Genomic DNA, 53642 nt, shown 5'->3' on the forward strand with positions numbered 1-53642 from the left:
GGGCGCATCGCGACGACAGGATGCGTGATGACGCTTTTCGCGAACTGGGGGCGATCGACGTCGACCCGCCGATCCTGGCCGATGCCGACGACGACTATCGATATGGCGGCCGTTTTCCCGACCCGGAGCCACCCGCAGCGGCGATGGACGAAGGCCGACTCGCCGCCGCGCCAACCGGCGATCCCTCACCGCCCGACACGACAGCGGAACCGGTGCCCGCCGAATATTGACGCCTTAGCGCGGCGGCGTTGTCGTCGGCGCGGCGCAGCGGGTCGTGTCGCCGGCCTTGCACGCAGCAGCGTCGGCTTCCCATTTCATCCGCTCTTCGGCCGACATCGCGGCGACGCGCGCCTTCTCAGCCTCATAAGCGGCGGTTTCCTCGGTGAACACTTGCTGGTCGTGTGCGACCTGCTGCTGCGCCGCCGACACTTCCTGTGCATAGACCGTGTTGTCGGACCTGGCGCGCGCGGCCTGTTCGGCGTTGAGCCGGGCGGTGTTCGACCGTTCTTCGGCCGTGGTGCCGTCCTTCATCGGTTTCGCCGTCGTCGCCGTATCGGCCGGCGTCTGGAAGGCCGCCGCCTGACCCGAGGCGAGCAGCGCGAGCGCGGCGGTGGCCGCCATCAAATTTCTGGTCATCGAAGCTTCTCCTTCACATCACATCTCTGCCGATCCAACGCTTTGCCCGATGGGCCGTTCCCGCCCCGAATTGACCTCCCCGATTTGACCTCGAGCGGGGCAAACGTCATGCTGATCCTCCTGACCATGTCCGATCGGCCGATCATTTGCCAGCATCTCCGAAGCATCCCCTCAATCGCCCGGTGTTTTTCACGCCGCTCGCGGTGCTTCTCGCCGCCGTTGTCCTCAGCCTTTGGCAAGGGGCCGCTGTCGTCGCGGCCGAGACGGCGATCAACGACTGGATATTGCGCTATTTCTCCCCGCTCTTCGCCTGGGCGGGGATCGGCTTTCTTGCGCTCCTTGCGGGCATTGCCGTTTCGCCGCTCGGCGGGCGGATCATTGGCGGCCCAGCCGCAAAGCCGATATTGACCCGATGGCGCTGGTTCGCGGTGACGCTCTGCACGACGATCGCCACCGGCATCCTCTTCTGGGGCGCCGCCGAACCCCTCTTCCACCTCAACGACCCGCCCGCGATGCTGGGGCTCGAGGCGGGCAGCGATGCGGCGGCGACCTTCGCCATGTCGACGATGTTCCTGCATTGGACGCTGACGCCCTATGCCATCTACACCGTCGCGGGCCTCGCCTTCGCGCTCGTCTATTATAACCGCCGCGAACCCTTCAGCCTGTCGTCGCTGTTCGTTCCGCTGATCGGCCGGCGCGCGCATGGCCCGGTCGGCACCGGCATCGACATCATCTGCCTTTATGCGCTGGTCGCGGGCATGGCGGCGTCGCTCGGCGCCGGCCTGCTCGCGCTCGCGGGCGGGGTCGAGGGGATCGGCGGCTTTGACGGCGGCACGCCACTACGCTGGGCGATTGCAGGAGCGATCGTCGCGAGCTTCCTGATTTCCGCCGCGACGGGCCTGCAAAAGGGCATCGCAGGCCTCTCGGTGCTCAACACCTGGCTGTTCTTCGCGATCATCGCCTTTGTTCTGATTGCGGGGCCAACCGCCGAGATGATCGGCCTGTCGCTGCGCGGCACCGCCGACTATTTCCAGACCTTCATCCCCCGCAACCTCGGCCTCGACGTCGATACCGGCTGGCACCGGCAATGGACGATCTTCAACTGGGCCAACTGGTTCGCGTGGGCGCCGGTGACCGCGCTTTTCCTTGGCCGCCTCGCGGTGGGATACAGCGTCCGCGCCTTCATTATGTACAACCTCATCCTGCCGTCGCTGTTCGGTGCGGTATGGATGACTGCCATTGCCGGCGCGACCATCGCGTTCGACCAGCAGAGCGGCGCCGGCCTTTACGCCGTCCTGACCGCGCAAGGCCCCGATCCGGTGTTGTTCCGGCTGTTCAGCGCGCTCGGCGGCGGCCCCGTCGTTGCCGGGATCGTGCTGTTCGCCATCTTCCTGTCCTATGTCGCGGGCGCCGACGCCAATGTTTCGGCGATGAGCGCGCTGTCGACGCATGGCATTACGCCCGACGCGCCCGAGGCCCCGCTGTGGGTTCAGGCGGTGTGGGGCATCACCGTCGGCTTGGTCGCAATCGTTCTGGTCGCGGGCGGCGGGATCGACGGCATCCGCATGATGTCGGTGCTCGGCGGCTTTCCCGCGCTGTTCGTCATTGTCGGCGCGGCGCTGTCGCTGGCCGTAATGGCGGTACGGGGACGGCACGAAGCCGCCCCCGCCCAATCCTGAGAAAGGGGTCTCAGGACTACCAGATCCGCGTGCGGTCCTCGGGCTTCAGATAATATTTGGCGCCCGCGGCGACGCTGAACGCCTTGTACCACGCATCGACGTTGCGCACAGGTCCAATGATGCGCCAGCGCGCGGGGCTGTGCGGATCGCTCGCGACCTGCTGTTTGATCGCGTCCTCGCGCTGCTTCGTCCGCCAAGCCTGCGCAAAAGCGAGGAAGAAGCGCTGGTCGCCGGTCAGCCCGTCGATCACCGGCGCAGGCTTTCCCCCGAGCGACCGGCGATAGGCGTCATAGGCGACCTCGAGCCCCGCCAGATCGGCGATATTCTCACCCATCGTCAGCTCGGGGTTGATGAACGACCCCGGCGCCGCCTCATAAGTCGCATATTGCGCGCCGAACGCCTTGGCCTGGGCGTCGAAACGCGCCGCATCCTCGGGCGTCCACCAGTCGCGCACCGCGCCCTCGGCGTCGATCTTGCGCCCCTGATCGTCGAAGCCATGCGTGATCTCATGGCCGATGACGGCGCCGATCGCGCCATAGTTGACCGCATCGTCGACGTTCTCGCTAAAGTACGGCGCCTGCAAGATACCCGCCGGGAAGACGATCTTGTTCTCCAGCCCGCCATTATAGGCGTTCACTTCCTGCGGGTTCATCGACCATTTCTTGCGATCGACCGGCTTGTTGAGGTCCGACAGCGCATAGGCATATTCGAACGCCGCGCTGCGCTTCACATTGCCGTACAGGTCGGCGGGATCGATCTTCAGCCCCGAATAGTCGCGCCATTTGTCGGGATAACCGACCATGACGTCCATCTTCGCGAGCTTCGCCAGCGCGGCGTCCTTCGTCGCGGGCGCCATCCAGCTGTTGTTCCGGATGCGGTCGCCCATTGCGAGTTTCAGGTTGGTGACGAGCACCTCCATCTTCGCCTTCGCGCTCGCGGGGAAATATTGCTTCGAATAGGTTTCGCCGACCAGTTCGCCGAGGCTGCCGTCGACCAGCGTCAGCCCGCGTTTCCAGCGCGGACGCAGCTCGCCGACGCCGCTCAGCGCCTTGGTATATTCGAAGCGGCTGTCGACGAACACCTTCGACAGATAGGGCGCGGCATTGTCGGCGACATGGAATTGCTGCCACAGCTTGATCGTGTCGAGCGGGGTCTTGGCATAGAGCGCCGCGATGTCGCGGACCGCGGTCTTTTCGTTGACGATGATGCGTTTCTGCGGCGCGATGCCCGATCCCGCGAACCACGCCTTCCAGTCGAGCCCCGGGGCATAGGCCGCGAGTTCTTCCGCCGACATCGGGTTGTTGATCTTGCCGATGTCGCGGCGGTCGGCGATCGCCCAGCTGACCTTCGCAATCTCGGTTTCGAACGCCATGATCGCATGGGCCGCCTTTTCGGGGTCGGCATTGCCCGCCATCTTCATCGTTCGCGCGATATAGGCGCGGTAGGCGTCGCGCTGAGGCTTGAAGCTGTCGTTCAGATAATAGTCGCGCTCGGGAAGGCCGATCCCCGCCTGCCCCAGCCACAGCACGTTGACGGTTGGGTCGGCGGTGTCCGCGTAAGGCCCGCCGCTGACGATCGTCGAACCGAACGTCCCCTGCGTGCCGCCCATGAAGCGCGCCATCTCGCTCTTGTCCTTGATCGCCGCGACTGCGGCGATGTCGGCGAGCAGCGGCCTGGCGGCGAGCGCCTCGACGCGCGCCTCGTCCATGAAGCTCTGATACAGGCCGCCGACCTGGCTCGCCGCGGGCGCGCCCGCAACGACCGCGCGGAGCTGACGCTGGGTCAGGTTATAGACATCATAGTCCACCCCCGCCGACGCCTGATCCGACGGGATTTCGGTGCGCGCGAACCAGCCGCCATTGGCGTAGCGATCGAAATCGTCGCCGGGCTTCACCGACGGATCGCGCGCGTCGAGGTCGACACCCCATTTGCCGAAGGTCAGCGCCTTCAGCGATCCCGCCGACGAAGCGTCACCCTCGTCGGCCGCCGCAACCAATAGCGTTGCATTGACGCCCACTTCGCTCGCCACCGCCGGTACAGCGGCCTGCGCAGCTACCATCGCCATTCCCGCGGCGCCCCAAAAAAAGCTCTTCATTTCCCCAGTCTCCCGATTGCCTGCGCCGTCGGGTCGAGACGGCGCACATGGTCATTCTTGTCCGCCTGTGACGCCAAGCGGTCAAGCAAGCGACACGACGCTTGGTCGAAGCCTTTGGGATGTTGGTGGAAAGGCTGGTCAGCGCACGCGCATTGCGGTGCGGCTCTTGCCGCCCTATCTATCGTGCAACCGCGCAAAACCGCACTTGCGCCTTTAGAACAAATCTGGAACAAACCCTCCCCATGAGTCTCACCCATATTTCCGTACGCGGCGCGCGCGAGCATAATCTCAAGGGCGTCGACGTCGACCTGCCGCGCGACGCGCTGATCGTCATCACCGGTCTGTCGGGCAGCGGCAAATCGTCGCTCGCTTTCGACACCATCTATGCCGAGGGCCAGCGGCGCTATGTCGAGAGCCTGTCGGCGTACGCGCGCCAGTTCCTCGAGATGATGCAAAAGCCCGACGTCGAGCATATCGACGGGCTGTCGCCGGCGATCAGCATCGAGCAGAAGACGACGAGCCGGAACCCGCGATCGACCGTCGCAACGGTGACCGAAATCTACGATTATATGCGCCTGCTGTGGGCGCGCGTCGGCATCCCCTATTCGCCGGCGACCGGCGAGCCGATTTCGGCACAGACCGTCACCGACATGGTCGACCGCGTGATGGCGCTGCCCGAAGGAACGCGCGCCTATCTGCTCGCCCCCGTCGTGCGCGGGCGCAAGGGCGAGTATAAGAAGGAACTCGCTCAGTGGCAGAAGGACGGCTTCACGCGCGTCCGCATCGACGGCGAATTCTACGAAATCGGCGAGGCGCCGGCGCTAGACAAGAAATACAAGCATGACATCGAAGTCGTCGTCGACCGTATCGCGGTGCGCGAGGGCCTCGGCACGCGGCTCGCCGACAGTTTCGAGACCGCGCTGAAGCTCGCCGAGGGGCTCGCCTATGTCGATCTCGCCGACGGCCCGGTTCCGGGGCGCGAGGAAGAAGACACCGGCGGCGCGATGAAGGGCGCGGGCATTCCCGCGAACCGCCTGATCTTCTCGGAGAAATTCGCCTGCCCCGTGTCGGGCTTCACGATCGCCGAGATCGAACCGCGGCTGTTCAGCTTCAACGCTCCGCAGGGCGCGTGCCCCGCGTGCGACGGGCTCGGCGAGCGGCAGGAGTTCGATCCCGATCTCGTCGTCCCGAACCATGCGCTGAGCCTGAAAAAGGGCGCGGTGGTGCCGTGGGCCAAATCGAACCCGCCCTCGCCTTATTATATGCAAGTGCTCGAAAGCCTCGGCAAAGCCTATGGCTTCGACCTGACGACGCCGTGGCAGGACCTGCCCGGCGAGGTGCAACTGATCATCCTCTATGGCAGCGGCGGCAAACCCGTCGAGCTGACTTTCAAGGACGGCAAGCGCACCTACACGACGCATAAGGCGTTCGAGGGCGTCATCGGCAACCTCAACCGCCGCCTGCTCCAGACCGAAAGCGCGTGGATGCGCGAGGAGCTGAGCAAATATCAAGCGCCGCATCCGTGCGAGACGTGCCACGGCGCGCGCCTGCGCCCCGAACCGCTCGCGGTGAAGATCGCGGGCGAAGACATCAGCATGTCGGCGCAGCGCTCGGTCGCCGACGCGCTCGGCTGGTTCAGCACGCTCGACGAAAAGCTGAACGACACGCAGAAACAGATTGCCAAGGCGATCCTGAAAGAGATCAACGAGCGGCTCGGCTTCCTCAACAATGTCGGGCTCGATTACCTCAACCTCAACCGCACCTCAGGCACGCTCAGCGGCGGCGAGAGCCAGCGCATCCGCCTCGCCTCGCAGATCGGTTCGGGGCTGTCGGGCGTGCTCTACGTCCTCGACGAGCCGAGCATCGGCCTCCACCAGCGCGACAACGACCGCCTGCTCGCGACGCTCAAGCGCCTCCGCGACCTCGGCAATACGGTGATCGTCGTCGAGCATGACGAGGATGCGATCCGCCACGCCGACTATGTCGTCGACATGGGCCCCGGCGCGGGGCTGCACGGCGGCGAGATCGTCGCCGAGGGCACGCTGGAACAGGTGCTCGCGAACACCAAGAGCCTCACCGCCGCCTATCTCACCGGCGCGAAGCGGATCGAAGTGCCCAAGCATCGCCGCAAGGGCAATGGCTTCGACCTCGTGCTCAAGGGCGCGCGCGCGAACAACCTCCAGAATGTCACCGCAAAAATCCCGCTCGGCACCTTCACCTGCGTCACCGGCCTGTCGGGCAGCGGCAAGTCGAGCCTGATCATCGACACGCTCTATGCCAGCGCCGCGCGCGTGCTCAACGGCGCGCGGATGATCGCGGGGCCGCACGACAGCCTGAAGGGGCTGGAGCATTGCGACAAGGTGATCGACATCGACCAGTCGCCGATCGGCCGCACCCCGCGCTCGAACCCCGCGACATATACCGGCGCCTTCACGATCATCCGCGACTGGTTCGCAGGGTTGCCTGAAAGCCAGGCGCGCGGCTACAAGCCCGGGCGCTTCAGCTTCAACGTCAAGGGCGGGCGCTGCGAGACCTGCACCGGCGACGGGCTGATCAAGATCGAGATGCACTTCCTGCCCGACGTCTATGTGACGTGCGAGACGTGCCACGGCAAACGCTACAACCGCGAAACGCTCGAGGTGAAGTTCAAGGGCCACAGCATCGCCGACGTGCTCGACATGACGGTCGAGGATGCAGCCGAATTCTTCAAGGCGGTGCCGTCGATCCGCGAAAAGATGGCGATGCTCGTCCGCGTGGGCCTGGGCTATATCAAGGTCGGGCAACAGGCGACGACGCTGTCGGGGGGCGAGGCGCAGCGCGTCAAGCTCGCCAAGGAATTGTCGCGCCGCTCGACCGGACAGACGCTCTACATCCTCGACGAACCGACCACCGGCCTCCATTTCGAGGATGTCCGCAAATTGCTCGAAGTGCTCCAGGCGCTCGTCGATCAGGGCAACAGCGTGATCGTGATCGAGCATAATCTCGACGTCATCAAAACCGCCGACTATATCCTCGACCTCGGCCCCGAAGGCGGGGTCAAGGGCGGCGAAATCGTCGCCGCGGGCACGCCCGAACAAGTGGTGAAGGAGAAGCGCAGCTTCACCGGCCAGTATCTGGCGCCGTTACTGAAGTAATTGCCGTACTCCTACTGGATTGACAGGGCACTGACAGCCCTGCAAGTAATCCTTGGCCGCACTCTGCGGCTTGGGGGAAAATGGATGAATTACCTGAGGGGCGCGGCCGCTTTTGCGGCCTCTTTTACCATGCTTTCGATTTCGGTTCAGGCGCAGGAAGCCGCGGCACCGGCCGTGACGGCCGAGCCCGCCGCCGTCGCCGAACCTGCCGCCACGCCGGCTGCGGTTCCGGCGGTTGTCGCCGCACCCGCGCTCGCCGTCGCGGCGCCGGCGCCCGGCCTGATGCTGCCGTCCTATACCGAAGTGATCCTGACGCCCGACGCCGAGGCGAACAGCAAGAAGTTGCGCGAGGGGCACACGATCTCGATGCACACCGTCTTCGACGTGATGCACAATGGCGTCGTCGTGATCCCGAAGGGCACGCGCGGCATGGGCACCGTGACCTGGCGCACCGGCAAGGGCGCGTTCGGCAAGTCGGCGAAGATGGAAGTCACCTTCAACGAACTGACGCTGCCGAACGGCCATCGCCTGCCGCTGGCGGGCATGCACCGGCAGGAGGGTGAGGGCAACACCGGCGCCGCGATCGGCGCGGCGATCGCGGTCGGCGTGTTCGGCGCCTTCGTCACCGGCAAATCGGCGATCATCCCGAACGGCCAGCATCTGATGGCACGGACGAACGAGGCGCTGGCCTATTCGATCCCGGCGGGTGCGGTGATCATCCCGACCGCGCAGCTGGCCCCCGCGGCGAGCGTTGCGGTGGTGACGCCCGCCGCGGCGGTGACGCCCGCAGCCGAAGCGCCGGCCCCGGCCGCGCCCGCGGCCGGCAGCACCCCGACCACCGACTGAACGGGTCGAAGAATGGGGGTCCCGAACGAGATTTTGGGGCCCCTTCCCTTCGCGACTCCCGCTGGAGAAACCGCGCGGAGACGGCTAGGCTGCGCGCATGATTTGCGGCGGGAGTTTCATGCGATGCCTATCGATCCTGTACGCCTTGCCCTTTCCTTCATCGCGGCGCTGCTAGCGGCGGGGCCCGCGGCAGCGGCACCAGCGCCCTCCTCACCCGAAGCCGCGCTCGAAGCCTATGTCGACGGACTGCGCACGGGGCGGGTCGAGCGGCTGCAGGCGCTGTTCCTTCCCGACGGGCAATTCTGCACGCTGGCGAAAGACGGCGCGGCGGCGCCCGTCGATTGCAAGCGCTTCGCCGAGGTCCTCGGCGGCTGGACGGCGCGACCCGATCCCGCCGCGACCGGGCGCGTCCTCGACCGCCGCGACGCGACGCCGTCGATGAGCGCGGTCACCTATGAACTGCATTTCGGCGGCGACCGCTACGTCGACCAGCTCCTGCTCTATCGCACCGATGCCGGATGGCGCGTCGTCGCCAAGACCACCGCGGTCGCCGCCGCCCGGTAAATCAGTGCCACACCGCCGAGAGCGGGTAGAGCGCGATCAGCCAGATCAGGCAGGCGCACGCGATGCGCCGGTCCTTTGCCGCGATCGCGAGCAGCGCGACGGGGAAGAAGGACCAGGTGATCACGATGTTGCGCGGGTCGAAGGGAGGCGATTTCGCAAGCACCACAACAGTGGCGAGCAGCGCGACGTTGCAGAACAGGATGCCGCCGAGGACCTTGCGATAATGTTTGTCGAAATGCGCGCTGAGGTCGCCCCACGCCTCTGCATCGTCGGGAAAGACAAGGCTCGCCGCGAGGAAATAGATGGCGGTGACAATAAAGCCGCCGAACAGCACCGGCCAGCTCAGCGGCAACAGGTCGCGCATCGCCCAGCCGTACATCCAGAAGGTGACGACGTCGCCCGACACGAACAGCCCGAGCAGCGCGGTCGGCCAGCCGATCCGCACGCGGTGGCTGGCCTTCAACGCGCGCGCCAGCCCGCCGAGCCCCTCGGCAAGCGCAAGGCCGAGGATCAGCCCGAATAGCGAAAAGATGAATTCGAACCCGCTCATATGACCCCCGGCTGTTCCCCGAAACGTCGCCCTGCCCCGGTTAAAGCCACAAAAGCCCCGCATGCGCGATGCGATTTTGTGTCCTTTGTGGCTTTAAGCCGCCGCGCCGACGGCGCCCGCCGACACATATTGCCGTGGCGCGCGCATCGCCCAAAGGAAAGGTCCAAGCGATGGTGCCACGGCAAAATATTGTAGGACAGCGGTTTTTTAAGCCCCTCCCGCTTGCGGGAGGGGCTTGGCGAGGGCCTGTAAACCAACCCGTCCCGCCTTCCTGGAATATACCCTCTCCCAACCCCTCCCTGAAGGGAGGGGAGTATCAGGTCACCCCATCAGCTTCGCGGTGATATCCTCGGCGGCATAAATCCGGATCACCGGCGGCTGCGGCGACAGCGCGCGCATTTCGGCGACGAAGGCGGCGGACGCGGGCACCGCGAAATGGGCGCGGACCGCGTCGATGCTCTCCCACTCCTCGACAAAGACGAGGCATTCATATTCCGAGCCATCCCGAGCCTGTCGAGGGACGACATCGACATGGCAATGATGCGCCAGACACCCCGCCTCGCCCCGCGACCGCGCGCTATGCTCGGCGCCGAGCGCGATCATGCGCTCGCGATGCTGGGGGGTGAGGATGACGTGGCCGGTGATGAGGATCATGCGTTCCCGACTGGAGCTTCCAGCATAGCGATTTTCGACTCTTCAGGCGAAGCGTCTACAAGTTTCGCTTGCTCATTGGCATCTTCGCCGGAAACCTTCTTGTTGTCTTCTTCGAAATAAAGCTCCCCAAATGCCTCAAAGAAGCATTTTTGGAATCTCTCATCCTTCGAAACAAAGTCAAAGACCGGCCATTCTCGAAAATCGTCGCAGCTTATCGATTTATTGGCAACAACCGCGGGAAATATGCTGCAAACTTCCTCAATGTCCTCTCTAATGGCAGCAACGCAAATTCTAAAATTATCTGCCGATGAAGACCAATCTTGACTGTCGATAACTTTATGGCATTTTTCGTTCTCTTTATTATGCTTTAGTGCGCTAGCTTGATTAACAATCATCATGAGCCTAGTAGAGCTATCAACATCAGACCCCTTGAGAGAAAGACAGAACTCTAATATATTAATGGGAGCTATATATAAGCGTTGAAATATCATTTTGTAGCACACATGATTTATGTGAGGAAAAAGATCCTTGTCTCCAAATCCCTTTCTCTTTCTCCAAATCACGAGCGCCAAAAGTATTTGAAATTCAATAAGAACATTCACCATCTGGAGCAGATATCTGTATGTCAGCTTCAGCTCAGTGCCCAGAAGCTCCTCCGCCCCCTTATGCCCATGAGATTGGCAGATTCTCACGTAGCGATCGGTAAAAGCGGACTCTCCGTGTGCAACTAGATTACGCCGTTCAAAAATCTCGATAAAATCTGGCCATCGCCTCCACGTTTCTATAACTTTTACCCCAAACCATTTCTCGATTTGACGGACCTGCTCATCGTGGCTCCCACGAGAAAAATCATAGACTTCCTCGTCAACTAACCTGTCTCTCAACTCCTCGAAGTCACCGCATTTCAGAATCTCTTTAAACGACAGCTTTCTTTCACCATTTTCGATATGCTCAGGATGGTCTTTGAGCATCTGACGAACAAAGTCATTGATCGACGAATCAAAGCTGGAGACCGCCGTGAGAAGCACGGCTGTCGGCAAAAACGCAAACCCGTTTTCCATTCTATCCAATTGACGATGGGCTTCTCTTATTTTTGCAAGCCTATCGGTACTAATTCCGTAAATTTCAAAGGCGTCGGTTTTCTCAATTAGATCGCCTGAGCTTCTAACTGGATCAACAATGTCAATTCTTGTCACAATTGCTGAATACATGGAATGCAACGGCCGCGCTGCCACCGAAAGTTCGCGGAGAGCCAACCCAGTATCACATGCCCGACCTATGAAAGTCTGAAACGCTGATGTCGGGTCTCCTCCCTTCACTTCCGCATCAACCTGCTGTTTAGTTTCCCTTTTTTCCGAATTGAGGCTTTCCTTCAATCCAGCCAAATCAGGGCCGAACGAAAATGATGAAACATTGTTAGCGTCTTTGCCGAGGCGTAGTGCGATATAGGCGGGGTGTTTTTTGGTCATGCATCATTGTTTGCCGAACTGCTTGAATAGTGTCTACCCTTTCCCAGCGAAGTAGATGACACTTATATGACACTCCCTGTCACAAACACGTCACAGTACTCCCTCAAATGGCCCTCAGCGAGTCGCCGCGGGGGTGGTGGCTTGGATCGGTAACGACCCCCACCACAGGATTATCCCATGCTGCAGAAATTCGCTCCCCGGTTGCTTGGCGTCGCTGGTGCCGCGACGTGCGCGCTGGCGCTTTCCGCGTGCCAGGATCAGGCGTCTTCGGGCGGCGGTGCGCGCGATTATATCAGCGCGGTCGGGTCCTCGACCGTCTATCCCTTTGCCACCGCGGTCGGCGAAAAGTTCGCCGAAGCGACGGGCAATAAGACGCCAAAGATCGACAGCACGGGCACCGGCGGCGGCTTTGAGCGTTTCTGCTCGGGCGTCGGCGGCGACACCCCCGACATCGCGAACGCGTCGCGCCGCATCAAGAAGAAGGAATTCGACACCTGCGCCGCGAACGGCGTCAAGGAGATCGTCGAAATCCAGGTCGGCATCGACGGCATCGCGCTCGGCGAAGCGCAGCGCGGCCCCGGCTTCAAGCTGACCGAGGAAGATGTCTATAAGGCACTCGCGGCGAACCCCTATGGCAAGCCGAATAGCGCGAAGACGTGGAAGGACGTGAACCCGGCGCTTCCCGCGGTCGCGATCTCGGTCTTTGGCCCGCCGTCGACCAGCGGCACGTACGATGCGTTCAAGGAGCTGATCCTCGGCCGTGGCTGCGACGCCAATGCGGAGATGAAGGCGCTGAAGGACAGCGACAAGGACAAGCATGAGGCGACCTGCACCACGCTGCGCGGCGCGCCCTATTATGTCGAGCAGGGCGAGAATGATAACCTGATCATCTCGAAGCTCGACAAGAACCCGACCAGCCTCGGCATCTTCGGCTTCAGCTATCTCGATGCCAACAAGGACAAGATCAAGGCGGTTCCGGTGCAGGGCGTCGCGCCGACTTACGCGGCGATCGCCGACGGCAGCTACCCCGGTTCGCGTCCGCTCTTCATCTATGTGAAGAAGGCGCATGTCGGCGTCGTCCCCGGGCTCGCCGAATATGTCGCCGAGTTCCTGAAGGGTGCGGGCGAAGGCGGGTATCTGAACGCCAAGGGCCTGATCGTGTCGCCGAAGGCGATTGCGGACACAGCTGCGGCGAACGGCAAGGGCATGACCGCGCTGAACGGCGCCGAGCTCAAGTAAGTTTCCTCCCGCTGGTGGCCGGGCGGGTTCGCCCGATCCGGCCACCGTCTTTTTACGGATCGTCATTGCGAGCGAAGCGAAGCAATCTCCAGCGAGCCTCCGGGCCGTTCGATGGCTGGAGATTGCTTCGTCGCTACGCTCCTCGCAATGACGAAGGTTTTGACCGGATGAAGATCAAGTGACCTTCAACGCCGCCGCCCTTTTGCTTTTGATTGCGGGTCTCGCGCTGATCGGCTGGCTTGCCGGTCGCGCGCGGTCGAACCTGCTCGCCGGCCGTGCGGGCACCAAGCTGCATTCGCGCCCGCAATATCATGGCTGGTATGTCGCGCTGTGGCTGTTCGCCCCCGCGGCGCTGTTCCTTGCGGTGTGGGCGAGCGTTTCGCCCGCGCTGATCACCAATCAGGTGCTGACGAGCGAGGCGGCAGAGAGCCTGCCCGCATACGGCTTCGAGCGCGGCGCGGTGCTGTCCGACGCGCGCAATGTCGCGCTGGGCAAGCAGGACAAGGTGCGGATGCCCGCCGCGACGCCGCTGGTGAAGCCCTACGCCGATGCGAGCCACAAATACGCGTGGATCGGCATCGCCGCGATGCTGGCGCTGGCGCTGGCGGGCGGGCTTTATGCCTTCACGCGGATCAAACCCGATTTCCGGGCGCGCACGCGGGTCGAAAAGATCGTGATGCTGCTGCTCCTGCTCGCGTCGCTCGTCGCGATCCTCACGACCTTCGGCATCGTGCTCTCGCTGCTCTTTGAATCGATCCGTTTCTTCCGCCTTGTCTCACCCGCCGAATTGCTGTTCGGCACCGAATGGGCGCCGACGAGCGGCGCGCCGCAGCCCGACACCTTTGGCGGCATTCCTCTGTTCTGGGGCACGATCCTGATCGGCGCGATCATCGCGATGATCGTCGCGATCCCCATCGGGATGATGACCGCGGTCTACCTCACCCAATATGCCGCACCGACGGTGCGCAAATGGGTGAAGCCTTTGCTCGAGATTCTCGCGGGCGTGCCGACGGTCGTCTACGGCTATTTCGCCGCGCTGACCGTGGCGCCGGCGCTGCGCGAGTTCGCGGTGATGCTCGGCATTCCCAACGCCTCGACCGAAAGCGCGCTCGCCGCGGGTATCGTGATGGGCGTGATGATCATCCCGTTTGTGTCCTCAATGGCCGACGACAGCATCAACGCGGTGCCGCAGGCGATGCGCGACGGCAGCCTTGCATTGGGCGCAACGCCGAACGAGACGATCCGCCAGGTGCTGATCCCCGCCGCGCTTCCGGGCGTGATGGGCGGCATATTGCTCGCGGTCAGCCGCGCGATCGGCGAGACGATGATCGTGGTGATGGCGGCGGGCCTGTCGGCGAACATGACCGCCAATCCCTTTGCCAGCGTCACCACGGTGACCGCACAGATCGTCAAGCTGCTCACCGGCGATCAGGAATTCGACAGCGCGAAAACGCTCGCCGCCTTCGCGCTGGGGCTCGTCCTCTTCATCGTCACGCTGCTGCTCAACATCGTCGCGCTGCGCATCGTCAAAAGATATCGTGAAGCTTATGAATAGGCAGACCGCCCCCACCGACTGGAAAGGCTCCGTGATGCAGACGCGCATCGCGAAGCGCTACGCCGCCGAACGCCGCTTCAAGCTGATGGGGCTGGGCGCGGTGTTGCTCTCGGGCGCTTTCCTCGCCTTCCTGCTCTTCGTGATGGTCGGCAACGGCGCGCGCGGCTTCATGTACACGCATGTCGCGGTGCCGGTCGATTTCAAGGCGATGCCGCTGACGATCGACAAGACGCGGCTCGGCGATGCCGACGCCGATCAGGTGATCGCGAACGCGGGGCTGTCCGACATCGTCGCCTTTGCCGCCGACGAGGCGCTGGGGACCGACGGATCGAAGCTGATTTCCGAAAATGCTTGGAAAGAGGTTCGCAGCGCGATCAAGGACGATCCCGAATTGCTGAACGGCAAGTCGGTGTTCGAACTGCCCGCCGCGTCCGAAGTCGACATCGCCGCCAAGGAAGGCGCCAAGGGCGCGCTTGGGGCAAAAGTCGACGCGCTGGAGAAGGACGGCAAGCTGTCGACCGGCATCCACTGGCCCTTCTTCAAGAACGCCGACGCCACCGATCCCGCGGTTGCGGGTATCTGGGGCGCATTGAAGGGCTCGGTGCTGACGATCTTCATCGCCTTCCTCATCGCCTTCCCGACGGGGGTGCTCGCGGCGCTCTATCTCGAAGAATATGCGCCGAAGAACCGCTGGACCGACCTCATCGAAGTGTCGATCAACAACCTCGCCGCGGTGCCCTCGATCATCTTCGGCCTGCTCGCGCTCGCGGTGTTCATCAACTGGTTCGGCCTGTGTCAGGCGAGCCCGCTCGTCGGCGGGCTGACGCTCGCGCTGATGACGATGCCGGTGATCGTGATCGCCAGCCGCAACGCGATCAAGTCGGTGCCGCCATCGATCCGCGATGCGGCACTGGGCGTCGGCGCTAGCCCGGTGCAGGTGGTGTTCCATCATGTCCTGCCGCTCGCCCTCCCCGGCATCCTCACCGGCACGATCATCGGCATGGCGCGCGCATTGGGCGAGACCGCGCCGTTGCTCCTCGTCGGCATGCGCGCCTTTATCGGCGACGTTCCGGGCGGCATCTGCTCGCCGTCGACCGTGCTGCCGATGCAGATATTCCTCTGGTCGGACGAAGTCGACCGGGGCTTTGTCGAGAAAACCTCCGCCGCGATCATCGTGCTGCTTATCGTGCTGCTGTCGATGAACGCCTTTGCGATCTATCTTCGCAACAAATTCGAAAAACGCTGGTGACCTCCATGACCCAAGACGATCTTACCATCGCCGATCCCAAGATGAAGGCGCACGGCGTCAACGTCTTCTATGGCGGGAAACAGGCGATCAACGACGTGTCGATCGACGTCGGCACCGACCTTGTCACCGCCTTCATCGGCCCGTCGGGCTGCGGCAAGTCGACCTTCCTGCGTTCGCTGAACCGGATGAACGACACGGTCGCGAGCGCACGCGTCACGGGGCAGATCGAGCTCGACGGCGAGGATATCTATGCGCCGTCGATGGACGTGGTGCAGCTGCGCGCACGCGTCGGGATGGTGTTCCAGAAACCGAACCCCTTCCCCAAGTCGATCTATGACAATGTCGGCTATGGGCCGCGCATCCACGGGCTCGCGCCCGGCAAGGCCGACCTCGACGTGATCGTCGAGCGCGCGCTGGTGCGCGCCGGCCTGTGGGACGAGGTCAAGGACCGGCTCGCTGAAAGCGGCACCGCCTTGTCGGGCGGACAGCAGCAGCGCCTGTGCATCGCGCGCGCGATCGCGGTCGACCCCGAGGTCATTTTGATGGACGAGCCCTGCTCGGCGCTCGACCCGATCGCGACCGCGAAGATCGAGGAGCTGATCCACGAACTGCGCGGCAAATATGCGATCGTGATCGTCACGCATAACATGCAGCAGGCGGCCCGCGTGTCGCAGCGCACCGCCTTTTTCCACCTCGGGACGTTGGTCGAATATGGGAAGACGACCGACATCTTCACCAACCCGAAGCAGGAACGGACCAAGGACTATATCACCGGCCGCTACGGTTAAGCCGCAGCCAAAAGGACAAGAGTGATGGCACTAACGAACGATCATACGGTCAAAGCCTTCGACGAAGACCTGAACCGCCTCCGCGGGCTGATCAGCGAAATGGGCGGCCGCGCCGAACAGGCGCTGCTCCAGGCGATGACCTCGCTCAGCAAGGGCGATCTCGACCTCGCGGCGCAGGTCGTGCGCGACGACAAGAAGATCGACGCGCTCGAGGCCGAGGTTGAACAGCTCGCGGTCCAGACGATCGCGCTCCGCGCGCCGATGGCCGACGATCTGCGCGAGATGATCGCGGCATTGAAGATCGTCTCGGTGGTCGAGCGCATCGGCGACTATGCGAAGAATATCGCCAAGCGCGTCGCGCTGATGGACCAGACGCGCTCGATCGAGGCGATCCCGCTGCTGATTTCGATGTCGAACATCGTCGCCGAACTGATCCACGACGCGCTCGACAGCTTCGCCGCGCGCGACGCCGAACTCGCGGTGCGGGTGACGGTGCGCGACAAGAATGTCGACGATTTCTACAACAGCATCTTCCGCACGCTCGTTACCTTCATGATGGAAAATCCCAAGTACATCACCGAAAGCGCGCACCTGCTGTTCGTCGCCAAGAACCTCGAGCGCATGGGCGACCATGCGACGAACATCGCCGAGATGGTCTATTATGTCGTCACCGGCGACCATATGGAGGAACGCGAGCGCGGCGAGCAGCCCGAAGATGGCGCCGCGGAGCAGGAGCAAGGCTGATGCCGCAGCCCGACCTGCTGCTCATCGAGGATGACGAGGCGATCGCCGAACTCATCGTCTGGCATTTCGCGCGCGAGGGCTTTTCGGTCCGCCAGACCCCCGACGGCGAGCAGGCGCTCGTCCTCGTCGAGGAACGCGTCCCCGACATCGTCCTGCTCGACTGGATGATCGAGAGCCTGCCCGGCATCGAGGTTTGCCGGCGCCTCCGCCGCAATCCGAAGTCGGCGAATGTGCCGATCATCATGCTCACCGCGCGCGGCGAGGAAGAGGACCGCATCCGCGGGCTGGAGACCGGCGCCGACGATTATGTCACCAAGCCGTTCAGCCCGCGCGAACTCGTCGCGCGCGTGCAGGCGGTACTTCGCCGCCTGCGCCCCGCGCTCGCTGGCGAGATGCTGACATATGCCGACATCGAACTCGATTCGGTGGCGCACAAGGTCGTGCGGAACAGCCAGATCGTCGCGATGGGGCCGACCGAATTCCGCCTGCTACGCCACTTCATGGAGCATCCGGGCCGCGTCTTCTCGCGCGGGCAATTGCTCGACAGCGTGTGGGGCCAGGACAGCGATATCGAACTGCGCACCGTCGACGTCCATATCCGGCGTTTGCGCAAGGCGATCAACCTGCCCGGCACGAGCGACATCATCCGCACCGTGCGCTCGGCGGGTTATGCGCTCGATTCGGGCAAGAGCGTCTGACGTCGGACGGCGCCGGCCCGGTTGATTCTCACCGTCAGGCCGGATAGGTCCGGCGTGCCGAGAATAGAGTAGCAGGCTGGTATCTCCTGCGCCCGTTTAGCGGGTTCTTCTCCGCCACGGCGTCGACCAGCCTTTTACGGCGGGTGGCGCGGAATTGCAGTTGCCGCCCCGCCGCTACCGACGACGGAGCATCGCCATGCAATATATCTACCTCGCCATCGCCATCGTTGCAGAGGTCGTTGCGACCAGTTTCATGAAACAATCGGAAGGCTTCACGAAGCTCGTCCCGTCGCTGATTACCGCCGGCGGCTATATTGTGGCCTTCTATTTCCTCTCGCTGACCCTCCGGACCTTGCCCACGGGAATCGCCTATGCGATCTGGTCCGGCGTCGGGATCGTGCTGATCGCGGCGATCGCGTGGGTGTTTCAGGGCCAGAAGCTCGATACGCCCGCCATGGTCGGCATGGCGCTGATCATATGCGGCGTGGTGGTGATGAACGGCTTTTCGAACAGCACCGCACACTGATCGCCGGAATCGACGGATGCCTTCGGGTCCGATGAGATTGCTGCACTTCGCGGCAAGCTCCTTTTCCGACCGGAAGCCCCGGAAGTCCGCTAGCGACCGGAAGCGGATCCCCATCCCCATAACCCGTTCGCATCGAGCGAAGTCGAGATGCCCCTCGGGACAGCGCCATTACGATGGGTGTCTCGACTTCGCTCGACACGAACGGCATTTGAGAACGGCTTGAACCAACCCTCCCCTTCTTCGTCACCCCGGACTTGATCCGGGGTCCATAACGACGGCGCGACTATGGATCCTGGATCAAGTCCGGGATGACGAAAGAAGAGTGAGCAACAACGTCCGCTCACTACCAAAAGCCGCAATCAGATCAGAAATCGATCTGCGTGCGCAGCCCGAACGTGTCGGCCGAATAGCTGCGGTCGCCCGTCGCGGTGGCGACGCGCGCATCGTCGAGCCAGACTTTGCCGTAGTTGGCAGTGATCCGGACATAGTCGATCGGCGCCCAGGCGAGCCCGATCAGCGCCGTCTTTTGCTGCCCGCCGCGCACGCCCGCGTCGTTGAGGTCGAGATAGTCGTAGCGCGCATTGACCTCGATCGCGCCGATCCCGCCGGCGGTGATCGGCTTCGACGGCTTGAGGCGGTCGAACGCGCCATCCCTGTACCCGCGCGCGTCGCCGCCCGTCAGTACCATGCCGACTTCGGCATAGCCGCCGAAGAAGGTCGGGTCGGCGGCGGCGGTGCTGCGCTTGACGCTCTGCCAATAGGCTTCGCCCGCGGCGTGGAACGGCCCGGCGATCACCGCGCCTTCGAGGCCGAGGCCGCGCTCGCTCGATATGTCGATCAGCCCCGTGTCGACCAGCCGCACGTCGGTCGTGTGGACGAAAGGACGCGCGCGGTAGCGGTTCGTCGCCGCGGGGTCATTGGGGTCGCGGTAATGGGCCGATGCGGCAAGGTGAAGCTGCGCGTTGCCAAGCTTCGGCATGAACACGACGCGGCCGTCGACGCTGAGGCTGTGGTTGCTGTCGGTGAGGTCGGCGGCATTGTCGCTGAACACCCCGCCCTGCAGCAGCAGCGCTTTGCCCTTATATTGCGCTGACAGGCCGACACGGCGTTCGAAACCGAATGCTTGGATAAAGGCGGCGCGCTCGGTGAAGCTGGTGAACAGATCGCTCGTCATGTCGTCGAGCGACCAGAAAGGCTTGACCTGGCCCGCGGTGATCGACAGCGGCCCGGTGCCATAGGCCAGGTAAATATCGGTCAGTTCTACCTCACTGTTCGCGAGGTCCGCCTCGACGCGGTACGAAAAGCCGCCCGGAATTTTGCCGTCGACGCCGAGGTAGATACGGCGGAACTCGGTCGCAGTGCCGCCGCGGATGCCCGTCACGCCCGCCGGCGCGTCGATGCCCGCGACGTCGAGCTGGACGCGCCCGCGCGGCTTGAAGCTCCAGCCGTCAGCGGTCTTGATCTCGGGGGCGCCCTTCCAGCTGATCTCGGTCGCGGGCTTCGCTGTGACCGAAGGCGGCGCGGTCGTCGGCACCGGAGCCGGTGCGGGCGCCGGCTGCGGGGTCGCGGTATCGAGCCGCGTTTCGAGCGTCTGCACCTTCGACTTCAGCGCCGCGAGCTCGGCGCGCAGCTGCGCCGCTTCCTCGGCGGTCATCGCCTGAGCGTGGGCGGCGGTCGGCAGGCTGAACATCGACGTCGCCAGCAGAGCGGCGGTCAGGGCGTGGCGCATGAGGGATTTGCTCCGTTGCGAAAGGTTACAAGCTCGGGGCGCTGCTATGACGCTTGCGTGACATATGCACGTCATTTGCGTGACATTTTTGTTTCATCCGGCATTTTCTCTCCCTCTTGCCAGCAAGGAGCGAACGGCTAAGGACGTTCCAGTTTTTTCGGGCAACCTTTCTTCGGGGAGGCCGCCCTATCCGGGAGACCATCATGACGATCAAATTTGACGGCCGCGTTGCTATTGTCACCGGCGCCGGCGGCGGTCTTGGCCGCGCCTATGCGCTCGAACTCGCGCGGCGCGGGGCAAAGGTGGTCGTCAACGACCTCGGCGGATCGCGCGACGGCACCGGCCATTCGGACGCCGCGCTGCAGGTCGTCGAGGAAATCCGCGCCGCGGGCGGCACCGCGATGTCGAACGGCGGCAGCGTCACCGAATATGACCAGATGGTCGAAATGGTCGCACGTGCGAAGGAAGAATGGGGCGGTGTCCATGTCCTCATCAACAACGCCGGCATCCTGCGCGACAAGAGCTTTGCCAAGATGGAGCCCGCCGATTTCGACCTGGTGCTGAAGGTGCATGTCAGCGGCAGCGCCAACGTCACCAAGGCGTGCTGGGACCTGATGCGCGAACAGGCGTACGGCCGCATCCTGATGACCGCGTCGTCGACGGGCCTCTACGGCAATTTCGGCCAGGCCAATTATGGCGCGGCGAAGCTGGGTCTCGCGGGCCTCACCAAGACGCTTCACCTCGAAGGCGCGAAATATAACATCCGCTGCAACACGATCGCCCCGGTCGCCGGCACGCGCATGACCGAGGACATCTTCCCCGCCGAACTGTTCGAGAAGTTCACGCCCGAGAATGTCGTTCCGGCGGCGCTCTATCTGGTCAGCGAAGACGCCCCGACCAACATGATCGTCGGCGCGGGCGCGGGCGCGTTCCACGCCGCTTATGTCACGATGACCCCCGGCGTCGCGCTGCCCGAGGGCGAGCGTACCCCCGAGGGCGTCGCCGCGGCGTGGGAGAAGATCATCGACCGCAATGGCGAAATCGTCCCGCAGTCGGGCAGCGAGCAGTCGATGAACGTCATGAAAGCGTTGATGGCGCTGGGCTGAAGCTGATCTTTCCTCCCTGTCGCGGAGCGATGGGGAGGTGGCAGCGCGAAGCGCTGACGGAGGGGCTTATGGCGCAAGGTCGCGGCCCCTCCACCACTCGCTACGCGAGCGGTCCCCCTCCCCATACCTGCGGCACGGGGAGGATCGGCTTTCACTACCGCCACGCTGTATTGACACACTAACACGCTCATGCCATAACCATCGCGGGGCAAGGGGATCGGACAGAAGGACGACCCCGATGTATAGTGAAACCGACCTGCAAGCTGCGGTCGATGCAAAGGTACTGACGCCGGAGGCCGCGCTGGCTTTCCGGTCGCATATCGCATCGGTGCGCGCCGCCCCCGGAGCGGATGAGGAATCATTCCGCCTTATCACCGGCTTCAACGATATTTTCGTCAGCATCGCGGCGGTGATCCTGCTCGTCGCGGTCGGCTGGATCGGCGCCTCGATCCATACCGCGCTCGGCGGCGCCTTCGTCGCCGGCTCGGCATGGTTCCTCGCCGAATATTTCACCCGCAAACGCCGGATGGCGCTGCCCAGCATCGTCCTCGTCCTCGCCTTTGCCGGCGGCGTCTTTGCGACGATGGTCGGTGTCCTCGTCGAGCATGGCGAGGCGATCTTCGGGAGCGATCCCGGCGAAACCACCGGCGCGATCCTCATCGGTGCGATGGCGCTCGTGACCGCCGGTGCGACATGGGCGCACTGGAAGCGTTTCATGGTGCCGATCACCGTCGCCGCCGGGACCGCCGCGCTCGCCGCGACCGCGGTCGCGCTCGTGCTCGCGATCACCGGAATGCCCAGCCCCGACGGCACGCTGCCGATGGTGCTCGTGCTGATCGCCGGGCTCGGCGTCTTCGCGCTCGCCATGTGGTGGGACCGCAGCGACCGCGTACGTCAGACACGCCGCAGCGATGTCGCCTTCTGGCTCCACCTGCTCGCCGCGCCGATGATCGCGCATCCGATCTTCCACCTGCTCGGCGTCACGCGCGGCGACGACATCGGCAGCGCCGCGGCGGTGATGGTGATCGGCGTCTATATCCTGTTCGGCCTGATCGCGCTCGCGATCGACCGCCGCGCCCTGCTCGTCTCCGCCCTCGCCTATGTGCTGTTCGCGATGACGCAGCTGTTCAACACCTTCGGTGCGGTCGAACTCAATGTCGCGCTGACGGCGTTCGTGATCGGTTCGGCGTTGCTGCTGCTCTCGGCCTTCTGGCAGAATGCGCGGGCGGTGGTGGTCGGCTTCCTGCCCGACAATCTCGCGAACCAGCTGCCCGCGACGATCCGTCCGGTCAGTCTCCAACCAGCTTCATAAGCTTGCGTTCGACGGGGGCGAGCACGTTCGACAGCTCGTCCCCGCGCTTCAAAATCGCCCCGGCTTCGGAGACAAGGGCCCACATGCCCTGCCGGCTCCGCAAGGCGGGGCGTTTTTCTATACAATATTCGGGGCGTTCGGCGGCGCGGCGAAAGGCCGAGAAGATCGCGGCGTCGCGGTGGAAATCCATCGCATAATCGCGCCAGTGACCCGCCGCGACCATCCGGCCGTAGAGGTCGAGGATACGCATGAGTTCGGGACGCTCGAATCCGGTCTGCTGCGGCGTCGTCCTATTTCCGAACGACAGAGGCGTGACCGTTCCCATCAGGCGCCGGTCCGGCTCCCTTTGCGCCGCGGCGCTTCATCCTCGGCCGCGAGCTCGCGTTCGTCGAGCAACGCCTTCAGCTGCTTCTGCATCAGGTCGAGCTGGCATTGCAGCAATTCGACCTTCTGCGTCGCGGGGTCGAAATTCTCGCTGCACGACGTGCCATAAGGCACGAACTCGCGGGCATATTCGGTCGCGTCGAGCAGGGTCGAGCGCGCGGGAATGCCGACCATCACCGCGCCTTCGGGCACGTCCTTGGTCACGACGGCATTCGCGCCGATGCGCGCGCGCGCGTTGACGGTGACGGGGCCAAGAATCTGTGCGCCTGAGCCGACGATCACGTCATCGGCGAGCGTCGGATGGCGCTTGCCGCCGATGCCGTTCGCGGGGTCGGTGCCGCCCAGCGTCACGCCCTGATAGATGGATACATTATCGCCGATCTCGGCGGTCTCGCCGATCACGACGCCAAAGCCATGATCGATGAACAGGTGGCGGCCGATCGTCGCCCCCGGATGGATGTCGACCGCCGTCAGGAAGCGCGACAGGTGATTGACGAAGCGCGCGAGGAAGAACAGCCGCGCCTCGAACAGCCAATGCGCGATGCGGTGCATTCCGACCGCCACAAGACCCGGATAGAGTAGAATTTCCCAACGCGACCGCGGCGCCGGATCGCGCGCCTTGATCGAATCGAGATAGGCGACCAGCCCGTTGAACATATAATGTCCCCTGCGACCCTATTTTGTACCGCACAAGATAGATGTTCGGGCGCGGCATTTCCACCCCCGGCGCATTTTTATCGTCAGCGGCCGAACAGGCCGAGGCGCAGCAGCAGCATTCCCTCGCTACGCAAATGCCGCTCGCCATCGTGGCTCGCGATCATGCCGGCCCAGCGGTCGAGCATCAGAAGCGGCCGGTTTCGGCCAAAAACCCTGCGCGACGGCGCATCCAGCGCCTTCGCCTGATCGAGCAAATCGCGGGCTTCGGCCTCGCCTTCCTCGACGCCCGCGCCCCAGACCAAACCCCAGCGCCGTCCGCCAGCTTCGCCGCCGCCGGACAGCGCGAAAAGCTGTCCGCCAAAGCTTTCGGAGGCCGCGCGCCGATCGCCGTCGCTCTCGGCGAGCAACATCGCTTCGGCGGCGTCGACGAGCGCGTCGAGGCCGCCCTGCCCCGCCCATGTTTCCTGAAGTTCGGCGAGCAGCGGCTCGCCCTTCGGCAAGGCGCCCGGATCGCGCGCGATCATCGCCGCCATGTCGCGCCACCAGGCGAGCTTGATCTGCCCGATCAGCGGCTCGCGCGCATCGAGCAACAGCTTGGTCAGCCGCGCGGCCAATCCCCAAAGCGCCGACAACGCTGCGCGCCGCGCGTGCGGTACGGAGACCAGCACGCGCGGATCGCGCATATCGGGATAGAAAGCCGTCTCTTGGTCGTCAGGCGCGATTGCGGACCGCCTTCACGGCTGCCACGACGCGCGGCGTATCGATCAGCGCGGCCTTTTCGAGATTATGCGCATAGGGCAGCGGCACATCCTCGTTGCACACGCGCATCACCGGCGCATCGAGGTCGTCGAAGCCATGCTCCATCGCGACCATCGCGAGTTCGCTGGCGATCGAGCAGACCGGCCAGCCTTCCTCGACGATGACAAGATGGTTCGTCTTCTTGAGGCTCGCGAGCACGGTCGCGGTGTCGAGCGGACGGATGGTGCGGAGATCAATGACCTCGGCGTCGATGCCCTCGCCCGCCAGCTCGTCGGCGGCTTCGAGCGCGAGCCCGACGCCGATCGAATAGCTGACGATGGTGACGTCGCTGCCCTGCCGCATGATCCGCGCCTTGCCGATCGGCAGGACGAAATCGTCGACCTCAGGCACGTCGAAGCTGCGGCCATAGAGCAGTTCGTTTTCGAGGAAGACGACGGGGTCTTCGGTGCGGATCGCGGCCTTCAGCAGCCCCTTGGCATCGGCGGCGTCATAAGGCGCGATCACGATCAGGCCGGGGACGCTGGCATACCAGGGCGCGAAATTCTGGCTGTGCTGCGCGCCGACGCGCGCCGCGGCGCCGTTCGGGCCGCGGAACACGATCGGGCAACGCATCTGGCCGCCCGACATATAGTTGGTCTTCGCCGCCGAGTTGATGATGTGGTCGATCGCCTGCATCGCGAAGTTGAAGGTCATAAACTCGATGATCGGACGCAGCCCGCCCATCGCGGCGCCCGCGCCGAGACCGGCGAAGCCATATTCGGTGATCGGGGTGTCGACGACGCGCTCCGCGCCGAACTCCTCGAGCAGCCCCTGCGTGACCTTGTAAGCACCCTGATACTCGGCGACTTCCTCGCCCATCACGAAGACGCGGTCGTCCTTCCGCATTTCCTCGGCCATCGCGTCGCGCAAAGCTTCGCGGACCGTCAGGCGAACCATCGCGGTGCCTTCAGGGATCGCGGGGTCCGATGCGCGTTCGGCGGGTGCCGCCTTCTCCGTCGTCCCAGCGGAAGCTGGGACCGCGGGCGTGGGAGCGCTGGCGACAGCGGCCCCAGCTTCGGCTGGGGCGACGTCTTTGGCAGGTGCGGCGGCCGGTGCCGGCGCCGGTGCGGCCGCTTCCTCGCCCTCGCCCGTGATCGTCGCGATCACGGTGCCGACCTTCACATTGTCGGTGCCCTCGGCCACGAGGATCTGCCCGATCGTGCCTTCGTCGATCGCTTCGAATTCCATCGTCGCCTTGTCGGTTTCGATCTCGGCGAGAATGTCGCCCGACTTCACCGCGTCGCCTTCCTTGACGAGCCACTTGGCGAGCGTGCCTTCTTCCATCGTCGGCGACAGTGCCGGCATTTTCAATTCGATGGCCATCTCAATATTGCTCCACCAGCACGTCGGTATACAGTTCATGAAGTTCGGGTTCGGGCGCGCTTTCCGCAAAGTCGGCGGACTCGGCCACGATCGCGCGGATTTCCTTGTCGATTTCCTTGAACTTGTCTTCGGTGATGCCCGCATCGGGCATCAGCTTTTTCAGATGTTCGATCGAATCGCTCTTGTCGCGCACCGCCTGCACTTCCTCGCGGCTGCGATATTTGGCGGGGTCGGACATCGAGTGACCGCGATAGCGATAGGTCTTGAGCTCCATCAGCACCGGCCCCTTGCCCGCGCGCACCCATTCAAGCGCCGTCTCTGCCGCGCCGCGCACCGCGAGCACGTCCATGCCGTCAACCTGCATGCCGGGAATACGGAAGCTTTCGCCGCGACGATAAAGCTGGTCCTCGGCAGACGAGCGATTGACCGAGGTGCCCATCGCATATTGGTTATTCTCGATCACGAAGATGATCGGCAGCTTCCACAGCTCGGCCATGTTGAAGCTTTCGTAGACCTGGCCCTGGTTCGACGCGCCGTCGCCGAAATAGGCCATCGCCACCCCGCCGTCGCCGCGATATTTGTGCGCGAACGCGAGCCCGGTGCCGAGCGACACCTGCGCGCCGACGATGCCGTGGCCGCCATAGAATTTATGCTCGACGCTGAACATGTGCATCGAGCCGCCCTTGCCCTTCGAGATACCGGCCTGGCGTCCCGTCAGCTCGGCCATGATGACCTTGGGGTCGATGCCGTAGGCGAGCATATGGCCATGGTCGCGATAGCCGGTGATCACGCTGTCCTTGTCGCCGTCGAGCGCCGACTGCAGGCCGACCGCCACGGCTTCCTGCCCGATATAGAGGTGACAGAAACCGCCGATCAGGCCGAGGCCGTAAAGCTGCCCCGCCTTCTCTTCGAAGCGGCGGATGAGCAGCATCTCGCGATAGAATTTTTCCAGCTCTTCGGGCGTCGCGTCATAGGGAACGGGATCGCGCGGTTGCTCGCGGTTGCTCGCGGCGGCCGGGGTGGATGCAGTCTTTTTTGGCGCGGGGGAGGTGCGCGCGGGTGCTTTGGCCAAGGCGGGTTCCTTTGCAGTTAGCCGTTACGGCAAGCGCTCCCTATAGGAGAGCCGCGCGCCACTTGGCAACGCCCACCATGGGCGGGCGCGATGCCAACTTACGTATGCAGCAAGAGACGCGCTTACGCCCCATCCTCGTCATTCCCGCGAAGGCGGGAATCCCGCTTTTCCGAACCAAGAGGGAGGCCGATGCTGTGCCCGCAAAAAAGGAAGCGGGATCCCCGCCTTCGCCGGGATGACGGGAAAGCAGATGACAGGCTTAGCGCTTCGCGTCGGGTTCCATCGGAATGATCACCTCGTCGGGGTGATAGGCGCCGAGCTTTTCGCGGACATATTCCTCGGCCAGATCGGGATCGACGCGGCGCCGGTCAAGCAGGTTGACGCGGTTCTGCAGCTCGGTCTGCTTTTTCGTCAGCTCGCTCAGGATCACGCGCTGCTTTTCGACCGACTGGCCGTAATCGCCCCAGGCGTACAGGCCGGTCGGACCGAAAATGATGTAGCCGATCATCGCCAGCACCACCATCACCGCGATGGCGGGACCGGCGGCCCGGTGCATCGATTTGCGGAATTTGTGGCGCTGCGTCATTCCGGCCCTTGAATCAGAGTTGATTCGCGGCGTCAAGGCGCCAGGTGCGGGTTTTGCACCGTTTTCCATTTCAAAAACCATCAGCGGGACCATGGCCGACGCGACGGTGCTAGAGGACCACGCATCGGACGAAACGAACGGGCGTCGGCTGTCTGTTGATGAAGGTGCAGGAGGAAGCGCTTGAGAATATCTTGAAATCGCCGCCAGCAACATGAAACTCGTCATTGCCGAATTCAATTATCAATAGGCCGTCGACAACAAAAATCATCTCGTGGCCTATCTCCGAATGCGCTTCCGACCGATAGCTGTCGCCGGGACCAAGCGACCACAGCCACAATTCGGTCTCCTTCGTCGACGGGGCGGTTCCCAGCAACCTGGCCTCGCTGCCCGCGGCCTTCCCCTGCCACGCAAGGCTGTTCACCCGCCTGCCATCGGCAGCATCTGGCGGCCGAACAATCTCGGAAAACGTGACCGACATCGCTGCGGCCAGTCGATCGATGCTCGACAGGCTGACGTTCGTCTCTCCGCCCTCGATGGCGGAAATCATTCGCCGGCTGAGTCCCGACATCTGGGCCAAGGCGGTTTGGCTCAAATCCCTTTCATCGCGCAATCTGCGCAGGTTTTTCCCAACATTGGCAAGCACATCGGACCTATCCGATACATGACGTTGACTGCGCAATATATTGCTCATACTAAAGCCGACCACTGGATAATTGGGATAGCGCGGTTTGCCACCAACGACCAACCGGGAAAGTGATTGATATGCACGGTCGCCCCATGATTTTAGCAATGATGCTCGTCCCGGGCCTGTGCTTTTCCCCGGTCGCGGCGGCCGAACCGGTAGCAGAGGCACCGGTAACGGCACCCATCCTGACCACCGCAACGCGCGACGCGGCGCTGCAAGCCATCAAGGCCCGGCTAACCCGGGCCTATATCGATCCCGAACGCGTTCCCGCGATATTGGCACGGCTCGATTCGTCGAAGGCGCGCTATCGGACCGACGATCCGACGCGGTTTGCGGCGCTGATTACCGCGGACATGCAGACGGTCGCAAACGACACGCACCTCTATTTACGGTTCGAGCCCGAATGGTATCGCGCGGCGACGGCCCCGCCGGATCAGGCCGCGATCGCGGCATCCAATGCCTTCGAAGCGCAGCATGCGCGCGACTTCAATCACGGACTGGTCGAAACACGGCTTTTGCCGGGCAATATACGGTATCTGAAGATCGTCGGCTTCTTCTGGAACGAAGCCGAGACAGCGCGGGCTTATGACGACGCGATGCGCTTCTTGAAAGGCGGGCGAGCGATCATCATCGACCTGCGCAGCAATCAGGGGGGCGACACCAACGCGCTCGACTATCTGCGGAGCCATTTCTTCGCCCCCGATACGCTGATGACCACCCTGATTACCCCCGGCAGCGCCGACGTACAGGTCCGATCGCAGCTCAACCTTCCGAGCGGGCGACTAACCGGCATTCCCCTATATGTGCTGATCAACCATCGCTCGCGCTCTGCCGCCGAAGCATTTGCTTATACGATCGGGCAATTCAAACTCGGCGAACTGGTGGGCGAACGCACCGAGGGTGCGGCCCATTTTTCGGACGATACCGCGGTGCCGCCATTCTTCCGACTCTCGGTGCCGCTCGGATATACGCAGGATCCCATCGGCAAGCGCGACTGGGAAGGCACGGGCGTTTCCCCGACCGTCGAGGTTCCGGCGCCTGAGGCGCTGGAAACCGCCTACGACCTCGCCCTCGCCCGGCTGCTGCCGGTCACGCCCGCCGGGATCGAAAAGGATTTTCTTGTCTGGGCACGCGACCGGCTGGCGGCGCAGCGCACCGGTTATGCGCCGACCCCGACCGAACTCTCGGCCTTCGCGGGCCAATATGGCGCCGCGAAGATCGAACTTCGCGGTTCGGCCTTATGGCTGATCCGGCCCGACCGCGAGCCGCGGCAACTCAAGCCGCTCGGCGCCGGGGGATTGTTCGAAGCGGAAGACGATGACACCTTCCGCGTCAAAATCGGGAATGACGGCTTATATTTGTTGCGCCCGGGAAGCCCGCTTACCCTCGATTATCCGCGTTGACGCCTCAACGCCGAGCCAACGGAACCGGCACGCTTCGCTCGCTCACCCGAAAATCGAAGCCCCCGGATAACGCGCCATGTCGCCCAGCTCTTCCTCGATGCGGATCAGCTGGTTGTACTTGGCAAGCCGGTCCGAACGCGCGAGGCTGCCGGTCTTGATCTGGCCGCAGTTGGTCGCGACCGCGAGGTCGGCGATCGTCGAATCCTCGGTTTCGCCCGAGCGATGCGACATGACCGCGGTGTAGCGCGCGCGGTGCGCCATATCGACCGCGTCGAGCGTTTCCGACAGCGTGCCGATCTGGTTGACCTTGACGAGCAGCGAGTTGGCGAGCCCGTCCTTGATCCCCTGCTCCAGCCGCAGCGGATTGGTCACGAACAGATCGTCGCCGACGAGCTGGCACTTGTCGCCGACCAGATCAGTGAGCGCCTTCCAGCCCACAAAATCATCTTCGCTCATGCCGTCTTCGATCGACTTGATCGGATAGTCGTTCACGAGCGCGGCGAGATATTCGGCCATCTGCTCGGGGCTGAGCGAAAGCCCCTCGCCGCTGATCTCATATTTGCCGTTCTTGAAGAATTCGGTCGCGGCGCAATCGAGCGCGAGGACGACGTCGGTGCCGAGCTTGAAGCCCGCCTGATCGACCGATGCCGCGATGAAGTCGAGCGCGGCGCGCGTCGAGGCGAGGTTCGGGGCGAAGCCGCCTTCGTCGCCGACCGCGGTCGCGAGGCCCTTGGCCGACAGCCCCTTTTTCAGTGTGTGGAAAATCTCGCTGCCCCAGCGCACGGCTTCGGCGATGCTGCCGGCGCCGACGGGCATGATCATGAATTCCTGCACGTCGATCGGATTGTCAGCATGCTCGCCGCCGTTGATGATGTTCATCATCGGAACGGGGAGCGTGCGCGCCGAAACGCCGCCGACATAGCGATAGAGCGGCAGGCCGCGTGCGTCGGCCGCGGCCTTCGCGGCGGCGAGGCTGACGCCGAGGATCGCATTGGCGCCGAGGCGGCTCTTGTTCGGCGTGCCGTCGAGGTCGATCATCGCCTGGTCGAGTTCGCGCTGGTCCTCGGCATCGAGGCCGATCAGCGCCTCGGCGATATCGCCGTTCACCGCGGCAACCGCCTTGATCACACCCTTGCCGAGATAACGGCTCTTGTCGCCATCGCGCAGTTCGACGGCTTCGTGCGCGCCGGTCGAGGCGCCCGAGGGCACCGCCGCGCGGCCGAAGCTGCCGTCTTCGAGCAGGACATCGACTTCAACGGTCGGGTTGCCGCGGCTGTCGAGGATTTCGCGGCCGTGGATGTCGATGATGGCGGTCATGGATTTTGTCCTGCTGATGCCCTGTCGACAGGGCGTAGGGAAAGGCGCCCGCCTGTTATCGGCAGGGTGACCTTAGTGCAACCGCTGCATAGGAATTTTGCGGAGGGATGGAACCATTCGGTCCGCCTTGCTATATATTGAGGCAGGACCAAAAGGGGACGCCCGCTGATGCGGCGCCCGTATAAGAAGAAGAGGACAAAGCCGATGGCCAAAGCCGCTACTCCCGCGACGAAGAAAGTTGCCGCTCCCCGTCCCAAGGCGCCCGTGAAGGCCGCCGCCACCAAGGCGGCGCCGGCACGCAAGCCCGCCGCCAAAAAGGCGAACGCCAAGGATCACCCGATCCGCGACCAGATCGCCGCGACGCGCGACACCATCAAATCCGAAGCGTCAAAGAAAGCCGCCTCGCTGAAGCAGGAAGCGACGACGCTGAAGAATCAGGCTTCGACCAAGGCCCGCGACGCCGCAAACAAGGGCAAGGACAAGGCCGCCGAAGCCGTCGGCAGCCTCGCCAAGCTGCTCGAAGACAGCGCCGGCACCGTCGACACCAAGTTCGGCAAACAATATGGCGACTATGCCCGCTCGGCCGCGACGACCGTTGCCGGCCTTGCCACGACGCTCGACAAGAAGGATCTCGACGAGCTCGCCGCCTCGACGCGCGACATGGTCAAGAAGAACCCGGCGATCGCCGTCGGTGCCGCCACGGTGATCGGCTTCGTGCTCGCCCGGATGCTCAAGGGCAGCTCGAACGATTGACAGGGCATTGGCATCTTCCGATCCGAATACCCCGCCGGCGCCCAACGCGCGCAGCTTTGACGGCATAAGTCATGGTTATGCGCCCGACGGACGTCCGGTCACGCCGCCGCCCGTTCCGCTCGAAACGATTGTCGGCGATGTCGTCGACAATCTCTCGGCGACGGCACGGGCGGAACTGGCGCTGCTTGAGGCCCGCAGCGAACTGGCACTACACGGCGCGTCATGGACCGCGGCGTGGGGCGCGGTCGCGGCAACTGCCTTGGGCATCGCAATGCTTGCACTTGCGTTCGGGGCGATCCTCGCGCTCGCGCCGCATGTCGGGCCATTCGTTGCGACACTGATCGTCGTCGCGGTGCTGCTCGCCATCGCGGGCTTTGCCGGATGGCGCGCGCAGCTCAGCTATGGCGACATCCGTACCGCGCTCCGCCGCGACCTGACGAACGAGGGGATCGACGATGCCTCGGACGCGTAATCGCCTAATCGCCGCCGCGCGCCGCTCGATGCTCCAGCGGGGCGAACTGCACCGCCGGCTCGACGTAGCGCGCGCGGCGCTGAGGCCCAGTGCGCTCGTCGATCGCGGCAAGTACCGGATTGGCGAGGCCGTCGACGACACCGCGCATGCCGTGCAGCAGCAGTTTCGCGACAACAAGCTGCCGATCGCGATCGCAGCGGCAGCCGGCCTCGCTTGGTTGCTACGCGAACCGATCAAGGAACATGCGCCCCGCCTGATGCAAAAGATTCAGGACCTGGCGACCGACGTCGCCGATCATTTTCGTTCCGCCGATGAACCGGCGGACGAGGATGACATCGAAATATTGGAGGAAGATGATGAAGCCATTCGGTGAAACCGCCCGCGAGACGCGTGCAAAAGCGAGTGAACTTGCGGAGAAAACCGCCGAAAATGCTCGGCTGACCGCCGAGGCGGCAAAGGCGCGCATCCAGGACGGCTATGGCCGCGCCCGCGCCGCGACCGAAGACCTCGCAGCCAAGGCGAGCGAACAGGCCGGCGTCGCCCGCGAGGCGGCGGGCGAAGTCTATGAAAAGGGCAAGGCGCAGGCGAAGCGCGCGAACAGCAAGCTGAAGGATGCGGCCGAGAAGCAGCCGCTGGCCTTGGTCGCGGGCGCGGTCGCGATCGGCGCGCTGCTCGGCTCGCTGCTGCCGAAAGGCCGCAAGGGCGAGGATTGAGCCGCACTTGCCGTAAGGGCAAAGCGCTGGTAGGGGGCGCGGCTTCTCCCCTCCCCAGCGCTAGCCCGCAAGGAAAGCAGCCATGAGCAAATTGCATCTCGTGTTCGGCGGCCGCGTCGCCGATCCGCAGGGTCTCGACTTCGTCGACCTGCACAATCTCGACGTCGTCGGCCTCTATCCCGATTACAAGTCGGCCGAAAAGGCGTGGCGCAGCGCCGCGCAGCGCACCGTCGACGATGCCGAAATGAAATATGTCGTCGTCCACCTGCACAAATTGTTGCAGCCGGACGCCGAAGCCTGAAAAAAACGTCGCCCCAGCGAAAGCTGGGGCCGCTATCGCCCAGGCATGGCGCCCGCGATCCCAGCTTTCGCTGGGATGACATGATTACCGGAAATTGTCGGCGTAAGCCTGAATCTTGAGCGTACGCACAGGGGGCGCGGTCACTTCGACCTCGATGCCGTTACGCTCCGCGTAAGCCACCGCTTCTTCGCGGCTCGCGAAACCCAGGCGCAGCTGGCGCTGCGTGTCGCCGCTACCCGCCCAGCCCATCAGCGGATCGGCCTTGCGCGCCTCGGCGGGGGCAAATTCCAGCATCCAGCGCTGCGTCCCGGCACGCCCCGACTGCATCGCATTCTTGGGCTTCTGGAAGATACGCGCTTTCATCGGGGTGTCCTGTAACTGGTGCCTGTTCCGCCGCCTTAGCGCCAACCCAGCCCTACGAAAAGAGGTCTATTGCGCATCGCGCCGCGCCTGCGCCGCTTTGGTCATCAGGCTTGGCCGCGCGTTCGCCGGATCGTCGGGCCAATTGTGCTTGGGATAGCGCCCGCGCATCTCGCGCGCCACATCGTGCCAGCTGCCGCTCCAGAAGGAGACGAGGTCGCGCGTCGTCTGGATCGGCCGGTGCGCGGGCGAGGTCAGCGCGAGCACCAGCGGCACCGGCGGGTCGCCGATCGTCGGATGACGCGCGAGCCCGAACAATTCCTGCACGCGCACGCAGACCGTCGGCCCGCCGTCGGCGCCATAGTCGATCGGATGCCGGCTGCCGACGGGCGTCGCATAATCGGCGGGCGCATGCTTCTCGAGCAGCTGGCGCGCCGGCCAGTCGAGCGTTGCCATCAGTGCATCGGTCAGCTTGCGGTCGCCGATGTCGCGAAGGCCGCGGCACCCCGCAAGCAACGGCTCGAGCCAGAGTTCGAGACTGTCGGCGAGCGCGCCGGTCGATAGCGCATCGATCCCCGCATAGGAGGCGCGCTGGCGCAACGCCTGCGCCGCCGACCCCCAGCCGATCAGCCCCAGCCCCTTGCTGCGCACCGCCGCCATCCGCACCGCGATATCGTCCCCGGCATTTTCGCTGCGCCCCGCCTGACCGCTCGTCAGCGCGATCGCGCCGAGGCGCCGTTCGCGGCGATGGTCGACGCGATCGTTCGCGCTGTCGTAGCTGCTCGCCGAATGCGCGACGATACGGTTGGCGAACAACTCTTCGATCTCGGCCTGGTCGATCGGCGCCGCGGCGAGGATGCGCACGCCCGCGGCATGGCCTTGCGCATCGGCGATCGCGAGCCACTCGCTACCCGCGAGCGGATCGACTGCGTCAATGCGATAGGCGCGGCCGCCGACGCTCAGATATTCGCCGCGCTGCCCTGCCCGCTGCCGCGCGACGCGGTCGGGCCAGGCGGTCGCGATCCAGCCGCCGATCGAGCGCGGTTCGACATCGCCCGCCTCGGCCGCCAGCTTCTCCCCGATCGTCGCCAGCCGCCGTGCGAGCCTCCACGCGCCCTCGCTGCGCTCGTTGCGCTGCCCCCGCCAGCGCCCGAGCCGCGCCTCGACATCGACGCCGCGCCCGCCGAGCCCCGGCTCGGTCAGCAGCACCGCGAGCCGCCCCGCCAGCTCGGCCTCCCCCGCCCGCGCCGCATCGAGCAGCATATGCGCGAGCGGTACCGGCAGCGGGATCGCGGCAAGCGCCTTGCCATGCCCGGTGATGCGGCCGTCGTCGGCGAGCGCGCCGATCGCCTGAAGCCGCGCCTTCGCTTCCGAAATCGCGGCGGGCGACGGCGGGTCGAGCCAGCCCAATTGGCGCGGATCGATGATGCCCCAGCTTGCGCAATCGAGCACGACGGGCATCAGGTCATTCTCGTGGATTTCGGGCGGATCGAACGGCGGCATGCCCGCGGTCGCCGCGGCCTCCCACAATCGGTACGCAACGCCCGGCCCTTGCCGCGCCGCACGCCCGGCGCGCTGGGTTGCCGACGCCTGGCTCGCGCGCTCGGTGACAAGGCGCGCAATGCCCGCGGCCTTGTCAAAGCGCGGACGGCGCGAGAGCCCGGCGTCGATGACGATGCGTACGCTATCGATCGTCAGGCTGGTTTCGGCGATGCTCGTCGCGAGGATCAGCTTGCGCCGCCCATCCGGGTCGCGGACGAGCGCCTTACGTTGCAGCGCCGGGTCGATCTGGCCGTGCAGGCGGTGGACCGCGAGCGGCAGCCGCGCCTCTTCGACCGCGGTCGCGGCGCGTTCGATGTCGGCCGCACCCGGCAGGAAGGCGAGGATGTCGCCGTCGGCCTCGTCGGCCATGGCCTGCCGCACCGCGCCGAGCACCGACGCCTCGAGCCGGTCCTCGGCGCGGCGACCGATATGGCGGAGGTCGAGCGGCCAAATCTTGCCCTCGCTCTTCACCACCGGCGCACTACCGAGCAAAGCGCCGAAGCGCACGCCGTCGAGCGTCGCCGACATCGCGACAAGGCGGAGGTCGTCGCGCAGCCCCTGCTGCGCGTCGATCGCCAGCGCGAGCGCGAAATCGCCGTCGAGACTGCGTTCGTGAACCTCGTCGAACAGCACCGCCGACACGCCATGAAGCTCGGGATCGGCGAGGATTCGGTTGCGGAACAGGCCCGGCGTCATCACGAGCAGCCGCGTCGCCGCCGACTGCTTGCTATCGAGGCGTGTGGCATAGCCGACGCGCCCGCCAACCGCTTCGCCCATCTCCTCGGCGATCCGCTCGGCCGCGCCGCGCGCCGCGAGCCGGCGCGGCGAGAGCAGCCACACCGCGCCCTTGCACCACGGCTGGTCGAGAATCGCGGGGGCGACGCGCGTCGTCTTGCCCGCGCCCGGCGGCGCAACGACAACGGCGTTGGGTTTCAGCACCAGCGCCGCCATGATATCGGGCAGCACGACATCGATCGGCAGCACCTGCATCATGTTCGCGCCGCGGGGTTGCCCAATTCGGTATTGAGGCGAAAAGCGTCGGCGGCGAGGCGCGACACCGCATCGGCGGTGACCTCAGTCGCTTCGGTCATCACCAGATTGCCCAATTCATATTTGCCGCTCGCCTTGATGCGCGGATCGAGGTCGCGCAGCCTTTTGCCCCGCCAGAAGCCAAGCAGCACGCGATGCTCCTCGGCGCGGATCAGGATGCACGGACCATTCGCCATGAAGACGAGGTTGGTCCATTTGATCGTCTCTTCGAAGGGCGCCGCGCGCCGGATCGCCGCGCGCATCATTTCGCAGCGTTCGCGCTGCCAGCCCGACAGTGCAGCGATATAGGCGTCGGGGTTTTCGGCTGCTGGACCCATCATCGCCATATGTCGTTCCCGATATGCTGGAAAGCCGATCTATTATCCTCGTCACCCCGGACTTGATCCGGGGTGACGAAAGGATGGCGTCGCCGATCTTCCCTCAAAAGTGGAGCGTCAATAGGCGCGCGCGACGGCGAAGGCGACCGCTTCGGTCAGCGCCGACTTCGCCTGGCTGGCGCTGAAACCCCCGATCGCATCGACCGCGCGCTGGCCGTAATGGCGCGCGCGCGCGAGCGTGTCGGCGATCGTGTCGTGCTTGTGGAGCAGGCTCGTCGCGTAGCCAAGATCTTCGTCCGACGTGCGGTGCCCCGTGATCGCGAGCTTCCAAAACTCGCGCTCCTCGGCGCTGCCGCGTGCATAGGCGAGGATAACGGGCAGCGTGACCTTGCCGTCGCGAAAATCGTCGCCGACGCCCTTGCCCATCGTTTCGGCGTCCGAAACATAGTCGATCGCATCGTCGACGAGCTGGAACGCGATGCCGAGGTTGCGGCCATAGGCGTCGAGCGCGGCTTCGGTCGCCTCGTCACGCTCGGCGACGACCGCGGCGATCTTGCACGCCGCGGCGAACAGCTCGGCGGTCTTGGCGTTGATGATCGCGAGATACTGGTCCTCGCTCGTCTCGATCCGGCGCTGCGCCGAGAGCTGGTTGACCTCGCCCTCGGCGATCACGGCCGAAGCGCGGCTGAGGATCTTGAGCACCTTCAGCGAGCCGTCCTCGACCATCACCTCGAACGCGCGGCTGAACAGGAAATCGCCGACGAGCACCGAGGCGCTGTTTCCCCAGATGAGGTTCGCGGTCTTGCGCCCGCGGCGCAGGTCCGATTTGTCGACGACATCGTCGTGGAGCAAGGTCGCGGTGTGGATGAACTCGACCGCGGCGGCGAGCTTGCAGTGGCGGCGCCCGGGATAGTCGAGCAGCTTGCCGCACGCGAGCGTCAGCATCGGCCGCATGCGCTTGCCACCGCCAGCGATCAAATGACCCGCAAGTTCGGGGATCAGCGGCACTTCGGACTGCATGCGGTCGAGAATGACCGAATTCACCTCGTTCATGTCGGCGGCGACGAGCGCCATCATCGGGTCGAGCGAGGGCGGCCGGTCGCCGTGGAGCTGATGGATTTCCGCAGTCATAACGCGGCGAGCCTTGGCGCCGTGCCCACGATTTTGCAACGACTTTCGGCTTGCTTTGAAGCCCCGCACGGTGCCAAGCGTGCCGGAGAAGAGAGGAATCGCGCACCCATGGACGACCAACTGAGCCGATATCGCCAGAGCATCGACAATATCGACGCGGCGCTCGTCTATATGCTCGCCGAACGGTTCAAGGTGACCAAGGCGGTCGGCGAGCTCAAGGCGCGCGAAGGCCTGCCCCCCGCCGACCCCGGCCGCGAGGAGCGGCAGATCGAACGGCTGCGTGAGCTGGCCCGCGATGCCGACCTCGACCCCGATTTCACCGAGAAATTCCTGCGCTTCATCATCAACGAAGTGATCCGCCATCATCAGCAAGCCAAGCGCGAGCAAAGCGTATGAGCATCGACCATCCGATCTTCGCGCGCTGGCCGGCGCAGCACCCCGACCGGATCCAGCTTTTCTCCGCACCGACGCCGAACGGGGTGAAGGCGGGCATCATGCTCGAGGAAACCGGCCTTGCTTATGAACCGCACCGGATCGACATCATGGCGAACGAGAGCCATGATCCGGCCTTCCTCGCACTCAATCCCAATGGCAAGATCCCGGCGATCTACGATCCGCAAGGCCCGGGCGGAAAGCCGCTCGCGCTGTTCGAATCGGGCGCGATCCTGATCTATCTCGCCGACAAGAGCGGGCAGTTTCTTTCGGCCGATCCTGCCGAACGTTATGAGACGATCCAGTGGGTGATGTGGCAGATGGGCGGCGTCGGCCCGATGTTCGGCCAGCTCGGCTTCTTCCACAAATTCGCCGGCCGCGAATATGAGGACAAGCGCCCGCGCGACCGCTACGCGGCCGAATCGGCGCGATTGCTCGGTGTGCTCGACGAAAGGTTGGCGACGCGCGAATGGGTGATGGGCGCCGATTACAGCATCGCCGATATTTCATTGCTCGGCTGGGTCCGCAACCTGATCGGATTTTACGATGCGCGCGAGATCGTCGGCTTCGACCGGTTCACGCATGTCCAGCGCTGGCTCGAGGCAGGTCTCGCGCGGCCGGGTGTACAACGCGGGCTGGAAGTCACCGCGACGTGATTGGTCCTGGCGAACGGCCGCGCCCCCACGGTACGGTCAATCGCTTTGGGCTTATCGCCGCCGCGCTGCTGGTCTGCCCTAGTCTCGCCGCCGCACGCGATGACGAAGCCCTCGAACCGCGTTCGGACCTTGTGCACGCCGACACCCCGCTCTGGGGTTTTGGCGATGACATTCAACCGTACAACTTCACCGACGGCGATGACTTTGGCTGCCTCAGCCGCATCGCCTATGGCGATTGGACGATCCAACAAGCAGCCGACCCTGACGCCGAACCCGAATGGATGCGGCTGACCAACTATGGCGTTTTCCACTGCGCGATCGTCGAACGAAGCGCCCATGATCGGGACTATCTGGACCGCAGCGCCTACCGCTACTCCTTCTTCGTCCACATCGGCGATACGAAACGCGACGGCAAACCGCTCGAATTATGGGTTCTTCAATCGGGCACGCGACCCGGCAGCGACTATTTGCTTCTGGCACGCACGCCCGCCGAGGAGATCATCAAGTCCTTCGACGTCTTGCAGAGGGAATGCCCGTCGTCCGCCAGGCGCACGGGTCTGCAAATGGACATCTGGCAGACCGATTATTGCAGCATTAATTCGCGTGGCGCCCTGATCGCGTTCGCCAAAGCGATGGCAAGGAAGCCACCATTGGCCAGGCTTGCCCATTTCGGCGAGCCCCCCGAAGACCCCGCCGCAACCGAACAATCGGCCGAAGCGGTTTCGGAGCCTTAACCCGCCGGCAGCCTCAGCCGCACGAGCAATCCGCCGAGATCCTCGCTCTCCTCGAGTGCGATGCTGCCGCCGTAGATTTCGGCAACGTCGCGCACGATCGCGAGTCCCAGCCCCGTCCCCGGTTTGCCGCTGTCGAGGCGGACGCCGCGGTCGATGACGCGGTCGCGGTCGGCGGGCGAGATTCCAGCGCCATCATCCTCGATCAGGATTTCCGCCATCCCGTCTTCGCGGCCGACGGTAACAAAGACACTGCCACCGCCATATTTGGCCGCGTTTTCGAGCAAATTGCCGACGAGCTCGTCGAGATCCTGCCGCTCGACGCGCACAACGACGGTCTTGTCGCCGGCCGCATCGAGCCGCGCATCGGGATAGAGCGCGGCGACCGCGCGCGACACGCTGTTCACGCTGTCCCAGACGGTCGCACGCGCCTGTGCCGCGCCGCGCCGCCCGACCGCGCGCGCGCGGGCGAGGTGGTGGTCGACCTGCCGCTGCATCGTCGCCGCCTCGCGCCGCACGGTCTCGGCAAGTTCCGATGTCGAGCTCGTCGCGCTGTTCACGAGGACGGTGAGCGGGGTCTTGAGCGCATGCGCGAGGTTACCAGCATGCAGCCGCGCCTCCTCCGCCTGTTTTTCGTTATGCGCGAGCAGCGCATTGAGTTCGTCGACCATCGGCTGCACCTCGAGCGGCAAAGGCGCATCGACGCGGCGGTTCTGCCCGCCGCGCATCGCCGCGATCGCGCGGCGGATGTGGCGCAGCGGCCACAGGCCATAGAAGGTCTGCAGCGCGGCAAGGATGATGAGGCCGAGGCCGAGCAGCGCAAGGCTGGGAATCAGCGTCGCGCGCACCGCGCGATTCTGCGTATCGAGCGCTTCGCGCGACTGGGCAATCTGGAACCGCCAGTTGGTCTGGCTGCCCGGCAGGATGACATTGCGTTCGAGCACGCGCAGTTCCTCGTCGGGAAACTGGGTGCTGTCATATGTGTGGATCTGGTTGTCGACATGCGGCGTCGGCGCCTTCAGCGAGCGTTCCCACAGCGAGCGCGAGCGATAGGGCTCCTGATTGCCCCCGCTGATCTGCCAATAAAGCCCGCTATAGGGTTCGAGGAAGCGCTGGTCGCCGAGCGGTTCGACCAGGCGCACTTCGCCATCGGGGCCAATCTCCGACGAGCGGATCATCGCGATCAGCACATATTCGAGGCTCGAATCGAAGTTGCGCGTGATCGCACCGGTCAGCACGCGATCAAGCGCAAAGCCGCCGCCGATCAGCAGCACCGAAATCCACAGCGCCGCGATCGCGATCATGCGCCGCGCGAGCGAACCGGTGATGCGACTGGTAAGCGCCGCCGGTTTTTCCGCCGCGTCCGGGTCCTCTACGACCGCCGGGGCGACGTCGGCCTCCGTCACGGCTTACTGCGGATCGTCGAGCTGATAGCCAAGGCCGCGGATCGTCGTGATGATGTCGGCACCCAATTTCTTGCGGATGCGCGTCACGAACACTTCGATCGTGTTCGAATCGCGGTCGAAATCCTGATCGTAGATATGCTCGATCAGTTCGGTGCGCGACACGACCTTGCCCTTGTGATGGAGCAGGTACGACAGCAGCTTATATTCCTGCGCCGTCAGCTTCACCGGCTCGCCGGCCAGCGTGACGCGGCCCGAGCGCGTGTCGAGGCGCACCGGACCCGCCGTCAGCTCGCTCGACGCATTGCCCGCGGCGCGGCGGATCAGCGCGCGCAGGCGGGCGATCAGCTCTTCGGTCTGGAACGGCTTGGCGAGATAGTCATCGGCGCCCGCGTCGAGCCCGGCGACCTTGTCGGACCAGCTGTCGCGCGCGGTGAGGACGAGTACCGGAAAGTTGCGCTTTTCGCGGCGCCAGCGGTCGAGCACCGTGAGCCCGTCGATTTCGGGCAGGCCGAGATCGAGGATCGCGGCGTCGTAATTTTCGGTCGAGCCGAGGAAGTGCCCGTCCTCGCCATCGGTCGCGAGATCGACGGCATAGCCCGCCCCCTCCAGCGTCGCCTTCAGCTGCGGGCCCAGCGTGGGTTCGTCTTCGACAATCAAGATCCGCATTCAGGCGCCTTTCCTTTGCGCACCGGGCAACCCGGCCGCATGTTTCGACTGTGTATCAAGTCCGAACGATCATCGCAAAATCTCGTTGCGACGAAAGGTCGGTTCACGGGAATGTCAGGGTTTGCGTCCCACGATCCGGCCGGTGCGGGCATCGACATAGACGACGACCACCTGGCTGCCGTCCATGAATTTCAGGGCATAGATCATCCGCCCCGCATCGAACTGCGGGCCGCCGAGATAGGTCATCTCGCTATAGGGCGCGCGCGAACGGACGTCGGCGATCAGCTTGTTGAGCGGGATAACCTGTCCCTGCGCCGCCGCTTCGCGCAGATTGTCCTGGTCGCGGTTGCCGCGGGCGGTCGCGGGCGCGCCTGCCGAGAGCAGCAGCGCGGAGATGAGGGAGAGGGTCAGTGTACGGATCATGGCCGTTTCTCTAACGCGAAAGCATTGAATAGGCGATGAATGGCCGGGTCAGCTCCGGTTTCGGTTCGTGCCATGGCCGGAGGGCCATGGTGGGCGCGACAGGGATTGAACCTGTGACCCCACCCGTGTGAAGGGTGTGCTCTACCGCTGAGCTACGCGCCCGATCGGTGCATGCCGGAAGCCCGGTGTCCGAAAGTCGGACGTCCATAGCCGCTGCGACGGTGATTGCAACGGGCATTTGCTCAATCTTCACGCACAAATCGCATGGATCCCACCGGCAGATACAAATCGGGCCGCAGCTTGCGCCGCGGCCCGAGATGGTTTCACCAGAAGGCGCCTGTCAACTTAGTTGACGGCGTCCTTGAGGGCCTTGCCGGCCTTGAACTTCGGCTGGTTCGACGCCGCGATGGTCATCGTTTCGCCGGTGCGCGGGTTGCGGCCGGTCGATGCCTTGCGCTTGCTGACTGCGAAGGTGCCGAAGCCGACGAGACGGACTTCGCCGCCCTTCTTCAGCGAACCCGTGATCGCGTCGAACACGGCTTCAACCGCTTTGCTCGCGTCACCCTTGGTCAGGCCGCTCGAGTCAGCGACGGCGGCGATCAGGTCTTGTTTGTTCATGCCTAAGGAACCCCTGCAATATGGTTGGTTTAATGATTCTCATGGCCCGAAGCCATGGCGCGTCACTAACGATGTTTAGCCCCGCCTTGTCAAAGCAAAAAAGGGCGCAAAACGCCCCAAAACGTCGATTTTGCGACGAATTTGGGGCGAATTGCCGTCAAGCGGCGATGTCTCAGTGCCGAATCGTCGTTTCGGGGTCGGTGCCGGAGTGAACCGGGGGCGACGCGGCAAGCTCGTCGGCCTCGGTCCATTCGATCGGCACGACCGGCGAAACGAGGGCCACGGCGAGCACTTCGTCGACGTGGCTGACCGGGATGATCTTCAATCCGGTCGTGATATTCGCCGGGATTTCAACGAGGTCTTTCTCATTCTCTTCGGGGATCAGCACGGTCTTGATGCCACCACGAAGAGCGGCGAGCAGCTTTTCCTTGAGGCCCCCGATCGCCAGAACGCGGCCACGCAGCGTGACTTCGCCGGTCATCGCAACGTCGCGGCGCACCGCGATCCCGGTCAGCGTCGAAATCATCGCGGTGACCATCCCGACACCGGCCGAGGGGCCATCCTTCGGCACCGCGCCTTCGGGCAAGTGGATGTGGATGTCCTTGCGCGCGAACAGGCTGGGCTTGATGCCATAGGCCGGGGCGCGCGCCTTCACGAACGACAGCGCCGCCTGCACCGATTCGGTCATCACTTCGCCGAGCTTGCCGGTGGTGCGGACCTGCCCCTTGCCCGATGCGGTCACGGCTTCGATCGTCAGCAATTCGCCGCCGACCTCGGTCCATGCCAGCCCCGTGACGGCGCCGACCTGATCTTCCAGATCGCCCATGCCGTGGCGGAATTTGCGCACGCCCGCGAATTCGGACAGATTGTCGGGCGTCACGGTGACGCTTTCGGCCTTGCCTTCGAGAATGCGGCGCAGCGCCTTGCGCGCCAGACGCGCGATCTCGCGCTCGAGCGTGCGCACGCCGGCCTCGCGGGTGTAATAACGGATGAGGTCGCGCAGCCCTTCTTCGGTCAGCTCGAACTCGCCGGCCTTCAGCCCGTGCGCCTCGATCTGCTTCGCGATCAGGTGCAGCTTGGCGATCTCGACCTTTTCGTCCTCGGTATAACCTTCGAGCCGGATGATCTCCATGCGGTCGAGCAGCGCCTGCGGCAGGTTGAGCGAGTTCGCGGTGGTGACGAACATGATGTCGCTGAGGTCGACGTCGACTTCCAGATAATGGTCCTGGAATTTGCCATTCTGTTCGGGATCGAGCACCTCGAGCAGCGCCGACGCCGGATCGCCGCGGAAATCCTGGCCGAGCTTGTCGATCTCATCGAGCAGGAACAGCGGGTTCATCGTGCCGGCCTTTTTGAGGTTCGTCACGATCTTGCCCGGCAGTGAGCCGATATAGGTGCGGCGGTGGCCGCGGATTTCGGCTTCGTCGCGCACGCCGCCCAGCGACTGGCGAATGAACTCGCGCCCAGTCGCCTTGGCGATCGATTTGCCGAGGCTGGTCTTGCCGACGCCCGGAGGGCCGACGAGGCAGAGGATCGGCCCCTTCAGCTTGTTGGTGCGCGCCTGGACCGCGAGATATTCGACGATCCGGTCCTTGACCTTTTCGAGCGCATAATGGTCGTCGTCGAGGACTTCCTGCGCCTTCGCGATGTCCTTTTTCAGTTTCGACTTCTTGCCCCACGGCAGACCGATCAGCGTGTCGAGATAGTTGCGGACAACGGTCGCCTCGGCCGACATCGGCGCCATCGCACGCAGCTTTTTCATTTCGGCCTGCGCCTTGGCCTTGGCTTCCTTCGACATTTTGAGGCTGTCGATCTTGAGCTGAAGTTCGGCCAGATCGTCGCCGCCCTCGCCATTGTCGTTGCCGAGCTCGCGCTGGATCGCCTTCAACTGTTCGTTGAGATAATATTCGCGCTGGCTCTTTTCCATCTGGCGCTTCACGCGGCCGCGGATCTTCTTTTCGACCTGCAGCACGCCGAGCTCGCCTTCCATGAAGGCGAAGACCATTTCGAGCCGCTTCGAAGGCGCGTCCTCGACGAGCAAAGCCTGCTTGTCGGAGACCTTGATGTTGAGGTTGCCCGCGACCGAATCGGCGAGGCGCGAGGCGTCCTCGATCTGCGACAGCTGCACCGCGGTTTCGGCGGGCATCTTCTTGTTGAGCTTGGCGTAATTTTCGAACTGATCGACGACCGAGCGCATCAGCGCGGCGGTATCGACGCTATCGTCGATCGTGTCGCCGACCGGCTTGACGCTCGCCATCACGGCCTTGTCTTCGTTGGTGAGCGCGAGCAGCTTCGCGCGCTCCTTGCCTTCGACGAGCACGCGGACGGTGCCGTCGGGCAGTTTCAGCAGCTGGAGCACGGTGGCGATCACGCCGACGTCGTACAGATCGTCGCGCTGCGGGTCGTCCTCGCCCGGATCGAGCTGCGCGACGAGGAAGATTTCCTTGTCGCTTTCCATCGCGGTTTCGAGCGCGGCGACCGAGCGGTCGCGGCCGACGAACAAGGGCACGATCATGTGCGGGAAAACGACGATGTCACGAAGCGGAAGAAGAGGATAAGATTGCGTCATTACGGCTCCTGGACGGGCCCCGCGACCGGGCGCACCGCCCTTCTTATAGGTGGTTCTTCGCTAATATGGCGTAAGTTGGCACGCATTCAATGTCGCTGCGCTGAACAGCGGGGCAAAGCTGGCTCAAAATGGCAGCTTGAAGCCCGGGGGGAGCGGCAGGCCGCTCGTCATCTTGCCCATTTCTTCGTTACTCGCCGCATCGGCTTTTTCGCGCGCGTCGTTGAACGCGGCGGCGAGCAGGTCTTCGAGCATCTGTTTATCGGCGGGCACGATCAGGCTGTCGTCGATCGAGATTTGCTTGATACGGCCCTTGGCGCTCGCACGAATCCGTACCAGACCGCCGCCCGAAACGCCTTCGACCTCGACGCTGTCGAGCTTCGCCTGCGCCTCCTGCATCTGTGCCTGCACCGTGGCGGCCGCTTCCTGCGCCGCCTTCATCATTTCTTCGATCGATTTCATGGGTTCGACTTATGGCGATTGTCGCCGGCCTCTTCAAGTTTTGCGTCGGGAAAAGCGGCCAAGGCGGCCTTCACCACCGGCAGCTCGCGGATTCGCGCGTCATTGTCGGCGAGCGTCGCGGCGCGGATTTGGCCAAGGCTCGGCCGTCCCTCGCCTTCGCCTTCCCGCACCTGCCAGCGGCTGCCGGTCTGCGCGAGCAGCGCGTCGCCCAGATCGCGCGCGAAGGACGCGCCGAGTGCGCCGACGGGCGCGAAAACGAGATTGCCGGGCTCAAGGGTGATGATTCGCAGATGATCGTAGACATCGACCGCAAGCCGATGATTTCCTGTGCTTTCGAGCAGCTGGTGGATTTGCGCCACGGTCAATGCCGACGCGGGTGAATCGGGGTTTGCGGTTGAGGGGCTTTCGACCGCAGCGACGGATTCGGCCCCGGTATTTTCCTGCGCCGCGGGCGCCGCCGGCGCGACCATCGGCGTCGCGGGCACGCCGCCCTTTTCGAGCAGCTTTGCGAGTTCACCCGGGTCGGGCATCGACGCGGCGTAAATCACGCGCAGCAGCAGCATTTCGAGATGTTCGAGCGGATTGTTCGCGCGGAGTACCTCGTCATGCCCCTTGAGCAGCAACTGCCACAGCCGGTTGAGCGGCGCGAAACCGAGTTTTTGCGCCCAGTCGCCGATGCGTTCGCGGTCGGCCTCGGCCAGCGCGGGGTCGTCGTGGCGCGACACTTTGGCGAGCGTGATCGCGTGCGTCAGGTCCATGAGCCCGCGCACCATCGCGACGGGCTCGATCCCGAGCGCATATTGCGCCCGGGCGAGATCGATCGCAGCGCCGGCATCGCCTTCGAGGATCGTCGCCATCAACTGTCCGATCGCTGAGCGGTCGGACAGGCCAAGCATCACGCGAACCTGCGCCGCGCCGATCATCCCGCCGCCATCGAGATCGGCATGCGCGATCGCCTGATCGAGGATCGACAGGCCGTCGCGCACCGACCCTTCGGCGGCATTGGCGATCAGCCAGATCGCGGGCGCCTCGGCCTCGACGCCCTCTTTCTGCAGGATTGCGCTGAAATGCGCGAACAACATGTCGGGAGTGATGCGGCGAAGATCGAAGCGCTGGCAACGCGACAGCACCGTCACGGGCACCTTGTTCACTTCCGTGGTCGCGAACAGGAATTTGACGTGCGGCGGCGGCTCTTCGAGGGTTTTCAGAAGCGCGTTGAAGGCGTTACGCGACAACATGTGCACTTCGTCGATGATGTAGATCTTGTAGCGCGCCGACACCGCGGCATAGCGCACCGCCTCGATAATCTCGCGCACATCGTCGACGCCGGTGTTCGACGCGGCGTCCATCTCGATGACGTCGATATGGCGCCCCTCGGTGATCGCGCGGCAGGGTTCACACACACCGCACGGGTCGATCGTCGGCCCGCCCTGTCCGTCGGGGCCGATGCAATTGAGCGCCTTGGCGATCAGGCGCGCGGTCGAGGTCTTGCCGACCCCGCGCACCCCGGTCATCAGAAACGCATGCGCCAGCCGGTCGCGCGCGATCGCATTGCCGAGCGTGCGCACCATCGCATCCTGCCCGATCAGTTCGGCAAAGGTTTGCGGGCGATATTTGCGGGCAAGGACGCGGTACGGACCGCTCGATGGCTGCGGCGCCGTCTCGGGCAGGTCCATTCCCAGCATCGGGGTTTCGTCGTTGGCGGAATCGCTCATGCGTTCCGTATTAGGCACGGCATGCTCGCTTGTCGAAGGAGAATACGGGCGGTTCGATCCAATATCTCGTCACCCCGGACTTGATCCGGGGTCCCACTCAGCGACGTCGACAAGTGGAACCCCGGATCAAGTCCGGGGTGACGATGCGAATTAACACGATGAGATGGTGAGGGTGGGAGCCGGAACGACCCGCAGCGAATTCGTTGCGGCTGCTTCCTTCCGGACCTGACCGGGTTGGCGAAGACTGCGTCCGCCCGACTCCCGCGGCGCATATGGCGGGGAGCGCGAGGAAATGCAAGCGTAGCCCCAATCAGCGGGATGACGAGGGTTGGGGTTCAGCGTGGCCCCTGCATGTTGCGGCTTTCGGCGGGGATATGCACGGTGAGCCCGTCGAGATCGTCGGTCAGCACGATCTGGCACGACAGCCGGCTCGTCCGCCGCACCCCGGCGGCAAGATCGAGCATATCCTCTTCCATCTCGCTTGCGGGCGGCAGGCGGTCGAAATCCTCTTTTGCGACGATGACGTGGCACGTCGAGCAGGCCATCTGGCCCTCACACGTGCCTTCGAGCGGCATCATATGCGCCTGCGCGACGTCGAGCAGGATCGAACCCGGCTCGGCCTCGGCCTCGGTGCGCGCCTTGCCGTCGGCGTGGATGAAGGTGACGCGCATCAGTTGACGCCCTGCAATCGCGCGGCGGCTTTGATCGCATCGAGGCCATCGCGCAGGTCCTGCTCGCTGGTGTAGCGGCCCCAGCCGAGGCGGATCGAGGCGCGCGCGTCGGTTTCGCTGACGCCCATTGCGCGCAGCACATGGCTGACCTTCCCCGACCCGCTGCCGCACGCGCTGCCGAGCGAGAAGGCGATTTCGCGGGCGTCGGACATCAGGCGCAGGCCGTTGACGCCCTCGCGCCGGACGTTGAGATTGCCGTGATAGCGATGGTTCGCATCGCCGTTGATCGTCCATTCGGGGAGCATGTCGAGCGCGAGCGACCAGAGGCGTTCGACATGTTCGGCGTCGGCTTCGAACCGCTCGGCCGCGAGCGCCGCCGCGGCGCCGAAGCCGGCGCAGAGGGCGGGCGAGACGGTGCCCGAGCGCATCCCCTGTTCCTGCGCGCCGCCGAACATCAAGGGCGGCAGGTCGACGCCGTCCCTGACCCAGAGCGCGCCGATGCCCTTGGGCCCGTGGATCTTGTGCGCGGAGATAGCGATGAGATCGGCGCCCTCGGGAATCGCGACGCGGCCATAGCCCTGTACCGCGTCGCAGAGCAGCAGGCTGTTCTTCGCGTGCGCTGCCGCGGCGAAATCGGCGACCGGCTGGATCGTTCCGACCTCGTTGTTCACGAGCATCGTCGCGACAATGCCGTTTTCGGGGATCGACGCGTCGTCGGGCGGCAGGGCCAGTCCTTTGCTATCGACGGACAGGATGTGTGCGTTCAGCCGCTCGAGACATTGCAGCGACGCCGCATGTTCGATGCTGAGCCCCGCGACGCCGCCCGGCTTCGCTTCGGCTCCGCGCAGCAGCGCCCAGTTGAGCGCCTCGGTCGCGCCGGAGGTGAAGAAGACCCGCCCGCCCTTCGGCAGCAGCGCCGCGACCTGATCGCGCGCGACTTCGACCGCCGCCGCGGCGGCGCGGCCGGCCTTGTGCGTGCTCGACGGGTTGGCAAAACCATCGCCCGCCCCCGGCCCTTCGAGCCAGCGCAGCATCGCCTCGCGCGCCTCAGGAGCGAGCGGGGTCGTGGCTTGGTAATCGAGGTAAATCATCCGGCGGACAGATCCTTATTGCGAGCGATTCGCAAAAGTTGCAACATGCTACGCAATTTCTATATAGGCGCCATCTTCGCTCCGCCACCCTGCCAGCCCGGCGATTCGGCAGCCAGCCATAAAAGATAAGAGGTGCTCCCATGCCCGACGTGATTTTCCCCGGCCCCGAAGGCCGCATCGAAGGCCGATTCTCGCCCCCGCCGCGCCCGCGCGCGCCGGTTGCGCTGATCCTTCACCCGCATCCGCAGGGCGGCGGCACGATGAACGACCGCATCACGCAGGCGATGTACAAAAGCTTCGTCGCGCGCGGTTTCGCGGTGCTGCGCTTCAACTTCCGCGGCGTCGGCCGCAGCCAGGGCACGTTCGACAACGGCATCGGCGAGCTGAGCGATGCCGCTTCGGCGCTCGACTGGGTCCAGTCGATCCATCCCGAAGCGCAGACGACGTGGATCGCGGGCTTCAGCTTCGGCGCGTGGATCGGCATGCAGCTGCTCATGCGCCGCCCCGAAATCCGCGGCTTCCTGTCGGTCGCGCCGCCAGCGAATATGTATGACTTCAGCTTCCTCGCGCCCTGCCCCTCGTCGGGCATCATCGTTGCGGGCGGGCAGGACGAGATCGTGCCGCCGAGCGCGGTGCAGAAGCTGGTCGACAAGCTGCGCACGCAAAAGGGCATCACGATCCATCACGACGAGATCCCGCGCGCGAACCATTTCTTCGAGCATGAGCTCGACCAGTTGATGAAGTCGCTCGATAACTATCTGGATATGCGGCTCGCGCCCGATTCGCCGATCCGCTGATTAACGCCCGTCGCCCCCGCGAAGGCGGGGGCCGCTGGAGGTTTATGCAGCGAGGNCCTTCGCGGGGGCGACGAGGTTCTATTTCACCGGCACCAGCCAGATCGCGACATTCGCGAACATCACCAGCGCCGCGACGAGCATCAGCAGCGCGCGGCGGCGGTCGCCCTTGCGAAAAACATAGGCTGCGCCGCCGGTCAAAAGGACGCCGGTGAGCATCAGGATGGACATGATCGTGTCGGACATGGGGCGGCTTTATCGGGGCCGTCACAAATTTGCCACCTCGCTTATGGCCAATCCGCGCCGCTTCGCCTAAAGGGCGCTCATCGATTCCCTATCGCCCCGCGGGAGCCGCATCATGCGCATTGCAATAGCCTCTGACCACGCCGCCTGGGAGCTGAAAGCCGCTCTCGCCGACTGGCTTCGCGAAGCCGGCCACGAAGTCGAGGATCTCGGCACCAACGGCCCCGACAGCGTCGACTATCCCGATTTCGGCTACGCGCTTGGCCAAGCCATCGCCGACGGCCGCGCGACACGCGGCGTCGCCCTCTGCGGATCGGGCATCGGCATTTCGATTTCGGTCAATCGCAACCCCGCCGCGCGCTGCGCGCTGGTCGGCGAACCGCTGTCGGCCAAGCTGTCGCGCGAGCATAATGACGCGAACGTCATCGCGATGGGCGCGCGCCTGACCGGCATCGACATGGCCAAAGCCTGCCTCAACGCCTTCCTCACCACCGATTTCGCCGGCGACCGCCACGCGCGCCGCGTCGACAAGCTTTCCAATCCGCCCCAACTGGAGACCAGCCGATGACCACAGACACGCTCGCCAAGCCCATCAAATCGGCCGGCTATTTCACCGACGGCGTCGGCACCGTCGACCCCGCGGTCGCGGCGGCGATGAAGCATGAGCTGGAACGCGAGCAGTATCAGATCGAGCTGATCGCGAGCGAGAATATCGTCTCGAAGGCCGTGCTCGAAGCACAGGGCAGCGTGTTCACCAACAAATATGCCGAAGGCTATCCCGGCCGCCGCTATTATCAGGGCTGCGCGCCGTCGGACGAGGTCGAAACCCTCGCGATCGACCGCGCGAAGCAGCTCTTTGACTGCGGCTATGCCAACGTCCAGCCGCATTCGGGCGCGCAGGCGAACGGCGCGGTCATGCTGGCGCTGACCAAGCCCGGCGCGACGATCCTCGGCATGAGCCTCGACGCCGGCGGCCACCTGACCCACGGCGCGCCGCCCGCGATGTCGGGCAAATGGTTCAACGCGGTGCAGTACGGCGTGCGCGCCGACGACCATCTCGTCGATTTCGACCAGGTCGAGGCGCTCGCGAAGGAACATCGCCCCGCGCTGATCATCGCGGGCGGCTCGGCCTATCCGCGCACGCTCGATTTCGCGCGTTTCCGCAAGATCGCCGACGATGTCGGCGCGCTGCTGATGGTCGACATGGCGCATTTCGCGGGCCTCGTCGCGGGCGGCGCGCATCCTTCGCCGATGGAGCATGCGCATGTCGTCACGACGACGACGCACAAGACGCTGCGCGGTCCGCGCGGCGGCATGATCCTGACCAATGACGAAGCGATCGCCAAGCGCATCAATTCGGCGGTCTTCCCGGGTCTGCAGGGCGGCCCGCTGATGCACGTCATCGCGGCGAAAGCCGTGGCGTTCGGCGAAGCGCTGCGCCCCGAGTTCAAGGACTATGCCAAGGCGACGATCGCCAATGCGCAGGCGCTCGCGAACCGGCTGAAGGACCGCGGCGCCGATGTCGTCGCGGGCGGCACCGACACGCACCTCGCGCTGATCGATCTGCGTCCGCTCGGCGTCACCGGCCGCGACGCCGACGAGGCGCTCGAACGCAGCGCGATCACCTGCAACAAGAACGGCATCCCCTTCGATCCGCTGCCGCCGGTCAAGACCAGCGGTATCCGCGTCGGATCGCCCGCGGGCACGACGCGCGGATTCGGCATCGCCGAGTTCGAGGAAATCGGCGATATGGTCGCCGACGTGCTCGAGGCGCTGCGCGACAAGGGCGAACATGGCGACGCCGATGTCGAAGCGAACGTCCGGGGCCGCGTCCGCGCGCTGTGCGAACGCTTCCCCATCTATCAGGGATAAAGCGATGGCGCGGCAGCACCCCGAGGAACCGACGCTGGTCGAACTCTCGATCGAAGAGGTCAAGGCGATGGGCAAGCAAGGGCTGGCCCATCCCTCGACGCGCCCGGTGCTGATCGGCGGCGCCGTCGGCGCAGCGGTGGGCTTGCTGCTCGATGCCGTCAGCTGGCCCGTCGGCCTGTTCGGCGGCGCCCTCATCGCGCTGGTGATGCGGGTGAAACGCTAGCCCATGCGCTGCCCTTATTGCGGACATGAAGACAGCCAGGTGAAGGACAGCCGTCCGACCGAGGACGGCGCCGCGATTCGCCGCCGCCGCCAGTGCGAGGATTGCGGCGCGCGCTTCACGACCTTCGAACGCATCCAGCTTCGCGAAGTCGGCGTCACCAAGGCCGACGGCCGCCGCGAACCCTTCGATCGCGAGAAATTGATGCGCAGCATCCAGATCGCGTGCCGCAAGCGCCCGATCGACGGCGCGCGCATCGAACGGCTGGTGTCGGGCATCCAGCGCCAGCTCGAAACCTCGGGCGAGAGCGAAGTGCAGGCGGCGCAAATCGGCGGCATGGTGATGGAGGCGCTGAAAGGCTTCGACAGCGTCGCCTATATCCGCTTCGCCAGCGTCTATCGCGAGTTTACCGAAGCGAAGGACTTTGAGGAATTCGCGTCCTCGGTCACCGAGGCGGCGCGGCCGATCAAATGACCGCGGCCGCCCCGCCCCCCGTCATCATCCTCGTCCGTCCGCAGCTTGGTGAGAATATCGGCAAGGCGGCGCGCGCGATGCTCAATTTCGGGCTGACCGAGCTCCGCCTCGTCACCCCGCGCGACGGCTGGCCCAACCCCGACGCCGGCCCGGCATCGGCGGGCGCCGACATCGTGCTCGCCGAGGCGAAGGTTTTCGGCAGCCTCGCCGATGCGGTCGCCGACTGCACCACCATCTATGCCACCACGGTGCGCAAGCGCGGCGTGATGAAACCCGTGCTGACCCCCGAAGCGGCGGCGCGCGAGGTTCACGCCAGCGCGGGCCGCTCGGCCTATGTCTTCGGTGCCGAACGCTCCGGCCTCGAAACCGACGATGTCGCGCTCGCGCACGCGATCGTGACGGTGCCGATAAACCCCGAATTCGCCTCGCTCAACCTGGCGCAGGCGGTGATCCTGCTCGCCTATGAATGGTCGAAGGGCATCGCGCTCGCGAGCCCGCCCGAAGTGCCGCTCGACCCGCCGGCGCCGCATGCCGAACTCGAACAATTGATCGAACATCTGACGCGCGATCTCGACGCGAGCGGCTATTTTGTTCCGCCCGAGCGCACCGAGGCGACGCTGCGCACCTTGCGCACCGCGCTGACCAAGACGGGCTGGTCGCACAATGATATCAGGATGATGCACGGAATCGTGACGGCGCTTGGCAGGAAACCCAGGGCCGGGTAACGAAAGCACATTCCTCGCTGGTGGCCGCTCGATGTTTTACCTCCTGATTTCCTTCGCCCTTTCGGCCGCCGCTCCCGAAGCGAAGACCAGCCAGCCGAGGCCCGAAACCACCCCCGCGCCCGAAAGAAAAGCCGGTCCGAAACCGATCTGTCGCACCATCATCTACACCGGCAGCCGCCTCCCGCAGCGCGAATGCCGCACCCAGGAGCAATGGGACCGCCGGGCCGACGAGACCGGTAAGTGGATGGATCAAGACAAGAATTGACAATCGATATTTGGCATGCTGCATGTCAAATCATCGCTCACCTTGCCGTGACGACCCGGTGACAATCCCCCAGGAGTTTGATTTCATGATAAGCCTACTGCTTTCGCTCGCCCTCGCGGCGGCCGGAACCGACGCGGCGAACACCCAGCCGGCGACCGAAACAGCTGCCAAACCC

At 64.6% G+C, this 53642-nt stretch carries 59 protein-coding genes, 1 tRNA gene and 1 other RNA gene (1 of these 61 running past the window's edge); 31 read left to right on the forward strand and 30 right to left on the reverse strand.

What is annotated here, in order from left to right:
• Nucleotides 1-230, forward strand: a 230-nt coding sequence (locus tag ACTJI5_RS15340) for a hypothetical protein (protein ID WP_440860932.1), incomplete at its 5' end; no start/stop codon positions are given.
• Nucleotides 231-234: 4 nt separating this feature from the next.
• On the opposite strand, the gene ACTJI5_RS15345 is transcribed toward ACTJI5_RS15340, so the two are convergent.
• A complete protein-coding gene (locus ACTJI5_RS15345) occupies nucleotides 235-636 on the reverse strand; it encodes a hypothetical protein (protein ID WP_156419681.1) in 402 nt (133 codons plus the stop codon).
• A gap of 182 nt (nucleotides 637-818) precedes the next feature.
• Here ACTJI5_RS15345 and ACTJI5_RS15350 point away from each other — a divergent pair, with 182 nt between their 5' ends.
• The gene (locus ACTJI5_RS15350) at nucleotides 819-2315 is read left to right on the forward strand and encodes a BCCT family transporter (RefSeq protein WP_440860933.1); all 1497 of its coding nucleotides are present in this window, start codon (nucleotides 819-821) and stop codon (nucleotides 2313-2315) included.
• A gap of 16 nt (nucleotides 2316-2331) precedes the next feature.
• On the opposite strand, the gene ACTJI5_RS15355 is transcribed toward ACTJI5_RS15350, so the two are convergent.
• Complete coding sequence (locus ACTJI5_RS15355) at nucleotides 2332-4410, reverse strand: M13 family metallopeptidase (RefSeq protein WP_440860934.1); 2079 nt, start codon at nucleotides 4408-4410, stop codon at nucleotides 2332-2334.
• 242 nt (nucleotides 4411-4652) lie between these two features.
• On the opposite strand from ACTJI5_RS15355, the gene uvrA reads away from it, so the two are divergent.
• The 3 genes from uvrA (at nucleotide 4653) to ACTJI5_RS15370 (ending at nucleotide 8954) form a co-directional block, all read left to right on the forward strand.
• Nucleotides 4653-7544 (forward strand): excinuclease ABC subunit UvrA, encoded by a 2892-nt coding sequence (uvrA, locus tag ACTJI5_RS15360; RefSeq protein ID WP_439512025.1) that lies wholly within the window; start codon nucleotides 4653-4655, stop codon nucleotides 7542-7544.
• 84 nt (nucleotides 7545-7628) lie between these two features.
• Nucleotides 7629-8390 (forward strand): hypothetical protein, encoded by a 762-nt coding sequence (locus ACTJI5_RS15365; protein WP_440860935.1) that lies wholly within the window; start codon nucleotides 7629-7631, stop codon nucleotides 8388-8390.
• A 123-nt stretch (nucleotides 8391-8513) separates the two neighbouring features.
• The gene (locus ACTJI5_RS15370) at nucleotides 8514-8954 is read left to right on the forward strand and encodes a nuclear transport factor 2 family protein (RefSeq protein WP_440860936.1); all 441 of its coding nucleotides are present in this window, start codon (nucleotides 8514-8516) and stop codon (nucleotides 8952-8954) included.
• A gap of 1 nt (nucleotide 8955) precedes the next feature.
• Here the strand turns inward: ACTJI5_RS15370 and ACTJI5_RS15375 are convergent, their stop codons facing one another.
• The 3 genes from ACTJI5_RS15375 to ACTJI5_RS15385 all read right to left on the reverse strand — a co-directional run bounded on the left by ACTJI5_RS15375 (nucleotide 8956) and on the right by ACTJI5_RS15385 (nucleotide 11627).
• Nucleotides 8956-9504 (reverse strand): hypothetical protein, encoded by a 549-nt coding sequence (locus ACTJI5_RS15375; RefSeq protein WP_440860937.1) that lies wholly within the window; start codon nucleotides 9502-9504, stop codon nucleotides 8956-8958.
• 321 nt (nucleotides 9505-9825) lie between these two features.
• The gene (locus ACTJI5_RS15380; protein ID WP_440860938.1) at nucleotides 9826-10158 is read right to left on the reverse strand and encodes a putative quinol monooxygenase; all 333 of its coding nucleotides are present in this window, start codon (nucleotides 10156-10158) and stop codon (nucleotides 9826-9828) included.
• Nucleotides 10155-11627, reverse strand: a complete 1473-nt coding sequence (locus ACTJI5_RS15385; protein WP_440860939.1) for a hypothetical protein — start codon at nucleotides 11625-11627, stop codon at nucleotides 10155-10157. The genes ACTJI5_RS15380 and ACTJI5_RS15385 overlap by 4 nt, the downstream gene beginning before the upstream one ends.
• A gap of 177 nt (nucleotides 11628-11804) precedes the next feature.
• On the opposite strand from ACTJI5_RS15385, the gene ACTJI5_RS15390 reads away from it, so the two are divergent.
• The 7 genes from ACTJI5_RS15390 (at nucleotide 11805) to ACTJI5_RS15420 (ending at nucleotide 18426) form a co-directional block, all read left to right on the forward strand.
• The gene (locus ACTJI5_RS15390) at nucleotides 11805-12866 is read left to right on the forward strand and encodes a substrate-binding domain-containing protein (protein WP_440860940.1); all 1062 of its coding nucleotides are present in this window, start codon (nucleotides 11805-11807) and stop codon (nucleotides 12864-12866) included.
• Nucleotides 12867-13044: 178 nt separating this feature from the next.
• Nucleotides 13045-14421 carry a phosphate ABC transporter permease subunit PstC gene (gene pstC / locus ACTJI5_RS15395; RefSeq protein WP_440860941.1) on the forward strand — a complete coding sequence of 459 codons (1377 nt, stop codon included), beginning with the start codon at nucleotides 13045-13047 and terminating at the stop codon, nucleotides 14419-14421.
• Nucleotides 14414-15670: a phosphate ABC transporter permease PstA gene (gene pstA, locus ACTJI5_RS15400; RefSeq protein WP_440860942.1), complete on the forward strand. Its 1257-nt coding sequence runs from the start codon at nucleotides 14414-14416 to the stop codon at nucleotides 15668-15670. Before pstC ends, pstA begins: the two co-directional genes overlap by 8 nt.
• A gap of 5 nt (nucleotides 15671-15675) precedes the next feature.
• Nucleotides 15676-16458, forward strand: a complete 783-nt coding sequence (gene pstB / locus ACTJI5_RS15405) for a phosphate ABC transporter ATP-binding protein PstB (RefSeq protein WP_440860943.1) — start codon at nucleotides 15676-15678, stop codon at nucleotides 16456-16458.
• Nucleotides 16459-16482: 24 nt separating this feature from the next.
• Nucleotides 16483-17202, forward strand: coding sequence for a phosphate signaling complex protein PhoU (gene phoU, locus ACTJI5_RS15410; RefSeq protein ID WP_058538097.1), 720 nt, complete (start codon nucleotides 16483-16485; stop codon nucleotides 17200-17202).
• Nucleotides 17202-17900, forward strand: coding sequence for a phosphate regulon transcriptional regulator PhoB (phoB, locus tag ACTJI5_RS15415; RefSeq protein WP_058538098.1), 699 nt, complete (start codon nucleotides 17202-17204; stop codon nucleotides 17898-17900). Before phoU ends, phoB begins: the two co-directional genes overlap by 1 nt.
• Before the next feature lie 196 nt (nucleotides 17901-18096).
• Nucleotides 18097-18426 (forward strand): DMT family transporter, encoded by a 330-nt coding sequence (locus ACTJI5_RS15420; protein WP_197411444.1) that lies wholly within the window; start codon nucleotides 18097-18099, stop codon nucleotides 18424-18426.
• A 364-nt stretch (nucleotides 18427-18790) separates the two neighbouring features.
• Here ACTJI5_RS15420 and ACTJI5_RS15425 read toward each other — a convergent pair whose 3' ends face one another.
• A complete protein-coding gene (locus ACTJI5_RS15425; RefSeq protein ID WP_440860944.1) occupies nucleotides 18791-20155 on the reverse strand; it encodes an OprO/OprP family phosphate-selective porin in 1365 nt (454 codons plus the stop codon).
• Between the two features lie 203 nt (nucleotides 20156-20358).
• Between ACTJI5_RS15425 and ACTJI5_RS15430 the strand changes: the two genes are divergently transcribed.
• Together ACTJI5_RS15430 and ACTJI5_RS15435 are read left to right on the forward strand one after the other, a co-directional pair.
• Entirely contained in the window at nucleotides 20359-21261 is a 903-nt protein-coding gene (locus ACTJI5_RS15430; RefSeq protein ID WP_440860945.1) for an SDR family oxidoreductase, read from the forward strand.
• 238 nt (nucleotides 21262-21499) lie between these two features.
• Nucleotides 21500-22573 (forward strand): hypothetical protein, encoded by a 1074-nt coding sequence (locus ACTJI5_RS15435; protein ID WP_440860946.1) that lies wholly within the window; start codon nucleotides 21500-21502, stop codon nucleotides 22571-22573.
• On the opposite strand, the gene ACTJI5_RS15440 is transcribed toward ACTJI5_RS15435, so the two are convergent.
• From ACTJI5_RS15440 to ACTJI5_RS15470, 7 genes are all read right to left on the reverse strand, one after another.
• Entirely contained in the window at nucleotides 22551-22898 is a 348-nt protein-coding gene (locus ACTJI5_RS15440) for a DUF2794 domain-containing protein (RefSeq protein ID WP_440860947.1), read from the reverse strand. The two genes, ACTJI5_RS15435 and ACTJI5_RS15440, sit on opposite strands and share 23 nt — an antisense overlap.
• Nucleotides 22898-23614: a serine O-acetyltransferase gene (cysE, locus tag ACTJI5_RS15445; protein ID WP_058538103.1), complete on the reverse strand. Its 717-nt coding sequence runs from the start codon at nucleotides 23612-23614 to the stop codon at nucleotides 22898-22900. Before cysE ends, ACTJI5_RS15440 begins: the two co-directional genes overlap by 1 nt.
• An 83-nt stretch (nucleotides 23615-23697) precedes the next feature.
• Entirely contained in the window at nucleotides 23698-24297 is a 600-nt protein-coding gene (locus ACTJI5_RS15450; RefSeq protein ID WP_440860948.1) for a hypothetical protein, read from the reverse strand.
• 28 nt (nucleotides 24298-24325) lie between these two features.
• Nucleotides 24326-25735, reverse strand: coding sequence for a pyruvate dehydrogenase complex E1 component subunit beta (locus tag ACTJI5_RS15455; protein WP_440860949.1), 1410 nt, complete (start codon nucleotides 25733-25735; stop codon nucleotides 24326-24328).
• A gap of 1 nt (nucleotide 25736) precedes the next feature.
• Nucleotides 25737-26807 carry a pyruvate dehydrogenase (acetyl-transferring) E1 component subunit alpha gene (gene pdhA / locus ACTJI5_RS15460; RefSeq protein ID WP_440860950.1) on the reverse strand — a complete coding sequence of 357 codons (1071 nt, stop codon included), beginning with the start codon at nucleotides 26805-26807 and terminating at the stop codon, nucleotides 25737-25739.
• 259 nt (nucleotides 26808-27066) lie between these two features.
• Nucleotides 27067-27393, reverse strand: a complete 327-nt coding sequence (locus ACTJI5_RS15465) for an FtsB family cell division protein (protein WP_056374132.1) — start codon at nucleotides 27391-27393, stop codon at nucleotides 27067-27069.
• Between the two features lie 109 nt (nucleotides 27394-27502).
• Nucleotides 27503-28084: a helix-turn-helix domain-containing protein gene (locus tag ACTJI5_RS15470; RefSeq protein ID WP_058538107.1), complete on the reverse strand. Its 582-nt coding sequence runs from the start codon at nucleotides 28082-28084 to the stop codon at nucleotides 27503-27505.
• 98 nt (nucleotides 28085-28182) lie between these two features.
• Here ACTJI5_RS15470 and ACTJI5_RS15475 point away from each other — a divergent pair, with 98 nt between their 5' ends.
• Entirely contained in the window at nucleotides 28183-29481 is a 1299-nt protein-coding gene (locus tag ACTJI5_RS15475) for a S41 family peptidase (RefSeq protein WP_058538108.1), read from the forward strand.
• 42 nt (nucleotides 29482-29523) lie between these two features.
• Here ACTJI5_RS15475 and eno read toward each other — a convergent pair whose 3' ends face one another.
• Nucleotides 29524-30798, reverse strand: coding sequence for a phosphopyruvate hydratase (eno, locus tag ACTJI5_RS15480; protein WP_137887688.1), 1275 nt, complete (start codon nucleotides 30796-30798; stop codon nucleotides 29524-29526).
• A gap of 204 nt (nucleotides 30799-31002) precedes the next feature.
• Here eno and ACTJI5_RS15485 point away from each other — a divergent pair, with 204 nt between their 5' ends.
• The 5 genes from ACTJI5_RS15485 to ACTJI5_RS15505 all read left to right on the forward strand — a co-directional run bounded on the left by ACTJI5_RS15485 (nucleotide 31003) and on the right by ACTJI5_RS15505 (nucleotide 33037).
• Nucleotides 31003-31551 carry a hypothetical protein gene (locus ACTJI5_RS15485; RefSeq protein WP_058538110.1) on the forward strand — a complete coding sequence of 183 codons (549 nt, stop codon included), beginning with the start codon at nucleotides 31003-31005 and terminating at the stop codon, nucleotides 31549-31551.
• 7 nt (nucleotides 31552-31558) lie between these two features.
• Complete coding sequence (locus tag ACTJI5_RS15490) at nucleotides 31559-32023, forward strand: phage holin family protein (RefSeq protein WP_440860951.1); 465 nt, start codon at nucleotides 31559-31561, stop codon at nucleotides 32021-32023.
• Nucleotides 32007-32396 carry a hypothetical protein gene (locus tag ACTJI5_RS15495; protein ID WP_058538112.1) on the forward strand — a complete coding sequence of 130 codons (390 nt, stop codon included), beginning with the start codon at nucleotides 32007-32009 and terminating at the stop codon, nucleotides 32394-32396. Before ACTJI5_RS15490 ends, ACTJI5_RS15495 begins: the two co-directional genes overlap by 17 nt.
• The gene (locus tag ACTJI5_RS15500) at nucleotides 32380-32736 is read left to right on the forward strand and encodes a hypothetical protein (RefSeq protein ID WP_058538236.1); all 357 of its coding nucleotides are present in this window, start codon (nucleotides 32380-32382) and stop codon (nucleotides 32734-32736) included. The genes ACTJI5_RS15495 and ACTJI5_RS15500 overlap by 17 nt, the downstream gene beginning before the upstream one ends.
• Nucleotides 32737-32818: 82 nt before the next feature.
• Nucleotides 32819-33037, forward strand: coding sequence for a DUF4170 domain-containing protein (locus ACTJI5_RS15505; protein ID WP_058538113.1), 219 nt, complete (start codon nucleotides 32819-32821; stop codon nucleotides 33035-33037).
• 84 nt (nucleotides 33038-33121) lie between these two features.
• Here ACTJI5_RS15505 and ACTJI5_RS15510 read toward each other — a convergent pair whose 3' ends face one another.
• The 4 genes from ACTJI5_RS15510 to ACTJI5_RS15525 all read right to left on the reverse strand — a co-directional run bounded on the left by ACTJI5_RS15510 (nucleotide 33122) and on the right by ACTJI5_RS15525 (nucleotide 37437).
• Nucleotides 33122-33400: an ETC complex I subunit gene (locus tag ACTJI5_RS15510; RefSeq protein ID WP_058538114.1), complete on the reverse strand. Its 279-nt coding sequence runs from the start codon at nucleotides 33398-33400 to the stop codon at nucleotides 33122-33124.
• Nucleotides 33401-33466: 66 nt separating this feature from the next.
• Nucleotides 33467-35929 carry an ATP-dependent helicase HrpB gene (gene hrpB, locus ACTJI5_RS15515; protein WP_440861100.1) on the reverse strand — a complete coding sequence of 821 codons (2463 nt, stop codon included), beginning with the start codon at nucleotides 35927-35929 and terminating at the stop codon, nucleotides 33467-33469.
• Nucleotides 35929-36315 carry a DUF1801 domain-containing protein gene (locus ACTJI5_RS15520; RefSeq protein WP_310253097.1) on the reverse strand — a complete coding sequence of 129 codons (387 nt, stop codon included), beginning with the start codon at nucleotides 36313-36315 and terminating at the stop codon, nucleotides 35929-35931. Before ACTJI5_RS15520 ends, hrpB begins: the two co-directional genes overlap by 1 nt.
• 108 nt (nucleotides 36316-36423) lie before the next feature.
• On the reverse strand, nucleotides 36424-37437 hold the full coding sequence (locus ACTJI5_RS15525; protein WP_058538117.1) for a polyprenyl synthetase family protein: 1014 nt from the start codon (nucleotides 37435-37437) through the stop codon (nucleotides 36424-36426).
• A 108-nt stretch (nucleotides 37438-37545) separates the two neighbouring features.
• Here ACTJI5_RS15525 and ACTJI5_RS15530 point away from each other — a divergent pair, with 108 nt between their 5' ends.
• The 3 genes from ACTJI5_RS15530 to ACTJI5_RS15540 all read left to right on the forward strand — a co-directional run bounded on the left by ACTJI5_RS15530 (nucleotide 37546) and on the right by ACTJI5_RS15540 (nucleotide 39259).
• The gene (locus ACTJI5_RS15530) at nucleotides 37546-37833 is read left to right on the forward strand and encodes a chorismate mutase (protein WP_058538118.1); all 288 of its coding nucleotides are present in this window, start codon (nucleotides 37546-37548) and stop codon (nucleotides 37831-37833) included.
• On the forward strand, nucleotides 37830-38525 hold the full coding sequence (locus tag ACTJI5_RS15535; protein WP_440860952.1) for a glutathione S-transferase N-terminal domain-containing protein: 696 nt from the start codon (nucleotides 37830-37832) through the stop codon (nucleotides 38523-38525). Before ACTJI5_RS15530 ends, ACTJI5_RS15535 begins: the two co-directional genes overlap by 4 nt.
• Nucleotides 38526-38656: 131 nt before the next feature.
• The gene (locus ACTJI5_RS15540; RefSeq protein ID WP_440860953.1) at nucleotides 38657-39259 is read left to right on the forward strand and encodes a hypothetical protein; all 603 of its coding nucleotides are present in this window, start codon (nucleotides 38657-38659) and stop codon (nucleotides 39257-39259) included.
• Here ACTJI5_RS15540 and ACTJI5_RS15545 read toward each other — a convergent pair.
• The 11 genes from ACTJI5_RS15545 to ACTJI5_RS15595 all read right to left on the reverse strand — a co-directional run bounded on the left by ACTJI5_RS15545 (nucleotide 39256) and on the right by ACTJI5_RS15595 (nucleotide 48874).
• Nucleotides 39256-40560, reverse strand: coding sequence for a sensor histidine kinase (locus ACTJI5_RS15545; RefSeq protein WP_440861101.1), 1305 nt, complete (start codon nucleotides 40558-40560; stop codon nucleotides 39256-39258). The two genes, ACTJI5_RS15540 and ACTJI5_RS15545, sit on opposite strands and share 4 nt — an antisense overlap.
• Nucleotides 40561-40665: 105 nt before the next feature.
• Nucleotides 40666-41328 carry a response regulator transcription factor gene (locus ACTJI5_RS15550; protein WP_037510428.1) on the reverse strand — a complete coding sequence of 221 codons (663 nt, stop codon included), beginning with the start codon at nucleotides 41326-41328 and terminating at the stop codon, nucleotides 40666-40668.
• 114 nt (nucleotides 41329-41442) lie between these two features.
• Nucleotides 41443-41751: a hypothetical protein gene (locus ACTJI5_RS15555; protein WP_058538121.1), complete on the reverse strand. Its 309-nt coding sequence runs from the start codon at nucleotides 41749-41751 to the stop codon at nucleotides 41443-41445.
• An 87-nt stretch (nucleotides 41752-41838) separates the two neighbouring features.
• A tRNA-Val gene (locus ACTJI5_RS15560) sits at nucleotides 41839-41913 on the reverse strand.
• Between the two features lie 183 nt (nucleotides 41914-42096).
• The gene (locus ACTJI5_RS15565) at nucleotides 42097-42369 is read right to left on the reverse strand and encodes an HU family DNA-binding protein (protein WP_037510426.1); all 273 of its coding nucleotides are present in this window, start codon (nucleotides 42367-42369) and stop codon (nucleotides 42097-42099) included.
• A gap of 172 nt (nucleotides 42370-42541) precedes the next feature.
• The gene (lon, locus tag ACTJI5_RS15570) at nucleotides 42542-44938 is read right to left on the reverse strand and encodes an endopeptidase La (RefSeq protein ID WP_058538122.1); all 2397 of its coding nucleotides are present in this window, start codon (nucleotides 44936-44938) and stop codon (nucleotides 42542-42544) included.
• 123 nt (nucleotides 44939-45061) lie between these two features.
• On the reverse strand, nucleotides 45062-45397 hold the full coding sequence (locus tag ACTJI5_RS15575; RefSeq protein ID WP_058538123.1) for a YbaB/EbfC family nucleoid-associated protein: 336 nt from the start codon (nucleotides 45395-45397) through the stop codon (nucleotides 45062-45064).
• Nucleotides 45394-47112, reverse strand: coding sequence for a DNA polymerase III subunit gamma/tau (locus tag ACTJI5_RS15580; RefSeq protein ID WP_440860954.1), 1719 nt, complete (start codon nucleotides 47110-47112; stop codon nucleotides 45394-45396). Before ACTJI5_RS15580 ends, ACTJI5_RS15575 begins: the two co-directional genes overlap by 4 nt.
• Before the next feature lie 168 nt (nucleotides 47113-47280).
• An RNA gene (gene ffs / locus ACTJI5_RS15585) (signal recognition particle sRNA small type) lies at nucleotides 47281-47378 on the reverse strand.
• A gap of 69 nt (nucleotides 47379-47447) precedes the next feature.
• Nucleotides 47448-47786 (reverse strand): 2Fe-2S iron-sulfur cluster-binding protein, encoded by a 339-nt coding sequence (locus tag ACTJI5_RS15590; RefSeq protein ID WP_156419684.1) that lies wholly within the window; start codon nucleotides 47784-47786, stop codon nucleotides 47448-47450.
• Complete coding sequence (locus tag ACTJI5_RS15595; protein WP_440860955.1) at nucleotides 47783-48874, reverse strand: cysteine desulfurase family protein; 1092 nt, start codon at nucleotides 48872-48874, stop codon at nucleotides 47783-47785. The genes ACTJI5_RS15590 and ACTJI5_RS15595 overlap by 4 nt, the downstream gene beginning before the upstream one ends.
• A gap of 140 nt (nucleotides 48875-49014) precedes the next feature.
• On the opposite strand from ACTJI5_RS15595, the gene ACTJI5_RS15600 reads away from it, so the two are divergent.
• The gene (locus tag ACTJI5_RS15600) at nucleotides 49015-49671 is read left to right on the forward strand and encodes an alpha/beta hydrolase (RefSeq protein WP_037510410.1); all 657 of its coding nucleotides are present in this window, start codon (nucleotides 49015-49017) and stop codon (nucleotides 49669-49671) included.
• A 78-nt stretch (nucleotides 49672-49749) separates the two neighbouring features.
• Here ACTJI5_RS15600 and ACTJI5_RS15605 read toward each other — a convergent pair whose 3' ends face one another.
• Nucleotides 49750-49914 carry a hypothetical protein gene (locus ACTJI5_RS15605; protein WP_197411445.1) on the reverse strand — a complete coding sequence of 55 codons (165 nt, stop codon included), beginning with the start codon at nucleotides 49912-49914 and terminating at the stop codon, nucleotides 49750-49752.
• A gap of 112 nt (nucleotides 49915-50026) precedes the next feature.
• Between ACTJI5_RS15605 and rpiB the strand changes: the two genes are divergently transcribed.
• From rpiB to ACTJI5_RS15640, 7 genes are all read left to right on the forward strand, one after another.
• Complete coding sequence (gene rpiB / locus ACTJI5_RS15610) at nucleotides 50027-50479, forward strand: ribose 5-phosphate isomerase B (RefSeq protein WP_440860956.1); 453 nt, start codon at nucleotides 50027-50029, stop codon at nucleotides 50477-50479.
• Nucleotides 50476-51783: a serine hydroxymethyltransferase gene (gene glyA, locus ACTJI5_RS15615; RefSeq protein WP_336446427.1), complete on the forward strand. Its 1308-nt coding sequence runs from the start codon at nucleotides 50476-50478 to the stop codon at nucleotides 51781-51783. Before rpiB ends, glyA begins: the two co-directional genes overlap by 4 nt.
• A gap of 4 nt (nucleotides 51784-51787) precedes the next feature.
• A complete protein-coding gene (locus ACTJI5_RS15620; protein ID WP_058538128.1) occupies nucleotides 51788-52006 on the forward strand; it encodes a hypothetical protein in 219 nt (72 codons plus the stop codon).
• A 3-nt stretch (nucleotides 52007-52009) separates the two neighbouring features.
• Complete coding sequence (gene nrdR / locus ACTJI5_RS15625) at nucleotides 52010-52477, forward strand: transcriptional regulator NrdR (protein ID WP_058538129.1); 468 nt, start codon at nucleotides 52010-52012, stop codon at nucleotides 52475-52477.
• Nucleotides 52474-53202 (forward strand): RNA methyltransferase, encoded by a 729-nt coding sequence (locus tag ACTJI5_RS15630; protein WP_440860957.1) that lies wholly within the window; start codon nucleotides 52474-52476, stop codon nucleotides 53200-53202. Before nrdR ends, ACTJI5_RS15630 begins: the two co-directional genes overlap by 4 nt.
• 31 nt (nucleotides 53203-53233) lie before the next feature.
• Nucleotides 53234-53467, forward strand: coding sequence for a hypothetical protein (locus ACTJI5_RS15635; RefSeq protein WP_440860958.1), 234 nt, complete (start codon nucleotides 53234-53236; stop codon nucleotides 53465-53467).
• A gap of 85 nt (nucleotides 53468-53552) precedes the next feature.
• On the forward strand, nucleotides 53553-53642 hold the 5' end (the start) of the coding sequence (locus ACTJI5_RS15640) for a hypothetical protein (RefSeq protein WP_058538132.1). 138 nt of this gene lie beyond the right edge of the window; only the first 90 of its 228 coding nucleotides appear in the window; it begins with the start codon at nucleotides 53553-53555; its stop codon lies off the right edge, out of view.

The sequence above is a fragment of the Sphingopyxis sp. 22461 genome, assembly GCF_052044915.1.
Taxonomy (GTDB): domain Bacteria; phylum Pseudomonadota; class Alphaproteobacteria; order Sphingomonadales; family Sphingomonadaceae; genus Sphingopyxis.

What these genes read in the sequence shown, in the direction of transcription:
- ACTJI5_RS15345 (WP_156419681.1), bottom strand. Translation starts at nt 636, where the DNA reads ATGACCAGAAATTTGATGGCGGCCACCGCCGCGCTCGCGCTGCTCGCC.
- ACTJI5_RS15355 (WP_440860934.1), bottom strand. Translation starts at nt 4,410, where the DNA reads ATGAAGAGCTTTTTTTGGGGCGCCGCGGGAATGGCGATGGTAGCTGCG.
- uvrA (WP_439512025.1), top strand. Translation starts at nt 4,653, where the DNA reads ATGAGTCTCACCCATATTTCCGTACGCGGCGCGCGCGAGCATAATCTC.
- ACTJI5_RS15365 (WP_440860935.1), top strand. Translation starts at nt 7,629, where the DNA reads ATGAATTACCTGAGGGGCGCGGCCGCTTTTGCGGCCTCTTTTACCATG.
- ACTJI5_RS15370 (WP_440860936.1), top strand. Translation starts at nt 8,514, where the DNA reads ATGCCTATCGATCCTGTACGCCTTGCCCTTTCCTTCATCGCGGCGCTG.
- ACTJI5_RS15375 (WP_440860937.1), bottom strand. Translation starts at nt 9,504, where the DNA reads ATGAGCGGGTTCGAATTCATCTTTTCGCTATTCGGGCTGATCCTCGGC.
- ACTJI5_RS15380 (WP_440860938.1), bottom strand. Translation starts at nt 10,158, where the DNA reads ATGATCCTCATCACCGGCCACGTCATCCTCACCCCCCAGCATCGCGAG.
- ACTJI5_RS15385 (WP_440860939.1), bottom strand. Translation starts at nt 11,627, where the DNA reads ATGACCAAAAAACACCCCGCCTATATCGCACTACGCCTCGGCAAAGAC.
- ACTJI5_RS15390 (WP_440860940.1), top strand. Translation starts at nt 11,805, where the DNA reads ATGCTGCAGAAATTCGCTCCCCGGTTGCTTGGCGTCGCTGGTGCCGCG.
- pstA (WP_440860942.1), top strand. Translation starts at nt 14,414, where the DNA reads ATGAATAGGCAGACCGCCCCCACCGACTGGAAAGGCTCCGTGATGCAG.
- pstB (WP_440860943.1), top strand. Translation starts at nt 15,676, where the DNA reads ATGACCCAAGACGATCTTACCATCGCCGATCCCAAGATGAAGGCGCAC.
- phoU (WP_058538097.1), top strand. Translation starts at nt 16,483, where the DNA reads ATGGCACTAACGAACGATCATACGGTCAAAGCCTTCGACGAAGACCTG.
- phoB (WP_058538098.1), top strand. Translation starts at nt 17,202, where the DNA reads ATGCCGCAGCCCGACCTGCTGCTCATCGAGGATGACGAGGCGATCGCC.
- ACTJI5_RS15420 (WP_197411444.1), top strand. Translation starts at nt 18,097, where the DNA reads ATGCAATATATCTACCTCGCCATCGCCATCGTTGCAGAGGTCGTTGCG.
- ACTJI5_RS15425 (WP_440860944.1), bottom strand. Translation starts at nt 20,155, where the DNA reads ATGCGCCACGCCCTGACCGCCGCTCTGCTGGCGACGTCGATGTTCAGC.
- ACTJI5_RS15430 (WP_440860945.1), top strand. Translation starts at nt 20,359, where the DNA reads ATGACGATCAAATTTGACGGCCGCGTTGCTATTGTCACCGGCGCCGGC.
- ACTJI5_RS15435 (WP_440860946.1), top strand. Translation starts at nt 21,500, where the DNA reads ATGTATAGTGAAACCGACCTGCAAGCTGCGGTCGATGCAAAGGTACTG.
- ACTJI5_RS15440 (WP_440860947.1), bottom strand. Translation starts at nt 22,898, where the DNA reads ATGGGAACGGTCACGCCTCTGTCGTTCGGAAATAGGACGACGCCGCAG.
- cysE (WP_058538103.1), bottom strand. Translation starts at nt 23,614, where the DNA reads ATGTTCAACGGGCTGGTCGCCTATCTCGATTCGATCAAGGCGCGCGAT.
- ACTJI5_RS15450 (WP_440860948.1), bottom strand. Translation starts at nt 24,297, where the DNA reads ATGCGCGATCCGCGCGTGCTGGTCTCCGTACCGCACGCGCGGCGCGCA.
- ACTJI5_RS15455 (WP_440860949.1), bottom strand. Translation starts at nt 25,735, where the DNA reads ATGGCCATCGAATTGAAAATGCCGGCACTGTCGCCGACGATGGAAGAA.
- ACTJI5_RS15465 (WP_056374132.1), bottom strand. Translation starts at nt 27,393, where the DNA reads ATGACGCAGCGCCACAAATTCCGCAAATCGATGCACCGGGCCGCCGGT.
- ACTJI5_RS15470 (WP_058538107.1), bottom strand. Translation starts at nt 28,084, where the DNA reads ATGAGCAATATATTGCGCAGTCAACGTCATGTATCGGATAGGTCCGAT.
- ACTJI5_RS15475 (WP_058538108.1), top strand. Translation starts at nt 28,183, where the DNA reads ATGATGCTCGTCCCGGGCCTGTGCTTTTCCCCGGTCGCGGCGGCCGAA.
- eno (WP_137887688.1), bottom strand. Translation starts at nt 30,798, where the DNA reads ATGACCGCCATCATCGACATCCACGGCCGCGAAATCCTCGACAGCCGC.
- ACTJI5_RS15485 (WP_058538110.1), top strand. Translation starts at nt 31,003, where the DNA reads ATGGCCAAAGCCGCTACTCCCGCGACGAAGAAAGTTGCCGCTCCCCGT.
- ACTJI5_RS15495 (WP_058538112.1), top strand. Translation starts at nt 32,007, where the DNA reads ATGCCTCGGACGCGTAATCGCCTAATCGCCGCCGCGCGCCGCTCGATG.
- ACTJI5_RS15500 (WP_058538236.1), top strand. Translation starts at nt 32,380, where the DNA reads ATGAAGCCATTCGGTGAAACCGCCCGCGAGACGCGTGCAAAAGCGAGT.
- ACTJI5_RS15505 (WP_058538113.1), top strand. Translation starts at nt 32,819, where the DNA reads ATGAGCAAATTGCATCTCGTGTTCGGCGGCCGCGTCGCCGATCCGCAG.
- ACTJI5_RS15510 (WP_058538114.1), bottom strand. Translation starts at nt 33,400, where the DNA reads ATGAAAGCGCGTATCTTCCAGAAGCCCAAGAATGCGATGCAGTCGGGG.
- hrpB (WP_440861100.1), bottom strand. Translation starts at nt 35,929, where the DNA reads ATGCAGGTGCTGCCGATCGATGTCGTGCTGCCCGATATCATGGCGGCG.
- ACTJI5_RS15520 (WP_310253097.1), bottom strand. Translation starts at nt 36,315, where the DNA reads ATGGCGATGATGGGTCCAGCAGCCGAAAACCCCGACGCCTATATCGCT.
- ACTJI5_RS15525 (WP_058538117.1), bottom strand. Translation starts at nt 37,437, where the DNA reads ATGACTGCGGAAATCCATCAGCTCCACGGCGACCGGCCGCCCTCGCTC.
- ACTJI5_RS15530 (WP_058538118.1), top strand. Translation starts at nt 37,546, where the DNA reads ATGGACGACCAACTGAGCCGATATCGCCAGAGCATCGACAATATCGAC.
- ACTJI5_RS15535 (WP_440860952.1), top strand. Translation starts at nt 37,830, where the DNA reads ATGAGCATCGACCATCCGATCTTCGCGCGCTGGCCGGCGCAGCACCCC.
- ACTJI5_RS15545 (WP_440861101.1), bottom strand. Translation starts at nt 40,560, where the DNA reads ATGATCGCGATCGCGGCGCTGTGGATTTCGGTGCTGCTGATCGGCGGC.
- ACTJI5_RS15550 (WP_037510428.1), bottom strand. Translation starts at nt 41,328, where the DNA reads ATGCGGATCTTGATTGTCGAAGACGAACCCACGCTGGGCCCGCAGCTG.
- ACTJI5_RS15555 (WP_058538121.1), bottom strand. Translation starts at nt 41,751, where the DNA reads ATGATCCGTACACTGACCCTCTCCCTCATCTCCGCGCTGCTGCTCTCG.
- ACTJI5_RS15565 (WP_037510426.1), bottom strand. Translation starts at nt 42,369, where the DNA reads ATGAACAAACAAGACCTGATCGCCGCCGTCGCTGACTCGAGCGGCCTG.
- lon (WP_058538122.1), bottom strand. Translation starts at nt 44,938, where the DNA reads ATGACGCAATCTTATCCTCTTCTTCCGCTTCGTGACATCGTCGTTTTC.
- ACTJI5_RS15575 (WP_058538123.1), bottom strand. Translation starts at nt 45,397, where the DNA reads ATGAAATCGATCGAAGAAATGATGAAGGCGGCGCAGGAAGCGGCCGCC.
- ACTJI5_RS15580 (WP_440860954.1), bottom strand. Translation starts at nt 47,112, where the DNA reads ATGAGCGATTCCGCCAACGACGAAACCCCGATGCTGGGAATGGACCTG.
- ACTJI5_RS15595 (WP_440860955.1), bottom strand. Translation starts at nt 48,874, where the DNA reads ATGATTTACCTCGATTACCAAGCCACGACCCCGCTCGCTCCTGAGGCG.
- ACTJI5_RS15600 (WP_037510410.1), top strand. Translation starts at nt 49,015, where the DNA reads ATGCCCGACGTGATTTTCCCCGGCCCCGAAGGCCGCATCGAAGGCCGA.
- ACTJI5_RS15605 (WP_197411445.1), bottom strand. Translation starts at nt 49,914, where the DNA reads ATGTCCGACACGATCATGTCCATCCTGATGCTCACCGGCGTCCTTTTG.
- rpiB (WP_440860956.1), top strand. Translation starts at nt 50,027, where the DNA reads ATGCGCATTGCAATAGCCTCTGACCACGCCGCCTGGGAGCTGAAAGCC.
- glyA (WP_336446427.1), top strand. Translation starts at nt 50,476, where the DNA reads ATGACCACAGACACGCTCGCCAAGCCCATCAAATCGGCCGGCTATTTC.
- ACTJI5_RS15620 (WP_058538128.1), top strand. Translation starts at nt 51,788, where the DNA reads ATGGCGCGGCAGCACCCCGAGGAACCGACGCTGGTCGAACTCTCGATC.
- nrdR (WP_058538129.1), top strand. Translation starts at nt 52,010, where the DNA reads ATGCGCTGCCCTTATTGCGGACATGAAGACAGCCAGGTGAAGGACAGC.
- ACTJI5_RS15630 (WP_440860957.1), top strand. Translation starts at nt 52,474, where the DNA reads ATGACCGCGGCCGCCCCGCCCCCCGTCATCATCCTCGTCCGTCCGCAG.
- ACTJI5_RS15635 (WP_440860958.1), top strand. Translation starts at nt 53,234, where the DNA reads ATGTTTTACCTCCTGATTTCCTTCGCCCTTTCGGCCGCCGCTCCCGAA.